The following is a 57,671-nucleotide window of genomic DNA, read 5'->3' on the forward strand; positions in this document are numbered from 1 at the left end:
TCTCAGTCCAGTCAAGGTTGTTCTTCATCGTCGGGTTGGGCTGCTTCGCGAACGGATTGGCCACAGTGAAGTGAGGGCCCTGCAGGATCACGTCTTCCCAAGACTCGGGCACGGCAGAACCGACCTCAAAGTAGCCCTTTTTGCGGTCCGTCGTCTCGTTCCAGCCGCTCGAGTACTGAAGCCCGAGCTCTCGGACACGTGGTGTCGAGCTCAGCTTCTCGAGTACAGAAGCGCTGGCACGGTTAACTGGATAGACCATTCGCGCCTGAATAGGAGGGGTACCGGAGTCGTCAACGATGTTTGCCCATACAGCAAGCACCGAGTTGTCAACGTGGATGATCCTTTCAGGATGTGGCCGAAGATCCCAGTTGCCTTCGTCATCCTTCAGCCCTGGCACTGGTCCAGTGCCATCGTGCGCAAGTGATCGCGCGACGGTGTCCGGGTGATACAGTGACGCCGCCATCTTAAATCTAGGGTTGTCTTGGCGGGGGCCGTAGACATGAACTCCGTACGAAACTAGGTGATGGATTTCGAAGAGCGACAGCTCATTTATAAACTGCCAGTGCTGCCGGAGCCGTCGGTATGCTTCCGCACGGAGCATCGCAGCTTTCTTCTCGGTGAAATGCGACTCAGGATGTATAAGTGTAACGACGCCTTTAGTGCTTACGGATTTCCAAGTTCGTTCCATGAATGAGCGATAGAGATCTGGTCGGAGGGCGGCAACTAGGGGATACATTCCGGCATCCGTGAGGTGCTCACGGAGCGCCGAGATAGATGCTGCCTGAGAGCACATAAATTCGCGCTGGTCACCGTCGGCAACTGCTAGTGCCCTCTTCATGCTGATTTCTGCTTGGGTCGATTTTTCAGCCAGCTGCCACCAAGGATCATGCTCGGCAAACGTTGCCTTTTCGTCCCAATCAGGCCTGACCCAGGGTGGATTTCCCACTTGTAGATCAAATCCTCCGCGCCGAAAGACGGAGGCGAAGTCCAGCTCCCAGTGGAAGAATCCCTGCTCTCGAGCCACTCGGTCGCATACAGTCAACCACTGATGCTCTGAGAGCAGATCCTTCACGTCCCTCGCCAATGCGAGCTGGAGATCAGCGTGCTCGGCATCATTCAGCTCATCCCAATTTGCCCCCGCGCTGAGTGCGTGCTGGCCCACCATCCGGGATTCCTTACCGGTTCGGCCGAGCAGGGCTTCTAGAGCGTCGAGCCACTGGTCGAGGCGCGGCGGGACGGCTCCCCTCGTGGCTTGATCCGTCAGCGGCCAGAACCATAACGCGTTCCAGGCATCCATCACGCGACGGAGGCGCTGGTAGGCACCGTTGGGGTCGTGGATTGCCTCTTCGATCTCGGCACGGGTGACCACGCGCGTTTTTCCGACAGGATTAGGCGCCGCGGGTTTGCCGAAATAGTCGATCTCCCGGCGCGCTTCCTGATCTGCAATCTCAAAGCGGCGCAACGTGAGCTTCCACAGCGATTCGACCCGCCGGGAAAGGTTGAGGAGGCGGTCGACTTGCTGCTTCGTCGGCTTCACTCGCAGGGACTTGCGCCACGCCCCGAGGGCCTTCTGCGCGTCGCCAGCGAGGTCTTTAACCTCCTTGGCGTCCGAGGCTGCACCCCAACCCTGAGCGGGGAGGAGGAAGTGGTGGACCCGTCCAACCACGGCGGGATCGTCGTCGTCCGTCCCCAGCCCAGCAACCAGCCCGGCAACGGGGGCGTCCTGCGGCGTCGAGGTGAGCCAGGACTTGTCCCTGATCTGGCCCACAGAGTATGTCGCACGGCGAGCCCCAACGAGCGAGTTGCCGCGGCGAAGCCGGAGGCCGAACCAGGGCGCTTGCAAACCTGCCACCATTGTGTCCAGCCACAGGGAGACCTCGGCGAGCTCGACGGCCGTCGCATTGAGGTCCACGCCGTGCACCTGGTGCAGGGCGATCTGCGCTTTTACCTTCTGCAGCTCGAGCGGGTACTCGTCGGCGGGGATGCGGACGTCGAGCTCCTTCTGCTTGCGCTCGAGGTACTCTGCCGCAAGCTGGCGCACGGCCTCAATGGCGAACGCTCCCGACCCAAGGGCGGGCTCGCAAACAGTGAGCGTGAGAATGTCGTCGGCAGGCGTCGTCGCACCGTCCTGATCGAGCAGCTCTTCGAGCGCCTGGGAGACGACAAACTTGGTCAGCACCTCGGGCGTGTAGTACGAGGCCGACTGCTGGCGTTCGCGCCCGGCAAGCCGAAAGACGAAGGTGCCTTTCTGGTGAAGGACGGGCTTGGGCTGCCCGGTGATCTCGTCCTGTGTCATGACAAAATGCTTGGCATCGATCTCCGCGGAGCGAGTCACGGGCACAACCCATGAGCCCTTCGACGAGTCGCCGTCCTTGGCAACCTCGTGCAGGTCCTCCTGCGCAATAAAGCCTGTGTAGGACATGAGACCCTCGTATACAGCCCCGAGCTGGTTGACGCCGAGCTCAGCGTAGGAGATGAAGCCGCGATCCTTGCCGCGGGTCTCCTTGCTCAGTAGGAGGTGCTCAAGGACTTTTTGGAGCGGGGCGTTGCCGAGCTTTACCCCGTCGATGTCCGCCGTCCGGGACGGCGAAAAGAGATCAGCTTCGAGGTTCTCGAAGGTCAGCGCGTCGTCGGCCTCCATTGGCCGGTGTCCCTTGTTCACCAGGGTGAAGAGGAGGTTGAGGGAATCGTAAAGATGAGTTCCGCGCTTGGCCTTTTCCGACGTGATCGGGTTGAGGACCAGCTCCCGGATTCGATCCAGGCCGTATCCCTGGTCGTACTGCTCGTCGCCGACGGGGATGACTCCCATCTCCGGCGAGGCCTCGGCGTAGAGCAGGAACAGGATCCGGTAGAGGAAGCGCAGGGACTGGCGCGCAAGCGACTGGCCGTCTACGTCGTCGTTTGACATCCCGGTTGCGGTGCGGCGCGTGAGGACGTCATTGGCGATGATTTCGATGGAGAGCCTAATGCCCTCACGGAGGTCCTTCGAGACGCCTACGGTGTGCTTGACCGAGGACTCGATGACGCCGTTCCACCAGATCTGCTCGTTCGCGTCCGGGTGGAGCGAGTCGCGCCCGAAGACGGCGAGGAAGCGGTCCAGCTCGCCTCCGCGCTTGGTGTCGTTCCGTTCGACGGCGAGCAGGGCGTCAGCAGCGAGGTAACGGCCTTCGGGCCACCGCTCGCGCTCGGTCAGGATGAGCCAGCGGCCGGCCATGAGGACGACGAACTGCGGGGCCTCGTCGGTCTGGTAAAGCTCGGAGATGAGCTTGCTGGCCGCGTAGTTCGCTTCCTTGTCGTCCACGAGAGGCTTCTGGAGGAGGTCGCCACGGTCCTTGGCGAGTGCGTCTTCGAGAGAGTCGGCAGGCTGGGCTTCAACGAAGAGGACGTCGTTGTTCGGGGTAGACCAGACGTTGTGGGCCAAGAGTTCGGCACCGCTTCGGTCGGCCTTGAACGTGGTGCTCGGGCCTTGGAAGCCGAGCGCTTGGCGCAGGTCCCGGTAGACGCGAGAGGCGTTACCGGGCTCCTCGGCGAGGGTGCCGATATCGATCTGAAGTTGGCCGCGTGCCTTCCGGAATCGGTCCATCGGGGACTCGTGGCCTTCTTTTGACGCGTCGTCCCATTGCTTGCGGAGCTTGAGGACCTCGGACTGGAAGGACTCGCCGGCCTTGGTGGCGTCCGTAGTGAAGAAGTGCTCGCTGACGAAGTCCTCGCCAACGACGAATGAATCGAACGAAGGCATCTCAGTGCTCTCCTTCCGCAGGGGTGCTGAGGGGCACAACGACGAGCAGCGGCCGCACGAGACGGCGGTCCGGGGCAAGGGATGAGACGATCTCCTGTTCCTGCTCAACGCGTACTTTGTTCTCTTTGAGGCGCCGCGTGCTCATGCCGGGGAGCTGTGCTTGTCCGCGGATTTCGCTCCAAGCGTCCGCTCGTCCATGCCATTCATCGAGCCGATGGTCGGCTGCCTGGGCGGCGGCCTCGAACGTAATATCGAGTGAGCCAATGGTGTTTTTGACTGCCCGGGCGATGTAAGGCTGGTACGCCCCGGCGTCTGCAACGGGCCCGGTGTTGATCGATTTGTCGGTGAGGCCGATGCCACGAAGGTACTCGGCGAGGCTGCCAATCTGCTCGGGGATGCATAGCTTGCCGCCCTGAGTGGCGAAAAACGCTTGGGAGATGACCTGCCCTCGGCGGTTCATCAGTGTGCCCATGAGGAGGATGCTAGGTTCCTCGACGTCGGCGCGGACCACGGGAACCTCGTTGCCAGCCATGGACGCGAGGGCTCGGTCGCTGGCCCATTCGAGGACTGGGTGTAGCGGGCCGAGGAAGTGGGCCTCTGGCCACGTGGTGGCCTTCTCACCCTTCGCCGGAATGGCCTTCTTGGCCGCGTCGAGCTCGTTCTGGCCCTTGTCCAAAGTTGTGGCCAGTTTCAGCTTTTCCGTGACCTTGCGGTCGGCGAGGTAGCCCTGCGGCAGGTGAGCGAGGCGCTGCTGGAGGTCGCGGGGCGGTACGAGTTCTGCGACCTGGTGATGGGCATGGACCCTCCATTTCACCCCTCCCCCGGCGCCATTGGCAGGTGGCTCTTCGGGGTTACCGAAGGCTTCGTGGAGGGCGTCGTCGAGGTAGTCCAGCTCGCTCGCATAGAGCCCTACGCCGGTGTCTGTCGGCACCTTGGGCGAGCCGTCGCCGTCGTCCGCGGTGAGCTGCTCGAAGAAGCTGTCGAAATCGTCGAAGGCACCGTCACCGGTGTGGGCCGGGTCGAGGACGTCCTCGACGGTCCGCACGACCTGTTCCTCCGACTTTTTGCCTGTGAGGACGGCGAGGATCGCGCCTTCCTCGGCCTTAACGCTGTGCTCGCCCATGAGGGAGCCGACGTCATTGAGGGCGCCGTGGGCTTCGTGCTCGCGCTCCATGAGGCGGGTGATGACCTTGAGGTCTCCGGCAAACTTCTCGTGGTTCGGGTGCAGGAGGAGCGTGGTGATCTGGGGGTTCTTCTTCTGGCCGTACCGGTCGATGCGGCCGTTGCGCTGCTCGATGCGAATAAGCGACCACGGGATGTCGAAGTGGATGAGGTGATGGCACTGGCTGTGCAGGTTGACGCCTTCGGAGGCGACGTCTCCTGTGACAAGCACGCGGATGGGTGAGGACTCTTGCTTGAAGCTTTCGACAATCTCCTGCTGTTCAACGTCGCTCAGGCCGCCGTGCAGAATGCGGACATTCTCCGGCTTGAGGCCGAGGTCCTTGGGCAGGTGCCGCTCGAGCCACATGAGCGTGGGGACCCGCTCCGCAAAGACGACGGCGCGCATGCCCGACTTAGGACCAACGCCAATTCCCTTCAGGTACTGCGCGAGCTCCTGGTACTTGGCTGAGGGCTTCTTAAGCGACTCCTCGGTGAGGGCCCGAAGGTGTTCAAGGGCTTCGTGCTCCCGGTGCTCCGCTGGTAGCTTCGGGTCCGCGACCTTGCGGAGGCGCTCCTTGACTGTTTCGATAAGAGCCGCAGGGCTTGAGAGGAAGGCTTTCGCGAGGGTCCAGGGGAAGAGTGAGCTGTTCGCGCCGGAGTAGGGGCTGGAACCGTTTGGGGGATATAGCCAGCTATCTGCGATTTCCTGGGCGACGGCGTTCTCGGCAGGGCTTGCCGGGATCAGTCGGTTGTCTGGTTCGAGGCGCTCCATCCAGTTGGCGCCCACCTCAGCAGCTACCTCGGGACTGTGCCGGTGACGCCGGATGATGAGGCGCTGGATGTCGTTTCCGTCGAAGGTACCGTCCGGGCGGATGGCAGTGGGATCGAGGAGACGGATCAGCTCGGCAAAGGATTCCTGTTTGCCGTTGTGAGGGGTTGCCGACGCCAGGATGAGGGCCTCGGTGTTGGGGGCGAGGATCCTCGCGAGTTCGTTGTTGAGCGTACCTGCGTTGGTGAGGTTGTGGGATTCGTCGATGACGACGGCGTCCCAACGGATCTTCTGCAGGTGCGCCTTGTAGCGGGCTGACTTTAGGGTGTCGATCGAGATGATGGCACGTTTAAAGTAGGTGAAGGGGTTGCGCGTCGCCGGAAGGGTCTGGCGCACCTTCTGGATGCCGGCGGAGTCAAGGCGGACGAACGGGAGGGCGAAGCGGCACCAGAGCTCGTGCTGCATCTGTTCCAGGACGTGCCTTGGCGTGACGACCAGGACGCGCTCCGCCCTTCCGCGCCGGGCCAGCTCGCTCAGGATCATGCCGATTTCAAGGGTCTTGCCGAGGCCTACGGCGTCTGCGATAAGAATTCTGGGACGGACGTTCTGGGGGTCTAAGGCGCGGGCGACAGCGATGCGCTGGTACTCGAGCTTGTCGGCAAGCATGCGAGTGGAGACGGTGAGGCCCTCATGATCCTGCGGAATGGGTGTCTTACGTAGGGTGGACTCGAGCCACAGGCGGGCGCGGCGGTAGTTTGGGCTCGCATCGGCGACTGGGATGGCTTCTGCCGGATCGACAACCTCGATTTTGTCCAGGCTCTTATAGAAGGCCGCTGTTGTGTCGCGGACAAGCTCACTGAGTCCACGGACTCTTATCAGGAGGCCGTCACCCGTTTGCTCCACGCCTGTAACGAGCCACTCCTCGTCTCGAACGTGAACGACGGAACCTGGTGCGACGTTGAACTCGACCTGCTCGTTGACTGGAGCTGACACTAATCCTTGCTTTCTTCTGTCCCCATAGCTGCCGGTTTGGCCTAGGCAGCAGTGACCCGAGGGTCAAGACACATCTAACCATCTACATGTGCAAAGGGAACAAAGCGGGGCCACATCCCTCGCGTTTATAGTTACTGCGCAACGGCAGCAGCTGAGGCATAGACATCGGCCGGCATCGACCGGTGCAGCTTCCAGGTAATGGCGATCGGCCTCTCGCCGATGTGCTGCACGTAGTCCACCTGCCCCAGGCAGGTGTACGGAACAGTCAGGCCGGTCTCGTCATCCGCCGTGTCTCTCGTAAAGATCAGAATCCTAGAGCCATGGGAGGCCCGGTCAAGGTAGCGCCGTCCGGTCGGGCTGCTCGGCGAGGTAGCGTTTTGAGACTCCCAGTGGAACAGCTCGGGGCTAATGGCGTAGTCCTTGTACATCGTGGTCGCCGAGTGCTTCTTGTCGTCCTTGTTCAGGGTGACAAAGAACGCGTCGGTAGCCGTCGCGGGACACCACGCGACGCCTTCCCGGTGCTGGACGTTCTTGCCCTGTTCCAGCGAGCCGTACTGCAACGCCGCCAAAACCTCTTCGCGCCGGTAGGTTGCATGCGAGAGCAACGGGATGTGCTGCAGCCCTGCGCCAAGGCTCTTCGCTGCATGTTTCGATGCCGCCACTCCCAGCTGCACAACCTGGCGGATCTCGCGGCACACAAACTGGTAGCCGCGCAGGTGGTCCAAGCCGTCGTCGTACGTTGTGAATCCTCCGCCGTCATCCCACAGCGTGTAGAACAGCATGCGTGCAAAAGCCTGCTCGCGCATGCCAAGGTCCGCGTAGCGGGGCGCGTCGGGAGCAACCAGCATCGAATAGGCAGCGGCCCGTTCCGGATCGTCCACGTGAATCAATGCGGCCATGCGGCCCAGCAGCTTCTTTTCCTCCGTGTGGGACAGCTCCTCAATCTTCCCCCGGAGCACGGTCTCCAGGGACGAATAGCCTTCGATCAGCCCTGCCTGCCGGAGGTAGCCGGTCCATGAGTCCCTGGTGGACCGGTAGATCGTCTTCATGTCATTCCCCGACCGCTCCAGATAGGCCTCCAGCTCGGTCTCGGCGTATGAGGCGATGTCCCGGACCAGCTGCGCCCGGTTGAACCGAAGCTGTGCCTTGATGTTGTCCAGCACCACCTTCTGCGCCACCCGGTCCAGCACGATCTGCGAGCCCGACGGCAGGTACGGGAACTCGTCCTCGACAGCCTTCTCCAGTTCTTTACGGCCGTAGCCGGTCAACGCCCTGTAGCGCAGATCAAAACGGAACTCTCGGCGCTGCTGGCCGATGAAGTCCAGGACCGTCAGCACCGCTTTGCCCTCGGCACGGCGGAGGCCTCGTCCCAGCTGCTGGAGGAAGACCGTGGCGCTCTGCGTGGGCCGGAGCAGCAGGATGGTGTCCACCTGCGGCAGGTCCAGGCCTTCGTTGAAGAGGTCGACCGCGAAAATGCAGTTGATCTCCCGCTTGCCCAGGCGCCGCAGGGCTTCCTCGCGGTCAGCATTGTCAGTGGTGCCGTCGACGGCGACCGAGGCAATGCCGGCACGGTTGAACACCTCAGCCATGTAGCGGGCATGTTGGACCGAGACGCAGAAGCCGATGGCCCGCATCTGGTCGGTACTGGTGACCTTGTCCCTGAGTTCGCGGATCACCTTGGCGGCCCGCGCGTCGTTTCCGGTGTACAGGGCGCTCAGCTGGGTGGTGTCATAGTTACCGCGCTTCCATTCCAATTGGCTCAGGTCCACGTCATCGGAAACGCCGAAATAGTGGAAGGGGACCAGCAGGTCAGCGTCCAGAGCGTCCCAGAGCCTGAGCTCACTGGCGGTACGGCCATCGAAGAACTGCTTGGCGACGTCGACGCCGTCACCACGTTCCGGGGTCGCGGTGAGCCCGAGAAGCTGCTGCGGTTTCAGGTGGTCCAGCAGGCGGCGGTATGTGGGCGCCATCGCGTGGTGGAACTCATCGATGACGACGACATCGAAGAAGTCAGGCTCCAGCTGTTCGATGCCGAGGGAGGACAGCGACTGGACGGAAGCGAAGATGTGTTTCCACTCTTGCGGCTTGTGCTCCCCCACGTATAGTTCGCCGAAGGCGCCGTTCTGCATGACCTCGCGGTAGGTGCGCATCGCCTGCTTCAGGATTTCCTGCCGGTGAGCGACGAAGAGTAGTTTGAGGCTTCGTCCGGCGGCTTCGGAAAGACGCTTGTAGTCCAGGGCGGCAATAACCGTTTTTCCGGTGCCGGTGGCCGCGACCAGGAGGTTGTGGTTGTAACCTTTAAGTCGTTCCGCTTCCAGGTCCTCCAGCATCTCCTCCTGGTGGAGGAACGGCTGAACTTCAAGGCCTGTGGCTGCGTCCGAGGCCGCTGTGCGGCGGCCGCCGTTGCGTTCCAGGGCAGCGTCCAGCTTCTCGCCGTCGCGTTCGGGGTCGTAGCGTTGGAAGGCACGCTGCTCCCAGTAGCTGTCGAAGGTGACCTCAAACTTCTGAAGGAGTGCGGGTGTTGCGACGGAACTCAGGCGGACGTTCCATTCCAGCCCATCCAGGAGTGCTGCTTGGCTGAGGTTGGAGCTGCCGACATAGGCGGTGTCGAAGCCGGTGTTACGGCGGAACAGCCAGGCCTTGGCATGCAGCCTTGTGGCCTGGGTTTCGTAGCTGATCTTCACTTCGGCGCCGTACCGTTTCACAAGCTCGTCGATGGCGCGGCGTTCGGTGGCGCCCATGTAAGTTGTGGTGATGACCCGGAGTCTTGCGCCGCGTTCTTTGAGTTGCTCTAGGGCTGGCTGCAAGAGCCTAAGACCCGTCCACCGGACGAAAGCGCAGAGAAGATCAACTGTATTGGCAGACTCCATCTCGGCCCGGAGCTCGGCAGCAAGGTTGGGGTCGTCCTTACTGTTAGTCAGCAAAGCGGAATCGCTCAGCTTTGTGGTGGGACGGCGAAGCCCGTGGCGCTTTAGAGTGTCCTGGCGGTGTAGCGACTGGAGTTGAGTCGCGCCCGGAGCTATCTTTTCGGACGCATTGAGTGCCCGGAGGAGCATGTTGGTCAGGTTCACACGCTCCGGTGTCTTCATTTTCGACAAGGCCTGACGAGCTACCCGCGCGAGATACCGAGCCAGAACGTCGACTTGATCTTGCTCGTCCAAATCAGAAAAGACGGGTTGGAGCTCGGGCACCTCTTTTAGGCGGGCCTCCAGTTCCGTGGTGTTGAGCAGTTCATACAGTCCTTCAGCCAGCCGTTCAGCCGCCGGCCCCCCATGCGATGTGTTCACCGCGCCAGCGTACGCCAAGAGGCGAGTTGACCCACAACAGAAATCGCGCTTCTACATTTGGACGAAGCCAGAAACTGAAGCCCTTCGCCTGCCCGATAGTTCTAGCAGCCTGATACCGAAGAATTAGACGTGGAGATCGCCCGTCTCTTTTACCGCCCCTCCATCGTCAACTGATCCCACAGGACTCGAAGACTCCGCTCTACGAGGAAATTCCTGCCAGTATTCAGCATATTCGGACTCAAAACCTTCAAGAAAACGAAGCATCTCGTTAGGTGATGCAAATTTAGCCCCTAGCATGAGATATAGCGGCCGACCTAGTCCTGGGAGTTTTATCCACTCGTACGGCGAAGGTGACGAAAAGCTGACGGACCGCCCCTTCGCCTGCATTGTCGTCGTAGAGCCACCCCAAGCGTTTACTGCGGTGGACGAAACTGAGTATTTAGCGCGGACACAGCCGACTGATTCCAGGACGTCAAGAGCCGCCCGCGCCTTCCTCAGGGCTTCTTCGACTTCTCCCGTAGTAGGCACTCGATTCTTTGCATGGAGCAGTCCGTTACGGGCCGTCATAATCCCGGAATCTTTAAGTTCAGCACCCACCTTGTGAAGCGCTTCGATCATCCGTGCTTGAGAATCCGTCGTTAGATCAAGGAATGGTGTCACGTGCTTGAAAGGGAACTTTTGCAGCTGGGTCTTGTCAAAGAACTTGGGAAAATCCACCTCACTTCGCACGTGCAAGCTCTTCTCTCGTTGCAGTGTGACGAGGAGCTTCGACAGCCGAATGTACCCTTCAACGATAGAACTCAGAACCGGCTCTTCCACGAGCCTATGAGGGTCAACTGCTTCAGATGATGTCGCATTCAGTTTGGTAAGCGTAAATTCAAGCGCTTTCTGCTGGTAAAAGACGAACGGGTCCCTGTCGGTGTAGTGATCAGATAGGAGTGCCCACGTCGCAAAAACTAGGGAATCCATCAGAAACTTCTCAAGACAGACAAAATAATCAGTAGAGGCGGCGCGCAGCCCCTCAGCGCTGCTCGACACGTCTATCGCAGATGTCTTCGCAAGTCCCTCAAGGAGGTGGTGCAGCCGCCAGTACTCATCTCGCAAGTCTTCCGAGAGAGGCAAGGGGAAACCGAGCTTCCACAGGAGCATGTCGCGTATTTCATCGGCGGGCAGATCCAGTGGAATTCCAAACCGACGGGAGACCTGCGTCGCATAAGATCTACGTGACATGATGAGGCGGTCTATTATCGCAGTCGGGGACGATGACCTAAGAAATTCCTCGAGTCTTCCGGCTGTGTTCTCACCCGTTATCTCGCGAATAGTCCAGTCTAATTCATCCCTTTCTTCTTCCGAATCCAGGTTATACAGCGACCGGGCTAATTCTGAAAGTTGGAGCAGAGGGAGATCGGTATCTGCGCTAACCATCCGAACCCCAAGCCGACTCGCCTGAGGACGGAGCCTCCAAGCACCGGTACGGAAGTTCCTATGAATTCGAGGGCGCCTTATTTCGTCTCCCGGTATTTTTATTATGAACTTTCGTACGGCCGAATCAACAATCGTCTCTAACGTCGCATCGTCAATCATAAACAGGAGTTGCAGCGACCGGGCCCGATCTAGTCCGTCTATCCAGTCCTCAACTCGCGGGCTGAGACCAAGAGCAGTACATGCGGGCACGAACTTGGCACCTTGGACGTCTCTAGCATGAATCAGCAAGAGGCGCAGTTCCGCATCACTAAAAGCGTCACCTAGGAGCAGCGCAATTCCTGACGGCGATTTCAGGTCGTAGGGATTACGCCTGTCTTTAGTAATTTCAGCTAGGTAGGAGTTCCAAGCAGACGGTTCGCGCCCCACCTGATTCAGTACCTTAGAAAGGGCCGCGCGGGAGCTATTGACTTCGGCATCCCTTGATGTGTATAGGCTGACCCGATGCACTGCATGGCAGCCAACATCCGAGCAATGCTGGAGTGGAACCGAAGTTGTCGGATAAATTCGCCGCTCGTAATCTAGCTTTTTCAACCCCCATGGACCAACCAGAAACTTTCCAGCTTGAAAGACACCCTGGGGCATTGACTCCAGGAGTCGAAGTGTATCTTCATGGCCCAAAAATGACCTTTCTTCTGGAAACAAGTCAGCGGCGCGATGGTAAAGCTCGCTTCCGAAAACAAGTGGGAAGGAAAGATGTCCTTCACGAACTTCTTCCGATATTGCTAAAGCGACCGCATCAACGTCTATATTATCGACGTCGACAAGAGGTGTGATGTGCAGAAGCTTCAGGAAAGTCAGTATGTTCGCTTCCTTTGCATTAACCTTCTCCTTAGTGGTGAGTTGCGTCCGCAGACGAATGCCGCTTTCGGTTAGGCGTATGGCGTCATTTAGTCCATCTGATGGTCTGTATGAGCGCCTTATTATGCAGTTCTCCAGAACTTGGACGAGCATAGTCAGCTCGATGAGTTTTTCCCGCCAGTCTTTGTCGGGGTACTTCTCCAGTAGTTCAGCCTTAGTGAGTCGCGCATGATCAAGCATGCGGGAACTCTATATCAGAAGTGCATTAGCTGGCCGGAAGCACCACTTATGGCAGGTTCGTAGCTGGAACCGTCTGCCTGTCCCTTTGCCGACAACAGTGTCATATCCGAGCGCAGCAGCCGTGCACACCTCGGTGAGGTAGCTTCGCGGCCGAAGTGTCATGCCTGCCATACCACCTATATGACGTGCCGCTTCACCATATCCCGCGATGTAGTTCCAGGGCCTGGGGACTGCCCCGGCTTTTGTTGACTCGGGGTCTTAGGCCGCTGTGAGCGCGGTCCGGTTGATTGTTTCATATTCGATGGGCGTGAGTTTTCCCAGCCGTCTTTGCCGTCGCCGGCGGTGGTAGGTCCGCTCGATCCAAGTCGTGATGGCCAGCCGGAGGTCCTGCCTGGTGAGCCACCGCGGACGGTCCAAAACGTTCTTCTGCAGCAGTGAGAAGAACGATTCCATCGCGGCGTTGTCCGCGCACGCACCGACCCTGCCCATCGAGCCGGTGAGCCCGTGGTGCCGGAGGGATTCGACGAAGCGACGAGACCGGAATTGGGACCCGCGATCCGAGTGCACCACTGTCCCCGCAGGGCGGCGTGCCCCCACCGCGTTCTCCAGCGCGGCGACGGTCAGCGAGGACTTCATCCGCGAGTCCATCGAGTAGCCGACGATCCTTCCGGAGTAGACATCCTTCACCGCGCAGAGATAGAGCTTGCCCTCGGCAGTGGGGTGTTCGGTGATGTCCGTCAGCCACAGCTCATTCGCCGCGGCGGCGGTGAAGTCCCGCTCCACGAGGTCGTCGTGGACCGGCGGCCCGGGTCTGCGGTTCAGGCCCCGCTTCTTCGAGAACACCGACCAGATGCCGTGGTCCCTGCACAAGCGCTGGACCCTGTTCTCACCCGCTGTGATGCCCTTCTCCGGGAGCTCGTCGGCGATGAACCGGTAACCGAATGCCGGGTCGTCGGCGTGGATGTCCAGGGCGGCGTTGACCAGGTGCGCATCGACCCAGTCCCGTTCCGTCACCGGGCTGGCCCTCCACCGGTAATAGCCTTGCTTGCTGAATCTCAACACCCTGCAGGTCACCGCCACGGGAACACCGTCGGCGGCAAGATCCGTGACCAGCGGGTAGATCATTTTGGGTTGATGTCCCTTGCCAGATAGGCAGCAGCCCGGCGCAGAATCTCATTCTCCTGCTCCAGCAAGCGGTTCCGCTTCTTCAACTCCCGCATCTCGGCCGACTCCGCCGCCGCCGGGCCGGCCCCGGATTCCTTACGTTCGGCTATGGCAATCCAGCGCTTCAACGTCGTGACCGAAAGCCCGAAATCCTTCGCGATCTGCGCCAGCGGCGCCTCGCCCTTGCGGGCCACATCAATAACATCCTGGCGGAACTCCGCCCCATAAGCCGTGGGCATGGTCAACATCCTTCCACGAGCACAAGCTCGCTAGGTCAAGGAGTCAACAAAACCGGGGGCAGTCCCGACAGCTCCGGCTGCCCCGCCGGTCCGGGAGCGATCGCTTCATGGATCAGCCTTCCACCTTGTCCAAGGCCTGGTTAGACATGGTCTCCAGGGCGGTCTCGCGAGCGCCAGCAATGCAGCAACGAGGACGGCACACATGACGCGATACTAGGCCTAGTTATCACCCGCGCGAAAAGAGGACACATTTGACCATATGGTCATCTAAGACAGGGCAGAGTCAGATCGGATCGCTCCGACATAGACATGGCGGTTCGATAGGCTGAAGGCACAATTCCGAGTCAAGAGGTAGAGATGACTGATCCCGTGACAGCGCTGTCAGCCGTTGCAAGCGCCGCCAAAGCTATCGACCCTGATTCCAAATCCGTCGACTTGGGAGTGTCGCTTTGGGGTAAGGTGCTGGGTCCCCCGGCGGAGGCGCTGGGCAGGCATTTTGAAAGACGCGTAGAGCGGTGGTCAGAAAGCAACCAGGCTAAGCATGTCTTGAAACTGGCTGCCGCGAAGTCTGACACCTCCAGACCCGGAAGTGTTCCCCCGAGAGTTGCTGCTGCGGTTCTGGACGCAGCCGAATACAGCGATAATGAGTTCGTCGCAGAATACCTGAGCGGGGTACTGGCCTCGGCCCGAACGACAGATGGAACGGATGATCGCGGCGTGTCATGGTCGGCGCTCGTTGACCGTTTGTCTTCTGATGCGCTGAAGCTGCACTACGTAATCTTCTCAACAATGCGTCACCTGATGGAAGGCGCCGACGCAGATGTGATCAGCACCTGGTGTAAAAAGCACATTGTCATTAGGTATCTGGATCTACTGCCTATGATGGGCCTCGGGATTAACTATGAAGCCATCAGGCGGGTCCTTGACGCCGCCTATACTCTTCAACGCGAGGGGATGATTGACGCCCTAACTCACGGTAGCGAGGACCATCTGACGGGCCTTCCGTGGGGGCTATACCAGCTGCCGGCCGGAGGTGACGTGCTTATTGTTTCCACAACGGTTCCCGGTATCCAGTTATACCTCCAAGGCCACGGATACGGCGGCGCTTGGGCGTCTGCAATCGCCGATACTGACCGAACTTTCGACGCTGCGGGGAAAGTGGACCCCGCCCTTTCGAAAGTGGCCGGACACTGGCTCGAAGAGCTGCCAAGGAAAGCGGGGTAACGCGCCTAGAGGCCGCCTAGTTAGTTGAGACAAGCACGGAGCACAAAAGTGTGACCGAGCCCAGTTCTCATCACTCTCCGTTCCGCCTCATGACGCTAGAACAGCTGGGAAGGCAAGTCGTCGAAATCTACATATTTCCCGTTCTCCGCTTGCTTGATCACGTACATGGCGTCCTGCATCCATTCACGCAGTTTGAGGGAATCGCCTGATCCTATGGTCTGGCTGCCAACGGCAAGAAAGGGCCGGAGCGACGTCCGAAGCTTTCCTGCCTGCATCTGGTCCTCCAGGAAACCCAACATGGACGAGGCCTCAACCTCGGTAGCCGTTTGCAACGACTTCTGCGGGACGGGTCGCCGATCGATGGATTCAATCTTGGTTTCCAGTCGTTCTACGACCTGCAAAATCAACTGCTCCGGGGTGCCTTTCTCGCTTTCCATCCGTTGATGAGTAGTCCATCTTTGGAAAGCCGACGCAACAGGGTTCATCATGTCCTTGAACGCCGAAGGTAGGCCTGCGCTGGCAGCTTTGGCCCTGAGCTGCTGCACCGCCTCCTCGATCTCATCAGGCATAAGCCCGTACTTGATGGCCCGTTGATCCTGGATGTCAAAGGGGGACCGCTCATCGTCCCCATCCATGATGACGACGTGCTTGTCCATTGCGTGAGCAAGGGCGAGCTCATAGAAGACGTTCGGGTTTCGCCCAGTTATGTCGGCGACACAAATATCTGACTGCACTATCGAACTGAGCATTGCAGCCGAGATGGCTAGGGGAGAATCGTGTTCGTCCGCCCGCTCCACCTGAAACTCAGGTGCTGGCAACGCCGCACGAACGATGTATTTGAGAAATAGATCGGCTCGCCTGCGCTCTGGGCTAGTTGGTCCTCCTATTGGAGAGATAACGAAAACACGCTTCCCGGCGTTGTTGTTCTGCGGTTGATTAGAAGCAGGCAATGGAAACCCCCGGTGATAAGTGCGAGAAATTCACATCCTAGTCAAACAGGGGCTTAGACTTGTGCCCGCCATGCTGGGTGAACGGTTGCCACCGCTCTCGAGGGCGGCTGGGGGCGACCCCACGTACGTTATGAGCCGGCTCAGGATATCCGCCCCATGACGACAGGGCAGAAGGTCCCAATCTTCAACCAAGCGGACAGCAAGTCAGTCGGAGGTTTGGGACGGCGACATTTGCGGCGCCCAGTGCGGCGTCTGAATCCTGTTTCTGTTGTGTGAGGTGATACCGTCCTGTGGGACGGTCCCGTCGAGAATCTTCAGTGTCAGATGGTCCAGTCGCCCGGCGAGCTTATCGACCTGCTTGGCGACGCCGGCGCCCTTGTCGGTGTTGGCCGCAACTTTCTTCATCATCAAGGTGGCCGCGGTGCCCTCGGCGTTTAGGTCCACAGCCCACTCCGTGAGCTGCTCGGGTAGGAGTCGTGCCACGTATTTGACCATCACGTAGCCGACGGTGTGGGCGCGCTTTTCTGCTGCGGCTTGACATCGGTACTTCGAGCGCGAAGTACGAAGACGTCGCCGCAAGAAGCGCCGATGCTCATCAGGGAGAGGATGCTGGCCGCATCGAGTGCCTCATCCGCTACACATGCGGGACGAGGATGAACGCGCTCCTATTCGGAGCCAACAACACCCAAAGTGGCCCGTATCGGACCAGGCCTTCAACCACTTGGTTGACCTGGAGACGGATCTGGACGCAGAAGCGCAACACTAGCCAGAACTGCGTTGCCAGGGTGGCGTACACACGGTGCGTGCCACCTGATGCAACTCCCCGGCACTCCTGGAACGATGCTCCACATCCACGCCCGGAGGGCGCGCCCGGCCAGACCGGACGCGCCCTCCGCGCGCAGACGTACCGCGTGCTGCAGCGTGTGATTCAGTCGATGAGCACCGACTGCTTGTCAACGTCCGAAGATTCGACACGCGGCCGCTCGTCGCGCTTCCGGTGGTTGACCCAGTTCGCCACCGCCAGAAGTGCCACCAGCCCAAAAGTGCTCAGGAGCTGCGGACGTGAATCCTCGCCGATGAAGCCCACCGTGAAGATCGCCGCGAGGATCAGAAGGCCAAGGGAAGTGAGCCACGGGAACCCGGGCATCCGCAGCGGAAGCTCCGTTCCCTCACGGTCGGCGCGGAGGCGCAGCGCGAGCTGGGCCAGAAGCGCGGACGTCCACACCAGCAGGCAGGTAGAACCCACAATGTTCAGCAGGACCCCGAGCACCATCTCGGGGAAGGCCATCTCCAGCACCACCGTGACAACGCCGAAGGCCACGCTGGCCAGGACCGCCACCACCGGGACCCGGGCCTTGGACACGGAGGCGAGAACACGAGGTGCCTCACCGCGCTCCGCCAGGGAGTACGCCATCCGGGAGGCGCCGTAGAGGTTGGCGTTGAGCGCGGACAGCAAGGCTGCGACGGCCACGAGGGTGATGACGGTCGCTGCGCCAGGCATGCCGGCGGCCTCCAGCACTGCAGCGAACGGGCTCTTCAGCCCCTCAGAACCCACGGGAACCACGGCCGCGATAATGAAGATCGAACCGATGTAGAACACCAGGATGCGCCACAGCACGGTCCGGACTGCCTTCTTGACGCTGCGGGCCGGCTGAGCCGTCTCGGCTGCCGCCACGGACACAATCTCGGTGCCGCCGAACGCGAACGCCACCACGAACAGCGCCGTCGCAATCCCGGCAAAGCCGCTCGGGGCGAAGCCCTCGCCCATGAAGTTGGCCAAGCCGGGCGACTGCACGCCCGGCACCAACCCGAGGAGCAATGCGAAGCCCACCAGCAGGAACCCAACGATCGCCACGACCTTGAGCAGGGCGAACCAGAACTCGAACTCGCCGAAGTTCTTCACGCTGGTCAGGTTCACGGCGGTGAGCACCACAATGAACACGAAGGCCATCAGCCACACGGGCAGCGCCGGGAAGATGGTGGCCAGAAGGCCCGCCGCGCCGAGCGCCTCGGCGGCGATCACCACCACCAGCTGCAGCCACCAGAGCCAGCCGACCGTGGCACCGGCCACCGGCCCGTACGCCTTGGCGGTGTAGACGGAGAAGGCGCCGCTGTCCGGGTTGGCGGCGGCCATCTCGCCGAGCGCCCACATCACCAGGATGATGAGCGTGCCGGCCACGAGGTAGGAGATCAGCACCGCCGGGCCGGCGGCCTGGATGCCCGCGCCCGAGCCGATGAACAGGCCCGCGCCGATCGCGCTGCCCAGGCCCATCATGGTGAGCTGCCGGGGCTTGAGGGCCGCGCCGAGGGCGCGGTCAGACGTCTTTGTCTGGTGTTCCATGGGGATTCCTCTAGTTAGTAGGTGGAACGGGTTGGGGATTTTGGATCAGCTAGTAGTTCAGGCCGCGTGGGCTGCGAGGAGCCGGAGCACGCGGTTGTTGGAGGCGGGGTCGGCAACGGTGATCCGCAGGCCGTCGCCCTGGTACGCCCGGACCAGGATGCCGGCGTTGTCGAACGCGTCCACCAGCGTGGCCAGGCGTTCGCCACCGGCACGGATCCACAGGAAGTTGCCCTGGCTTGGCTGCAGCCTCCAGCCCTGCGCCTCCAGCGCAGCGGCCATCCGGCCGCGCTCCTGCTTCACCAAGGAAACACGCTCCCCCATCTCCTCCCCCGCGTCCAGCGACGCGACGGCCGCCTTCTGGGCCAGCGCGCTCACCGAGAAGGGCAGGGCGGTCCGACGCAGCCCCTCGGCGATGGCCGGCGTCGCAATCGCATAACCCACGCGCAGCCCAGCGAGCCCGTACGCCTTGGAGAAGGTGCGCAGGATGCAGACGTTCGGGTACCGGCGATAGAGCGCCAGCGAGTCGGGGCCGCTGCCGGCGTCGGCGTACTCCACGTAGGCCTCGTCGATCACCACCAGGACGCTGGACGGCACAGCCTGCAGGAAGGCCTCGACGCGGTCGTGGCTGATCGGCACGCCGGTGGGATTGTTGGGGGTGCAGAGCAGGATCACCTTCGTGCGGTCGGTGACCGCGGCGGCCATGGCGTCCAGGTCGTGGCCCTCAGCCTCGTCCAGCGGGACGCGGACCGCCCGGGCGCCCGCCAGCTCCACCAGGATGGGATAGGCCTCGAAGGAACGCCACGCAAAGATGGCTTCATCCCCGGCGTCGCACAGCCCGGTGATGATCTGCTGGAGGACGCCCACGCTGCCGGGCCCCACCGCAACCTCCCCGGCCGTGACGCCCAGGTGCCGGGCAAGCCGTTCGCGGAGTTCGACGGCGGCCGCGTCAGGGTAGCGGTTCATGGTGCCTGCCGCTTCAGCCACCGCAGCGGTGGCTGCGGGCAGGGGCTCGTAGTGGCTTTCGTTGCTGGCGAGGGCTGCGATGTCCAGGCCGGTGCCGCGCCGGCCCGGGACGTAGGCCGGCAGTCTGGTCACCGCCGCGCGCAGGGTTGGAAGCGCGGGTGGCGCTAAGAGTTGTTCGGGGGTCATGAGGACCGATCATGGTTGTGACCCCGCGCACAATGCAAGATACCCTCAACCCATTGGGACTTCTGCTCAACTTCTAGAACCTCTGGTGAAAATATGACCATCACTACCTCCCGCACGCTCGATTCGCTCGACGGCCGGATCATCCTCGCCCTCGACAAGGACCCCGAAGCCAGCGCCCTGGCACTCTCCCGGACCCTCGGCGTCGCCCGCAACACCGTCCACGCCCGGCTCGCGCGGCTGGAACGCAGCGGCGCGCTCCGGACCTTCAGCCGCAGGCTGGACCCCGCCGCGCTGGGCTACGAACTCACGGCATTCCTCTCCTTGCACATCAGCCAGACCCGCGCCGGGTCGGTGGAAGACGGCCTGGCGGCGATCCCGGAGGTCATCGAGGTGCACGCCACGGCCGGCGACGCGGACCTCATCGCCAAGGTGGTGGCCCGCGGCACCAGCGACCTCTACCGCATCACCAACCAGATCCTGGAAATCGATGGCATCCAGCGCACCAGCACAGCCATCTCCGTGCTGGAACTGATGCCGCCGCGCTTCGACGGCCTCCTGGCCCGGCTGACCGAGCAGGAGGCGCGCACAACGCAGTGATCAGGCATGCGCATGGCTCCCCTCGGCCTCTCGCCTCCGTGTGCCGACGAGCGCATACTGAACCCATGGCAACCTATCGCCTGTCCACGTTTGTCGCCGCACCGCCCGAGCGGGTTTTCGCCACCTGGACCGATCCCGACCGGTTTCCTGAATGGATCGGCGGAGTCACCGGCGTGACCGACCGCGTCGGCCCCAGCGATGAAGCCGGCAGCCGCTACACGGTGCACTTCGGACGGATGACGAGCCCCACCGAGATCCTCGCGGCCGAGCGGCCCCGGCACATCCGCACCCGCTTCGGCAACGCGATCCTGAAGGGCGAGTCCGATGCGACGTTCACGCCCGATGGCACCGGCACCCGCATCGACCAGATGTTCGTGACCCGCGGGTTCGTGTCTGCGATTTTCGGCCGGATCTTCGCGACGGGGTCATATCGGGGCAGCTTCCGGGGCGAGCTGGAGGACTTCCGCAAACTCGTCGAGCGAGAGGCGCTGGGGGAACAGTAGCCGCCCGGTCAGCGCTGCAGGCCCCACGGCTGTGAATGAGTGATACGGACCACAGCTGGGCATATTCTCAGTTTCTTGATTCTCTGCTGCCAATAAGCCCACTCGAATGTTGGGGTGTTGTCTATCTGGACACCTAGGCGCAGGATTCCTGCATGACTTCCCTCACCGTTTCCGGCCGCGTGGCACAGGTTCTCAGCAGCTATGTCAGCGACGTCTTCGGCGTCATGGGTAACGGCAACGTCTACTTCCTGGACGCCGCCGAGCACCAGGGCCTGCGCTTCACCCCGGTCCGGCATGAGGGCGCCGCTATCGCCGCGGCTGACGCCTACTACCGCACCTCGGGTCGGCTCGCCGCGGGCACCACCACCTACGGCCCCGGCTACACCAACGCGCTCACCGCCCTGGCCGAGGCCGTCCAGGCGCAGATCCCCGTCGTGCTGGTCACCGGCGACGCGCCCACCAGCGGCGCCCGGCCGCAGGACGTCGACCAGGCCGCCATCGCGGCCGGCCTCGGCGCGGCCACCTTCACTGTCACCCGCGACGCCGCGGGCGCCATCACACGGCAGGCGGTGGAGTACGCACTCACCCGGCGCACCGCCGTCGTGCTTGCCATCCCCTACGACCTGGCTGCGCTCGAGGCTGCGGACGAGGACCTTCCGGAGCCGGCGGCTTTGCAGGTGACGGACGACGGCGGCGCGGACCTTGCGCGGGTGGCCCGCCTCCTCGCCGGGGCCAGGCGGCCGCTGATCCTGGCCGGCCGGGGTGCGCACCTCGCCGGCGCCGGACCGGAACTCCGCGAACTCGCCGACCGGCTCGGCGCACTGACCGCCGGAACCGCCCTGGCGCTCAACCTCCTCAATGGCGAGGGGTATCTGGGCGTAGCGGGCGGTTTCGGCACCGACACCGCGGCCGGCCTCATGGGCGAGGCCGACGTGGTCTTGGTGGCCGGGGCGAGCCTGAGCCCGTTCACCATGCGGTTCGGGCACCTGCTCGGGCCGGACGCCACCGTCATCCAGATCGACACCGCGGTAGAGCCGACGAATCCGCGGGTGGATGTGTTTGTTCAGGCGGATGTGAAGGCCGCTGCATCACGGCTGTTGTCGTTGGTTGATGGTGAACTCGCGGCGGCTGGCTGGCGCGCCGAAGCGGCCCGGCGCCTGGCCTCGGGTCCAGGGCACCACCCCGGCTCCGGGTTGGCTGAGGACGGCCGGCTGGATCCGCGCGCCCTGGCCGCCGCGCTGGATGCCGTGCTGCCGGAGCGCCGCACGGTGGTTCAAGACGGCGGCCACTTCATCGGCTGGGCACCGATGTACTGGAACATCCCGCGGCCGCAGGACCTGGTGATGGTGGGGACCGCGTTCCAGTCCATCGGGCTGGGACTCGCGAGCGCCGTCGGAGCTGCCCGCGCGCTGGAGGATGGCCGCACCCTGGTGCTGTCCTCGGGCGACGGCGGGTTCCTGATGGGTCTGGCCGATCTTGAATCGCTGATCTCTGTGGGGCGCAGCGCGATCGTGGTGATCTACAACGACGCCGCCTACGGGGCCGAGATCCACCAGTACGGCTCGCAGGGCCTGACCGAGAAGCCAATGCTGATCCCCGAGGTGGACTTCAGCGGTGTGGCGCGGGCGCTTGGTGCGGAGACCGCCGTCGTCCGCTCGCTTGGTGACCTGTCCGCGCTGCAGGACTGGATCGACGCCGGCGCTCACGGGACGTTTGTGGCCGACTGCCGCATCACCTCCTCCGTCCGGGCGCCGTGGCTGACCGAGTGGATGAACGCCTCCAAGGCGGCGAAAGCGGCTGTGGCGGGGTAACCCTCTGTGGGGAATGCCAAGGCATCACGCAGTGGGTTCACCGACGACCGCCCTATGCGAAGACGCACGCACTACCAGCGTTGTCGCGCTGAGCAGTGACGCCCCAGCGGCGGCGACCAACAGCGGACCCAGACCCAACACTGGAATCAGCGCGCCCGCCACCGCCGGGGCCGCGACCGAGCTGAGCGCCCCCACGATGAGGCAGGCCGTGAACGCCTCGCCTGCGCGCCCTGGCACCAGTTCGGCGGTCCAAATCGCGAGCACCGCGGATCCTGCCATGTACCCGGCTCCGAAGATGCACCCCGAGACCGCTGTAGCAGCCAGGGAATCGCCGGCCAGCCCGAGCAGCGCCAGTGCTGCACCTACCGCTCCAAGGCACAGTCCGCCAACCCTCGGACTGCCCATCCGGCGCGCGAAGGTTCCGGTCGCCACGCCCACCAGGCCGCAGATGCCGATGCCCGCATAGAACGCCGCGACCGCTCCCGCGGGGAGGGCGCCGCTGTCCAGGACGTCGGCGGCGTAGGTGAAATAGATGACGACGGCGGCAAAGTAGGCCACCGAATAGGCTGCCGGACCCCTCAGCGCTGCAAACAGTGACGAGGTGGCGTGACGGGTGGCCACCCGGCGGGCCGGCCAGGTTTTCGGTACCAGGCGAAGATTCAGAAGCGCCGCGGCCACCGCAGCCAGGGCGGTGCCCACCCAGATCAGTCGCCACGATCCCAGCAGCGCCGCGACGGACAGCCCGCCCAGCAATACCAATCCACCGCTGGTGCCGGTGGTGATGACCGCCAGCGCCCCGGGCTGCTCCCGCAAGGGCACCGCACGGGTCACGATGTCCGAGTAGGGTGCCCAGACCAGACCGCCGGCGCTGCCGGCCAGGATGACCCCCGCGGCGAGCAGCCCGGGAGACTCCGCGAATGCCACGGTCACCGCGCCCAGGACACCACAGGCTCCGCCCATGGTCGTCGGAGCACGCGAGCCATACCGGGCAGCGAGGCGCCCAGCCAACAGCAATCCAGCCAGGTATCCGGCGAACGTTGCGCTGGCAATAATGCCGAGCACCAACTCGGACAGGCCAAGATCTTCGCGGATGTTCGGCAGCGTCAGACCGTAGGCGTAGCGGGCCATGCCAAACGCGACTCCGACTACCGCCGCTCCGGCCAGGCCGATTCGACCGCCAGCTGAAAGCCCCATACAGCTTCTCCTCACTGTGGCAGAGCGCCTTCGCTGCCGCCACCGACTCACACGGGCCCGTCTGCCGCGTTGAATTTCTCCCCCGAAAGGTTGTAACGCTCGTTACGCTAGAGCAAAACTGTCGTTCTGTATATGGGTTGCCTAGACTAACGGGATGACTATCGGCCAGCGGTCCCCTGCACGCACCCGGCTGCTCGAGGCGGCCGACCAGGTACTGTTCGAACGCGGCATCCGGGACACGCCCGTGGACGATTTGCTGCGCCAGGCGGAGGTCTCCGCGGCCACCCTGTACACCCATTTCGGCAGCAAGGATGGCCTGGTTGCCGAGGTGCTGCGGGTCCGCCTCGCGGACTGGCAGAGGGCCTGGGACCAGCACATCGTTGCGGCCGACAATGACCTGGACCGCTTGCTCGCGGTCTTCGACGCCCTGGCCTCCTACCGGGACACCCAGGGCCATCCGTCACGCTGGTGCGCATTCCTGGCCGCCGCCAGCGAGCTCCCCCAGGCCGCGGACGAAATCGGCGAAGTCCTGGCTCAGGACACCGCCCTGCTCTCCGACCGCCTCCTGCACCTGTCCCGCCCACTTGCCGGTGAGGGCGCCCAGGACCTGGCCCATGAAGTGCTTGTGGCCTACACCGGGGCCCTGGCCGGATTCCTCCGCGGCTCCCCCCGCTCCCCGATCGACGTGGGCCGCCGCCTGGCCCACGCAGCAGTCCAGGCCCACAGCCGCAACTGACGCATCCATCTGCCGCCCCGCCTGCGCGTTCCCGTGGAGGAGCGCGTCCTGAATCCGCCCCCGCCTGGTAGCTTCCCGGGCGTACCCTGAAGGTGTGGACCCCGGCGTCGTCGACCTCCGGCTCCGGACGGGTATCACGGTGCCATGCCTCGTCGCGGGCGACGCCGACGCCCCGCCGGTGCTGCTGTTGCATGCCTGGGCCGAATCCCGCTGCAGTTTTGACCGGCTGATCCCCCTCCTGTCCGGCTTCCGGGTTTACGCCCCCGACCTTCGGGGCCAAGGGGACGCGGACAAACCGGAGGCCGGCTACTCCCTCCGGGAACAGGCCGAGGACGCCGCGGCGATCCTCGACGCGCTTGACGTACGGCGGGCCTTCGTCGTCGGTTCCTCCAGCGGCGGCTACGTGGCCCAGCAACTCGCCGTCGCCCATCCTGGCAAAGTGGCCGCGCTGGTACTGGCGGGTTCTCCCCTAAGCCTTCAAGGAAGGACCGAGTTTGCCGACGAAGTGGACGCGCTGGCGGACCCCGTCGACGAGGACTGGGTCCGGGATTCGCTGACCTGGTTTCCCCTGCAGCACGAGGTCCCCCGATGGTACGTCGAGGACAGGGTGCGTGACGGGCTCAGGATGCCCGCCCACGTGTGGAAAAGCATCCTGGCCGGAAGGATTGATGCTTCCGTGCTGAAGATCTACCCCCGCGTGGGGCACCTGGTCCTGTGGGAATGCCCGAACCGGGTCGCGAAGGATGCTGCTGCGTTCTTCCGCTCGCATGCCCAGGGACCTGGCCAGCCCGGCCCCGGCCACACCGCCGGCTCGCTGGTTGGCCGCGTCAAGGCGGCCTACGACAACCTTCCGCTGCCGTTTCCCGTCGTGGCCGCCATGGCCGCGGACCTCCTCCTTGCCCGGCTCCGCCCCATGCCGCTTCCCGGGTCCCGTGCCCTGCACCGGGCGTCAGGGACCGCACTGGTGATTGCCGGCCTCGGGCTTAACGCCTGGGCGCTGGCGGAACGGCGGCGCAACTCACCGGGCCCCTTCGCGCTCGAACGGCCGGAGGAACTGGTCACCAACGGCCCTTACGCGTTCTCCCGCCACCCCATGTACGTGGGCTGGTGGCTTATCGAACTGGGCGCGGGAACACTGGCCGGCTCAGCCTGGGTCCTGGTGACCATGCCGGCGGAACTCTTAGTGGAACACCCCGTGGTCCGGGAGGAGGAAGCCACCCTGGCGGGACTCTTCGGGGCCTCCTACCGTGACTACGCGGCGAAGGTGCCGCGCTACCTGGGGCATGCCGGACTCCCGAACCCACTCACCACCCTACGAACAGGAGCGATTATCATGACGGAGCGGCACCTCACCGTACGGCGGCAATCGGCAGCATCCGCAGCCTCCATCTGGGCCGTGTTGGCCGATTTTCCGAACCTCGCCCGAGTCTGGGACGGCATCAAGGCGTCGGAAGGCATCGGTGGCCGGACGGCAGGCCTGGGAGCCCGCCGACGGGTCCGGCTGTCCCCGTTCGGCAGCATGGTTGAAACAGTCACCGCCTGGAAAGAGCACCAAGAACTCGGCACCGTGAATAAGCCATCGGCGCTGGTGCCGTTCAAACAGGCGCATTCCAGGCTTACCCTCGAGCCTGCCGGCAGCGGAACATCCATGACCTTCCACTACCGTTACGTGCCCAGGGGCGGGCCCTTGGGCACACTGACCGGCATCGCGATCGACAGAATGCTGACAGCAACATTCACGAGCATGCTGGCTGCCATCGACAAAGCGGCCGTCAAGGCAGGCTAAGGAAACGGCCGCCTGGCTCCAGCACGGGACCAGGCGGCAGGCAGCGTTAGCCGGCAGTGCGATACCCCACTTTGTAAAGCTATCTGGAATAGTGGCGCGCGGCTTCGTGGTTGTCGCAGTCATGAAGGCAATTACTTACAGCACATACGGAAACCCCGACGTTCTCGAATACGGCGACCAGCCGATGCCGAAGGTCGGACCCGGAATGGTCCTGGTCAAGGTCAAGGCAGCCGCGGTGAACCCGGTGGACTGGAAGATCATGGCCGGCGGCCTCGACGCCGTCATGGACTTGCAGTTCCCCGCCATACCCGGCTGGGATGTGGCCGGGGTGGTGGAGTCGGTGGGGATCGATGCCCGGCAGTTCCAGCCCGGCGAAGAAGTCATCGCCTACGGCCGCAAGGACTACGTCCACGGCGGAAGCTTCGCCGAATACATCGCGCTGCCGGAACGGCTCCTCGCCCGGAAGCCCGCCTCTCTCGACTGGAATGAAGCGGCCGGTCTGCCGCTCGCCGGCCTGACCGCCTACCAGGTTCTGAACCGGCTTGGCCTGAAGTCCGGCGAGACGGTCCTCATCCACGGCGGCGCCGGAGGCGTAGGCTCCCTGGGAATCCAGATCGCTGTGGCCATGGGCGCAAGCGTCATCGCCACCGCTTCCGAGAAGAACCACGAATTCCTCCGCTCCCTGGGCGCCGAACCGGTTGCCTACGGGGAGGGGCTGGCAGAGCGTGTCCGCGCGCTGCGCCCCGGCGGCGTGGAGGTCGTTGCCGATTTTGTGGGCGGAAACCTCGAATCAACTTTGGCGGTCCTGGCCGAAGGCGGTCGGCACGCGTCCATCGCCGACAGTGAAGTGGAAGAGCACGGCGGGCAGTGGATGTGGGTCACCCCCGTGGCTGCCGACCTGCAGGAACTGGCGGACATGGCGGAGAGCGGCAAGCTCCGCGTGGAAGTGGCTCAGGCATTCCCGCTGGAAAAGGCCGCGGACGCGTTCCGGTCCAACATGGAGGGGCACACGCGGGGCAAGATTGTCATTACTGTTGACTAAAGGCCTGGGGTGTAACTGATCGGCGAAGGCTCCGTCCGTTGGGCGGAGCCTTCGCCATGCCGAACCTCTCTTGGTTGAGACCTGCGACACGGTAGGCTTTGGCCTATTAGTATCCATAAATCGGACCGACAGATCTCCGGGCATAGCCGGATCACGAGAGGCTGGAATGGCGCAATCACTTTCGACAGGATCCGGCGTGGTCCTGGACCTGATCAGGTCCGGGGAGGCGACCACTAGGAATGACCTCCTGGAACGGCTGGGGTGGTCCCGCATCACCCTCGCCCGCAGGCTCGAGGAACTCCTGAACGCCTCCATCATCATGAGCGTGGGCCAACTGGACTCCCGCGGCGGGCGTCCGCCGGAAACCTTCGCCGTAAAGCCCGACTCCGGAGTGCTGCTGGCCCTCGACATCGGCGGCTCCCACAGCATGGTGGCCATCACGGACTTGGTCTCCACGGTCCTCAGCGTTGACCAGGCGGACATCGGCCCCAGCCAGGGCCCGGCCGAAATCTTTGAGTGGGCCGGGCAGGTCTTCGACCACATGCTGGACCGGCTCGGCAAGACCAGGGCCGACGTTGTGGGGATCGGCGTCGGCGTCCCCGGTCCCGTTGACGTCACCACGGGGCGCCTGGCATCGCCGCAGGTCGATCCCCAGTGGGACGGCGTTGCTGCCCGCGATTACTTTGCCAGCAGGTATGGGCACGCGGTTCTTGCTGTGGACCGGGACGTCAACGTCATGACACTGGCAGAGGCCCGGCGGGGAAGGGTCAAGTACCAGGACATCGTCGGCGTCAAAGCCGGCATCGGCATAGGCCTGGGGTTCGTACTTGACGGCGCCGTGTACCGGGGGGCGCGCGGCGGAGCGGGCGACCTCAGCCGCCCGCGGATGGGCGGCGGGCGGCTGCAGCGGCTCGAAACTGTAGCCAGCGGAGCGGTAGTGCGCGCCGAACTGGTGGCGCGCGGTTACAAGGTCCGGACAGGGGCCGACATTGTCGAGCTTGCCGACAGCGGCGACCACCGCACCCTAAGCCTCCTCGAGGAAACAGGGACAATCCTCGGCCAGACACTGGCCGACATCGTCGGCCTAATCAACCCCGAAGCCGTGATTGTCGGCGGCAGCCTTGCGGCGGCCGGCGACGCCTTCCTCCGGCCCATCCGGGACGCGATCTACGCAGGGGCACGGGAATTCGCCACCCGGGATCTCGTCGTCGAAAGATCCGGACTTGGGGCAGTGGCAGGCCTGACCGGGGCATCACTGCTGGCCCAGGACGCACTCTTCGCTCCGGCGAGGATCAGCCGGCTCACCCACAGCGGCGCGACGTCCCTCGTCATGGCGGCCCCCTAATCAACCCTCGCCGCAACATACTTTGGTCTACTTGTAGACTTAAGCCCCTGATTCTTGCTACGGTGATCTGACTCACATCGTCGTGATGTGATCCGTTGACTGAAGGATCCCCACCCGTGGCTTTGAACCTCGCTGAAGAACTCTCATCCATCACCACCAATGTGGCCGCTTCCGACTGGCGGGAAGCTATCCGTCGCGCAGGCGACGGCCTGGTGGCAGGCGGTGTCACAACAGAGGACTACACCGACCAGATGATCGCTGCCGTCGAAGAGCACGGCCCCTACATCGTCATTGCGCCGGGCGTCGCCCTCGCCCACGCCCGGCCCTCTGAATCCGTCAAAAAGGGAGGGCTCAGCTGGGTCAGCCTTGCCTCCCCCGTCGAGTTCGGTCACAAATCCAACGACCCTGTGTCGCTGGTCATTGGCCTCGCAGCCCTCGACCACACGGCCCACATCGAAGTCCTCCGGGCAGTCGCCGGGATCCTTTCGGATCCGGCCACCCGCGACGGCCTTGACGCGGCGGCGAGCCCGGAAGAAGTCCGCTCCCTACTGGCCAGCGCCGCCTCCCCGAAATAAATAACTCCAACATCACCTCGGAATCGAAAGGCAACGAACCATGAAGATCGTCGCTGTATGTGGAATGGGCATTGGGACATCCGTGCTCCTGAAAATGAACGCCGAAAAGGTCCTCCAGGACCTTGGCATCGACGCCGACATCGAGGCCGCCGACATAGGCGTGGCCCGCGGCGCCGCACAAACGGCCGATGTCGTACTCACGTCCCAGGAACTCGCACCTGAAATTGGCGATGTCCCGGCAGAGGTCATTGTCATCGACAACTTCTTTGACCTCGACGAAATCCACAAGAAACTGTCTGCCGCCGTTCAATAGACCGGGCCGGCGTTCCCCCTCACTCCTGCATTACCTCCCCAACCAACATTTCCGCAGTAAAGGACCGGCATGGACTGGCTCGTAGTAGTACTGAATTTCATAGGGCAGCAGATTCTCAATGTGCCCGCGTACCTGATCGGCATCATCACCGCAGCAGGGCTGATAGCGCTGCGGCGCAACTCGGGCCAGGTCATTGGAGGTGCACTAAAGGCCACCTTGGGCTTCTTCATCCTTGGCGTGGGCGCCGGCGTGGTTGTCGGATCTCTGGATCCGCTGGGCCAGCTCATCCTCACCGTCACCGGAGCCCAGGGCGTCATTCCGACCAACGAGGTCATCACTGCGATGGCCCAGGAACAGTTCGGCGCCCAGAGTGCCTACGTGCTGACCCTGGGTTTCCTCATCATGCTGGTACTGGCGCGCTTCACACCGCTGAAGTATGTCTTCTTGACCGGCCACCACATGGTGTTCATGGCTACGATGCTCACCGTCATTCTGTCTGTCGGCCTGGGCGAGGGCCTCGACTGGCTGGTGGTGCTCCTGGGTGCTGTCCTCCTGGGTGTCATCATGGTGGTCATGCCGGCGTTCCTGCACCCGTGGACAAAGAAGATTACCGGTAACGACACCATCGCAATCGGCCACTTCGGTTCTCTCGGCTACATTGCCGCCGGGGCCGTCGGACAGGTCGCCGGCAAGCGCAGCAAGTCCGCCGAAGACATCCACTTTCCCCAGGGCCTGAAATTCCTGCGTGATTCCATGGTTGCCACGTCGCTGTCCATGATCCTGATCTACATGGTCTTTGCGATCTGGGGACTCATTGCCCTGCCGCTCGCTGACGCGCTGGCCATCTTTGAGGTCCCCGACGCCGGAGCCTTCATCATGGCCGGCTTCAAACAAGCGCTGATGTTCGGCGTCGGCGTGGCCGTGATCCTCTACGGCGTCCGCACGGTGCTGGGCGAGCTCGTTCCTGCCTTCCAGGGCATCGCAGCCAAGGTTGTTCCCGGCGCCAAGGCCGCCCTGGACATCCCCATTGTCTTCCCGTTCGGCGCAAACGCAGTGCTCATCGGCTTCCTGAGCTCCTTTACCGGAGGGCTGATCGCGCTGGGTATCCTGGCGCTCTGGCTGAACCCCGCCTTCGGCCTGGCACTGATCCTGCCGGGAATGGTCCCGCACTTCTTCACCGGCGGAGGCGCCGGCGTCTATGGGAACGCAACCGGCGGCCGCAGGGGCGCCATGCTTGGCGGCTTCGTCAACGGCATCATCATCACCATCCTGCCGGCAGTCCTGCTGCTCGTCCTGGGCCAGTTCGGACTCGCCAACAGCACCTTCGGTGATGCCGACTTCGGCTGGTTCGGCACCCTCATCGGCGTCAGCCTCACCGGCGGCCCAGCCCTCGGCGCCATCCTGACCGTCCTCATTGCCATGGCCCTCGTAACCGGCGCCATCATTTTCCAGCGTCGGGTGGTCGACGCGGGATGGGTTCCGGGCGCCAAGCGTGATGCGTGGCTTAGCGCAGCCCAGGAAAGCGCAAAAGAAAAGACCAAGCAGGACAGCCCGGCTGCATAAGGGGTTGGCCCAGCCCTCCCCTCCAAGCCGACAACCGGCCACGGCACATAACCAAGGAATGAAATGCCCGAAAGAACCGCAACAATTGCCAGTCGAGTGGGCCTCCATGCCCGCCCAGCATCCATTTTCGCCGAGGCTGTCAGCGACCTCGAGCTGGACGTCACCATCTCCGCTGCGGACGCCGGCCCCGGTGAGGCGCTGGACGCGGGAAGCATCCTCTCGCTCATGAGCCTGGGGGCGTCCCACGGCGACGTCGTGCTCCTGCGCGCTGAAGGGCCGGGAGCGGACGAGGCCCTGGACCAGCTGGCGAAAATTCTGGAAACGGACCACGATCCGGCAGCCTGACACCACCGGAATCCTCCACCTTCGGGGACGGCACGCGCTGCGCGTGCCGTCCCCGAAGCCGATCCGGAACCATGCCCGCCGACCGGACGTTGATGTTGTATGAGGCGGCGCATACTCATCCCGGTTGCAGCCCTTGCGGCTGTCATCGCGGTCGCCGTGGGGCTTTACCTGTTCCAGCCTTGGCGCATCTTCACCAGTTCAACGGTGGTCGAGGATGTCCCTGCCGTCACCACCCCCGCGGTCACGTCGCCGGCGCCTTCGGCAGCGAATGCCACGGCCACCGCTGCCCCCACCGCCGCCGCGGTTCCCCGTGAGCTGGCAACAGGGCGGCTTATCAGCCACGAACACGCCAGCTCGGGCACTGCGAAGATCCTGGAGCTCCCCGACGGGAGCCGGATTCTCCGGTTTGAGGGCCTAGACACGTCCGACGGCCCGGATCTCCGGGTATGGCTCACCGATGCCCCCGTCATCGAGGGAACCGCCGGCTGGTACGTCTTTGATGACGGCGCCTACCTCGACCTGGGCGCACTGAAAGCCAACAAAGGCAATCAGAATTACCCGATCCCTGCCGGGGCTGTACTGGGTGACTACAGCTCGGTCAGCATCTGGTGTGCCCGCTTCGCCGTGTCATTCGCAGCAGCTGAACTGAACTCCTGAGGCGCTTCGCCCGGATTCCACTGCATGGTTTTCCGCCCGGCGCACCCGGATGGCGGGCGCGGGCCGGGATGGTCCATGATCGGAGCATGAGCGGCTCCGGAACACCACGATCCCGGTGGATCCCGCCGACCCTGCGCGGCTACAAGATGGGGTGGCTGCGGCACGACCTGGTGGCCGGCGCCGCGCTCTTCGCGGTCCTGGTCCCCGCAGGCATGGCCTACGCCCAGGCCGCCGGGCTGCCTCCCGTCACCGGCCTCTACGCCACCGTCGTCCCCCTGATCGTCTACGCCATCGTCGGACCGTCACGGGTGCTGGTGCTGGGGCCGGATTCGGCGCTCGCCCCGATGATCGTGGCCGCGCTGCTTCCCCTGGCCGCCGCCAATGAACAGCGGGCCGTGGCTCTGGCGGGACTGCTGGCCATCCTCATCGGCGCCATCATGCTGGCCGGAGCGGCGCTGCGGCTGGGCATCGTCACGGGCCTGCTGTCCAAACCCATCCGGCTGGGCTACCTCAACGGCATCGCCCTGCTGGTGGTGGCGTCCCAGATCCCCACGCTGCTGGGGATCCCCGTCGACGGCGAGACGCCCTGGGACAAGCTCTTCGCCGCCCTGCCGAAAATGCTCGCTGGCGAAACCAACCTGGTGGCAGTGCTGCTGGGACTGGCCTCGCTGGTGCTCATCCTGGTTCCGAGGTGGCTGAAGTGGAAGGTCCCCGGGGTGCTGATTGCCGTCGTCGTCTCCTCTATCGCCGTGGCCGCGCTGGGACTGCACGACGACGTCAAGGTCACCGGAGCGCTTCCCCAGGGGCTCCCGGCGCCTGCCCTCGGCGGCATCGGCTGGGCCGACGTCGTGACCCTGCTGCCCGCTGCCGCGGGCATCGCCCTGATCGTCTTCGTGGACACCGGCACGCTGTCCCAGTCCCTGGCCGCGGCCCGGAACGGCAAGGTCTCCGGCAACCACGAAATGGCCGCGCTGGGAGCTGCCAACGCAGCCAGCGGCCTGTTCGGCGGCTTCCCCATCTCGGCCAGCACCTCCCGCACACCCGTTGCGGTCGAATCCGGGTCGAAGTCCCAGCTCACGGGCGTGGTGGGCGCCCTCCTGGTCCTCGGCTTCATGCTCGCGGCGCCCGGCGCCACCGAGTTCCTCCCGTCCGCCACCCTGGCCGCCATCGTGATCGCCGCAGCCGCAGGAATAGCCGACCCCGCGGGGGTGCGCCGGCTTCTCGGGATGAGCCGCAGCGAATCTCTGGTGATGCTCGCCGCGTTCCTGGGCGTCATCGTCCTGGGCGTCCTGCCGGGCATCGTGGTGGCCGTCGGCCTGGCCATCCTGGACTTCCTGCGGCGGGCCTGGGACCCTTACCGCGCCGAACTGGTGGACGTGCCCGGAGTCCCCGGCTACCACGACGTGAGCCGCCATCCGGAAGGTGAGCGCGTCCCCGGCCTGCTGATCCTGCGCTTCGACGCACCGCTGTTCTTCGGCAACGGGGCCCTCCTGGGTTCCTTCGTGCGGGACCAGCTGGACGAGGCCCCGCCGGGCATCGAACGCGTGGTACTGGCGGCGGAACCCGTGACCGGCATCGACACCACCGCGCTGGATGAGCTCATCCAGCTGGACGAGTGGCTGGAACGGCACGGCGTGGACCTGGTGTTCGCGGAGATGAAAGGGCCAGTCAAGGACAGGCTGCTGCGGTACGGAATGGGGTCCCGCTTCACCCCCGAACACTTCTACCCGACCGTGAGCGAGGCGGTGCGCGCATTCCAGCGGGAGGGCGGGTCCTTTCCTGGCTTATCGAAAGGGACCGACTGACACAATATTGCGAATCAGGTCAGTTACCGCGGCGTCACTGGGCATCGTTAGGAAAGAGGGTCCGGGAGGCGCATAGTGGGGAGATGACAGGTCCTTATACCCGCGGCGATTCCTGCAGCAGCGAGGCTTCCCGGAAACACATCGGGCAGGCGCTGGCGAGCTATGGCGCAACGGACGTTGTGTTTACGCAGCGGGGGAACCGGAGTGCCATCGGTTTCAGGGCTGACGCCCGGCAATTCCGGATCGTCATGCCCATACTGCAGTCTGAGGGAGCCCTGGCGATCCGAGGGGACATCGCGGATAGCCGGCTCCGCGAAGCGAACGCGAAAATCCTGGAACGGGCCAACCGCAAATCCTGGCATGCTCTGGCCCTGGCCATAGACGCCAAGCTCGGTGCCGTGGCGGCGGGCGTTGCCACCCTGGAATCGGAATTCCTGGCCCACGTGGTCCTCCCCGGAAACCATACGGTGTTTGAGGAACTCGAATCTGTCATCGACTTGGCCTACCGGTCAGGCCGGCGTCCGTCATTGGGCGGCCCCGATTCTGCTGTGCCCCACGCAGAACCGCAGGCCGCCGGTCAAGCGGTCCTTTAACGAAAGGTCAGAGGGTGGCGAGGGCACCCCTGGCACTCTCCACGCGGACGTGGGTTCCCGCCTGGATATGGACCACCTCGCCGTCAATCTGGCATGGAACAGCGTTCCGCGTGGAGAAGGCATAGCTCGCGACGCCCGGCTGATGTCCGAGTCCCAGGGTGACGGCGCGGAGCGTCATCAGTGACATCTTCATCAGTCCTGCATGGGGCAGCGTCACCACTTCGAACAATCCATCGTCCGGGTAGTGCGACTCGCTGACCTTTCCGTACTTCGCCATGCGCGAGATGTTGGCCAGGATCAGGCTGTCGAACTTCGCGGTAGCGCCGTCGTCCCGCACGAGCTCGAACGGTTTCAGGCGGCGGAGCGTGCGGGCAACGGAGACGAGTTCGAGCACTTTTCCCTTGCCGCCCTGCTCGATGCCGATGGCCATCAGGGGTGTGAGCCCGAAACCCACGTAGGAGTGGGCGTACTGGATCTGCTCCCGGTCTCCGGAACGGAACACCACCCGCAGCAGGTCGATGTGCCGAACCGTCGTGGCCCTCAGTGCTTCACTGAGCGACCTGGCGGGGAGGCTCCGGAAGTGGTCGTTCGCGTTGCCTGCAGGAATAACGGTGCAAACCGCCTGGCTGCCGGGAACGTCCATGACGCCGTTGACCACCTCGTTGTACCCGCCGTCGCCGCTGACTGAGAGAATCAGCGGCGCACCCCGGCCTGCCTCGGCCCGCGCCAGCGCGCGGGCATGCCCGGCATGGTCCGTAGGCAACAGGTCAACAGGCAGCCTCGCTGCAGCCAGCTCCCGCTGCAGGGTCTCGATCCACGCGCCCATCCCCGTCCGGCCCGGGTTGAAGATCACCACGGCGCGGTCAAAGAGGCCGGCGGTTGCTCCGTCCTCAGCCACCCGCGCTCCCCTACCCGCCCATTCCAGGATGCACGGGAACGAAGTCGAGTCTGTTCCCGGAGTTGGTCCGGCCCGCAGGCGTCCGGTTGTACCCCCGCGCATCCAGCCCGTTCCGGTTGCGGAATTCCGCGAGGGCAGCATCGTAGACGTTGTTCAGGGTCCGGCCCGAAAACTCTCCGGTGCTGCCGTCAGCGAAGGCGATCCGGATCCGGAGACTGGCCGGGTAGTGCCGGCCCATCCGGATGAAGCCGTCGGCGTCCTGCTGGAGGGTGATCATGGAGGCTGCTTTCATTCGGGGGTGCAGTCTCCAGTTTGACGCAATCCTTGGCAGCCGGAGAACTGGCGGCGTTGGCCACCAGTCAGGACGCGTTGAACTCGATCGTCAGCGGGATGGACCGGCCAAGGGAGTCGCCCACCGGAGAGGAGCGCTCAATCCGCTCGCGCAGTAACCGGATCTGCTCTTCGCTGGCATCCGGGGCGTCAAGCATGACTTTGTAGGAAATACCGGTGTAACCGGAACCCGGCGCATCAAGGCCCAGATACGCCTGGACATTGAAGTGGCCGGTGGCTTCGACGCGCAGGTCCTTCACCTCGACCCCAAGCAAGGCCGCGTGAAGGGCGATGAGATCCACGTCGCACGCGGCGAGCGCTGCAAGAAGTGTCTGCATGGCATTGAATTCCCCGCGGCCGCCAATGTGGATGCTCTTGTCTTCGAGCTCCACCCGCGACCGCGATCCGCCAAGCCAGTGCGCGGTGACGGACGGATGCCTGTCGGCCGCCGAGGCGTCGTGCCGGACCTCATCGCGGAAAGCTTCCCACCCCGCGACGCTGATTCCGTTAATTTGCGCTTCCGTCCCGTTTGCCATCTGGCTCAACGACCTTTTTGTGCTGTGCGGCGGGGCGCCCTCATACGGGGCGCCAAAGCTATTCAATAGCTTTCTTGAATAAGACACCCCGCCCAAGCCATTGTCAAGAGAATTCTTGAATACTGCAGTCTGCTTTCGTGGAGGGATGCGCCGCAGCCGCATTCCTAGCGGCAGGCGCCGTCGAGCGTCTGCTGAGCGAACTCACCCAGCCCATAGTCGGGCGGAGGTGCATCAGCACTGAGGGGTTCTTCCGCGAGCGCGACGAAGAGTGTCAGCTGCCGGGACCCGTCCGCGCTGACCATGGCAGCCGACGCATAGCCGGGAGCACCTCCGAGATGTCCGTAGTAGTAACCCTTCGCGCAACTGTCCCACCACTTGGCCAGGCCAAGGCCGTACTGTGATGCGTTGGGGCTCTGCATCTCCGCCAGGAGATCCGGCCCCAGGAGCCTGCCGCCCAGCAGTGCAGCATAGAATTCGCTGACGTCCGGCGCAGTGGAGACCATGCCACCGGAAGCCGACCCGTCCTGGACGCCGGCAAGGGCGGCGTCGACGCGTTCGCCGTCGATCACGACGTACCCGTGGATCATGTCCGGTGGGGCGGGGCCCGTCCCCGTCAGCCGGGTCCCCCTAAGACCGAGGGGTTCTGCGATGTCCGCCTGCAGCACATCGCTTAGGCTGCGTCCGGTGACCTGCTCAATGAGCAGGCCGAGCACCACATAGTTAGAGCTCGAATATCTGAAGACGCCAATATCGTCCGTATTCCACGGAAGGGTACCGGCCAGCTCCATTCGCCGCTCAGCCGTCAGGGGTGTGGTCAGGACCTGCTTCAGGGGGCCAGATCTGATCAGCACTTCCTCGAAGCTCGGCATCCCGGAGGTGTGCTCGAGAAGCATCCGGACGGTGACCGGTTCCGGCGGCTGCAGGCGTTTCTTGAGCTCCGGCAAGTACTCGCTCACCTCGCCATCCAGCCTGATCTTGCCCTGACCGACCAGTTTCATGACGGAGACGGCCACCATGGACTTGGTCAGGCTGGCGATGTGGAAGGAGTCGGCTGGCTCCGCTGGCACCTTCGTATCGAGGTCGCGGACTCCCGCGGCACCGGACCAGGCCTCCCCGTTGATCCTCAACTGGATGAGGACCGCAGAGGCTCCGGCTGCCAGCCTGTCTTGGCTGAACTCCTCCAAGCCAGTACGCAGCCGGTCCATCGGGGAGGAAGCCGATGGTACAGGCGTCGTTGCCGGGGAGCAGCCAGTGCCAAACATCAGGACGACGGCGGTGCAGGCCGCGACGATAAAGCGCACCATGGCTCAGATGTTCCTCAGCCCGCCGGCCGGCGTCAAGAGGCGCTGCAAGCGGTATGCGGGATTCGCTGGCGCTTCGTGGCTGCACCGCCGGGGAAGGCCGGAGCCGGAAGGGATGGCCCGCACACTCGGGGACGGCCGCCGCCGCATTTCGCCGGGCGCTCCGCTGAACGACGTCACCGTCTGTGTCGGGGCCGGGCGGTATCGTCTTGATCATGACAGATAGGCCACGATTGGCAGCCCTGGCACAAGACTGGATCGAAGAGGCACGTTCCTTTCACAGCCGGCAGCTCGCCAAGCCCCGCAAGGTGATGCGGCTGGGAAAAACCCGGATCTTCTTCACCAAGGGGCAGGCCATTACAACCTCCGCCGCTGTTTTCGTTGGCAGTTCGCTGACCTCGGCAGACTCACCGGACTGGATCTTCTGGTCTGTTGTGCTGGGCGGAGTCATGGGAGGCAGGTTCGTCTTCCCCGTCCCAAACAGCAGCATCGCCAGCAAAAAGGGCCCTTTCGACGTGCAGCACAGGAGCGCCGCCGAGCTGGACCGGATGACGGCCGACGAAATCCAGGCGTACGAGTACAACATGCTCCTCAAGCATCGTCTCAAGACAGCGGATGGACTCGGCACCCAACAGGCGCTGGCCCGGGGACGTGAAGCTGCCCGCTCCACCGAACACGCAGCGGCCCTGGAACCGGGATCACTTAACGGGCTTTCATTGGTCGAAGCCCAGGCATTCAATGCCGCCGCAGCACAGCATGCCCGCATCCAGAAGCGATGGTTGGCCTATGAGGTCGACTCGAAGCTGCAGTTCGACTTTCCCGCGATGTCCGACGCGCGCATGCCGGCAACCGCTGCAATGATAAGGGCAATGCGGGCGGCTGAGCACGCCAAGGCCAGCGCCCGGGCGGCGGAATACGCATCCGCCGTCGAAGCCTTTGCAACTGCACTAAGGGCAGCCGAGACGGACGCAGGGGTACCAAATAACAGGCGTCCAGGCCACGAATTCTGAAAGCCGCGCGCACGTTTGTCCGTCCGGTAAACCAAAGACAATGCCCTGAACACCCGTCAAGGTGCCCAGGGCATTACTTTGGGCCATTACCTACTTATCGCAACCGATCCCGTCGCGGTCCCTGTCCAGGTGGGTCCCATAGCCTGGAGTGCCCTGGTACACCGGCGCAGCTCCCGCTGCCCTCGCCGCCGCGCAGTTCGGGTAATAGACGGCGGCCGGAGCCGGTGCCACGGGGACTGCCGGCGGTGCCGGGGGTGCCGCCTGTTCGGCGGCCAGACGCGCAGCTTCCTCGCGGGCCACCTGGTCAGCGGCAGCCTTTTCAGCAGCTGCCCTCGCCGCAGCGGCTTTTTCCGCGGCGGCCTTTTCGGCTGCGGCCTTCTCCGCGGCGGCCTTTGCAGCAGCCGCCTTTTCGGCTGCAAGCTTGTCTGCCGCGGCCTTCGCTGCGGCTGCCCGCTCAGCCGCGTACCTGTCAGCGTCTTCCTGGCTCAACCACATGAACCCCTCGTCCTCCTCACCCAAGGCACAGACGAAAGTCACGCCGTCGTACTCCCGCGTGGCCCCTTCGGTGGCGCAGGGATCAAGCGCGGGGCTTGTCTCCGTCGGGGTGGGGGTAGGAGTAGGCGTTGCAGATTCCAGGAGGCTGGCCTTCTTCGCCGCGTCACCACCCGGAGCGGCGGTGGCACCCACCACCCCGGTCCCGACGATCAGGGCGAGGAACCCGGCCACGGCGACTACTCCGCCAGACTTCCGGTGAGGCAATCCAACCCAGGACCGCCGCTTGAACACCCACGCATACAGCCCCGTCAGCAGGGCGATCAGCCCAAGAATGAAGAGAACCATGCCAAACCCGCCGGCGATGGCGAAGGGGATCATCACGAGCAGCAACAGCGCGGCAATGATCCAGAAGAGCACCGTCGGCTTCCACGAACGCGGCGCCTGGACGGCTGGATACGGATTTTTTCTCATTTTGTCCCCCTAGGAAATGCGAGTGATGGTGATGCAAAGATGTTCAGCAGCGCGGAAGCCCCTACTCGCAGGCAACGCCGTCGCGGTCGCGGTCCAGCCCGGCCCGGTAACCGGCCATCCCGGCATACAGCGGCGCGGCGCCGGCGGCGCGGACCGCCGAACAGTTCGGGTAGTACACGGCCACGGGAGCAGGCGCCGGGGCGACCGGCGCGACGGGAGCGACGGGAGCGGGAGCAACCGGCGCCGGGGCAACGGGTGCGGCAGGTGCCGGAGCAACGGGAGCAGCAGGCGACGGCGCCACAGCGGCCGGCGGCTTGGCCTTGGCCGGCGCCAGCTGCCCCGCGCAGCTGCCCAGGATCCGCGCCATCGCGTCATGCTCAGCCTGCGTGACCCACAGCGAATAGGTGGCCTTCACCGAAATCTGGCGTGCAACGTACTCGCACCGGAACCCCTTGTTCGGGGGCAGCCAGGTGGCCGCGTCGCCGTCGCCCTTTCGCTGGTTGGTGGGCCCGTCCGTAGCCTGGAGGTTCAGCGGGTCGTTGGCGAACGCCGTCCGCTGCTGCAGGGTGAGCTGCTGCGCGCCCTTCTGCCACGCGTCGCTGAGGGCCACCACGTGGTCGATCTGCACCTTGCTGCTGGTGTCAGCGCCGCGGAGGAAGCTGATGCTGGTCCCGGTGTACGGGTCCGCCAGAACGCCCGACTTCACCTTGCAGGGCACGCTGTTCGCGTACCGGATGGCGGTCAGGTCGCGCTTGAGCATGTCATTGCGCGTATCGCAGCCGTTCCGGTCCACGTCCGCCCAGGCCTGGCCGAACTGCGCGCGGTCGTATCCCGTCTTCGGGGCGCGGCCCTTGACGGGCAGCGTCGCCAGCAGGTCCAGCGCCTTCTTGGCGTAGGCGGGCTGCCGCGACGGCGCCTGGGCACCCGTCGTCGGGCGGTCCACCGGCGTGGCGGTCCCCTGTGGTGTCGGGACGGACGACGGCGTCGCCTCACCGGATGTTGTTGCCCTCGCCTCGGCGGTCGCGGCCGCAGCCGTGCTCCCCGCCGTCGGGCCGTCCAGTTTCTCAACGGTGGCCGGCGCCCCGCAGCCTGCGGCCAGGAAGGCCATGGAAAAAGCGGCGACCAGCGCGGAAAGGCCACGAAGGGCCCGGTAGTTCGACATTCATCCCCATAAACGGCACATCACGTTGCCAAGTCGTACTCGCAGAATCGCGATGCCGCTGAGCTTATTCTCTTCGCCGCGGCTTGAGGCGTCCGGAGCCAGAACCTTGACCGAAACTGAGCCGTTCTTGATCCAGTCTTGAGCCAACGGGCCACCAAAGTATCCAAAGCCGGTTATATGACTGCTTCGGTCAAAGGCATTGACCATAAGTATGCTGATTATTATCGTGAATTAACACGGGGGAACATTTATAAGCTTTCCCGTCAAACAGGAGTAACGAGCAGAAGGAGAACACGATGCGTAAGCTCTCGATGATCACCCTGGCCGCAGTTCTGTCCCTTGGCGGCGTCGCCATCGCCTCGCCGGCCCTCGCGGAGCCGCCCGGTCCAGGCAGCAAGCAGTGCATCCCGGGCCAGCACGGCAGCCCGCAGCCCGGCTTCAAGGCCGGAGCGTGCTCCAACCGTTAACCGCCGGACGGCACCCGTTGCCGCAACCACGACACGAAGGGACCCTCTCCCCCACGGGAAAGGGTCCCTTCGCCGCGTTCCTGCTTGGACGAAATATTCTCCTGTACCGCCGCGTTATCCCCCTTCGGTGGCCGCTTTGCGGCGGCGCCACCCGCTCCCCAACCAACGAAGGAGAACGCCAGTGCCTGATTTCACCCCGCTTTGGGCCCCCCTCCGACTCGGTTCCACCGAACTCGAGAACCGCGTCGCACTTTCCCCGATGACCCGGGTCAGTGCCACCGAAGACGGACACGCCACGGAGAAAATGGCCGCCTATTACGAGGCCTACGCCCGCGGCGGCTTCAGCCTGCTGGTCACCGAGGGCATCTACCCGGACACTGCCTACAGCCAGGGCTACCTCTTCCAGCCGGGCATCGCCACCGAGGAACAGGCGCAATCCTGGACCAAGGTGGTGGACCGGGTCCACGCCGCCGGCGCCCGGATCTTCGCCCAGCTGATGCACGCCGGCGCCCAGGCCCAGGGCAACCGCTTCGTCGACTCCTCGGTGGGCCCCTCCGCTGTGGCGCCCAAGGGCGAGCAGCTCGCCTTCTACCGCGGCGAAGGCCCCTACCCCGTGCCGGCGGAAATCACGCGGGAACAGATGGATAAGGTCCGGGAAGGCTTCGTCCGGGCCGCGCTGCATGCCAAGGAAGCAGGGTTCGACGGCGTCGAGATCCACGGCGCCAACGGCTACCTGATCGACCAGTTCCTCACCCACTACCTTAACCAACGCACCGACGAGTACGGCGGTTCGACCGAGAACCGGGTGCGGTTCGCCGCGGAGATCAGCCGGGCTGTCCGTGAAGCCGTGGGCCCGGATATGACGGTGGGCATCCGGATCTCGCAGGCCAAGGTCAGCGACAACGACCACCGCTGGAGCGGCGGCATCGAGGAAGCCAAGGTGATCTTCTCCACCTTGGGCGCTACCGGGATCGACTTCATTCACACCACCGAATACCGCGCCTCCGCACCCGCCTTTGGGGACAGCGGTCCTTCCCTGGCCGCCCTCGCCAAGCAGTACGCAGGCGTCCCCGTTATCGCCAACGGCAATCTGGACGACCCTGAAGCCGCCGCAGCCCTGCTCCGCGACGGAACGGCCGACGTCGTCGCCCTGGGCAAGGCGGCGCTGGCCAACCGGAACTGGCCACACCGCGTGCGAAACGGCCTGCCCTTCGATGAACTGAACCCGGGCATCTTCGCCCCGGTGGCGGACGTCAAGGACTGGGAACTGGAGCTTCCGGCGTAGCGCCGGTCCGGTTTCAAGTAAGCGGCTTCAACCGCTTGGAGGGCGACGGCGGGAGCACCGCCGTCGTCCTTTCCTGCTTGCGTGGGTTTACAGGGACTTCAGCGCCGTCAGCGTCGAGGCGAGGGCATCGGCCAGCTCACGCCCCTTCGTCACGAAGTGGTTGGAAAACTGCTTCCGGTGCTCTTCGTGCTCATGGAAATGGTGCGGAGTCAGGACACCCGAAAAGACGGGTACGTCCGTCTCCAGCTGCACCTGCATCAGTGCCTCCACCACGGTCTGCGAGACGAACTCGTGGCGGTAGATCCCGCCGTCGACAACCAAAGCGGAGGTGGCAATGCCGTCGTACTTGCCGGATGCTGCGAGCCTTCGGACCATGAGGGGGATCTCGAAGGCACCGGGGACCTGGTAGGCGTCAACATCGGTTGTGCCCAGCTCGTTGAGCCGGTCACGGAAGCTTTCGACGGCGCAGTCGACGATATCTGCGTGCCACTGGGCGCTGACGATCGCTACCCGGAGAGAGGAGTTAGCCAAGGATGGGGCCTTTCTGTTTGCTGTGCTCAGGATAGTCGCGCCAAGGGTTCTAGCGGGCGAGGAGGCTGGCGGCTTCCTGGCGGGTGGTGCCGGAGTCCTGGATGCCTTCGGCGATGTGGGCGAGGTGTTCGGGGATTTCGCGTCCCTTTTTGCGCATGGCGGTGGCCCAGAGCCGTCCGGCCCGGTAGGAGGACCGGACCAGGGGCCCGGACATGACGCCGAGGAAACCGATCTCCTCGGCTTCGTGCTGCAGGTCCAGGAATTCCTGGGGCTTGACCCACCGGTCCACGGGCAGGTGCCGCTCGGACGGGCGCAGGTACTGGGTGATGGTGATCAGGTCACACCCGGCCGCGTGCAGGTCCCGCAGGGCCTCGCTGATTTCCTCGCGGGTTTCGCCCATGCCCAGGATCAGGTTGGACTTGGTGACCATGCCCAGGTTCCGGCCCTGGGTGATGACATCCAGGGACCGTTCGTACCGGAACGCGGGCCGGATCCGCTTGAAGATCCTGGGCACGGTCTCGACGTTGTGCGCGAACACCTCCGGGGCGGAGTCGCAGATCGCCGCGATGTGTTCCGGTTTCCCGGAGAAGTCCGGGATCAGCAGCTCCACCCCGGTACCGGGGTTCAGCTCATGGATCTTCCGGACCGTTTCGGCGTACAGCCACACACCCTCATCGGCGAGGTCATCCCGGGCCACCCCGGTCACGGTGGCGTAGCGCAGGTTCATCGACTGCACCGACCGGGCCACCTTGGTGGGTTCGAACATGTCCACCGGGGACGGCTTGCCGGTATCGATCTGGCAGAAATCACACCGCCGCGTGCACTCGGACCCGCCGATCAGGAACGTCGCTTCCCGGTCTTCCCAGCACTCGAAAATGTTCGGGCAGCCGGCCTCCTCACACACCGTGTGCAGGCCCTCTTTCTTGACCAGGTTCTTGAGCCCGACGAACTCCGGCCCCATCTGGACCTTCGCCTTGATCCACTCCGGCTTCCGCTCCACCGGGACAGCCGCGTTACGCTGCTCAACCCGCAGCATCTTCCGGCCCTCAGGTGCCAATGTCATGACAGCACCCCCGCGGCCGCAGCGCCCACGCCGTGGCGTTCGGCGAGCAGGGTCAGCGCCGCCTCCGCCTCCTGCCTTGCCTTGCCGGTGTCCCAGCCGAGGTACGGCGCCAACTGCGAAGCCACCTCGTAGGCGAGCTCCGCGGTGACCAGGCCACGGAAGGCCAGGCTCGTCCGGCGGATCAGGACGTCGGCCACGTGGGCCACCTGTTCGTGCGCCGCCATCCAGGCCAGCTCGCGGGTGCTCAGCTCAGCGGTGCTCCGCAAGGGCGCGTCGTCCCCCTCTGCCAGGAACGCCAGCACTTCGTCGGCCCGGGTGCCGTAGCGGCCCAGGAGCGTCCGGGCGCGGTCCGCACTGACCCCGGGGCCGGTGCGGGCAGCGACCCAGGCCTCGACGGCGGAACCATCCTGCGGGTAGGCCCGTCCGCCGCCGATGGGCAGGTTCCGGGTGTCCACCGAGCGGACCCGCCCGAGCAGGCCCAGGACCTCGTCGGCCACCTGCTCGGACAATGCCCGGAAGGTGGTCCACTTGCCGCCGACGATGCTCAACACAGGCCGGTCAGTTCCCGGCAGGAACGAGCGTTCGATGCGGTAGTCGCGGGAAACAAAGCCCGGGGCGGTATCGTCATGCCGCGGCAGGGGCCGGACCCCGGAGAACCTATAGACAATGTCCTCGCGCGAAACCGTCACAGCGGGAAAAACATGCTGGATCAGGTCAAAGAAGTACTGGATCTCAGCATCCGTGCAGACCGGCTCCAGATCCTCCCCCGCGTCGATGTCGGTGGTGCCTACCAGCAAGCGGTCGCCCATGGGGTAGATCAGCACAATCCGGCCGTCGCTATGCTCGAAGAAGATCTCGCGGCCGTCCGTGGCGGCCAGCAGGCCCGGGTGGTCCAGGACAATGTGCGAGCCTTTGGTCCCGCCCATAAAGCGCGACGGCGACCCCAGGGCGCCGTTCGTTGCGTCCACCCACGCGCCGGTCAGGTTGACGACGACGTCCGCGGCGAAGGTGAATTCCTCACCGGTGAGCTCATCACGCAGCCGCGCGCCGCCGTCGTGCGTTCCGACGAAGGAAAGGTAGTTGGCGGCGCGGGCGTGCGGCCCCGCCTCCAGGCCGTCCCGGAGGGCGTCCAGCGTCAGCCGCTCCGGATCATGTACCGAGGCGTCGAAATAGGTGGCCGTGTATTTAACGTCGGACCGCAGGGCGGGCAGCTCCGCCAGGGAACGCTTACGGCCCACGAACCGGTGGCGCGGCACGGTGCCGCCACGGCGCGAGAACGCGTCGTAGAGGCTCAGGCCCACCTTTATTAGGAGAGCCCCGCGTTCCCGCGGTTTGCCGGAGCGGTGCGTGATGAAGCGCAGCGGAGCGTTCAGCAGTCCGGAGAACGTCGAGAACACCGGGATGGTGGTCTGCAGCGGCTTCACGTAGTGCGGCGCGATGTTCAGGAGCCGGTTCCGCTCCACCACGGACTCGTGCACGAGGCGGAACTCACCGTTCTCGAGGTACCGGATGCCGCCGTGGATCATGTGGGACGAGGCTCCGGACGCCCCCTGGCAGAAGTCGCCCCGCTCCACGAGCGCCACCTCGACGCCCTGCAAGGCAAGGTCGCGGAAGGTGCCGACGCCGTTGATGCCGCCGCCGATGATGAGGACACGGGCGCGGGGGCGGTCCTGGAGGGCTTGGACAGTGGGGCGGGGGGAATGGTCAGTGGACACGGGTGGCTCCAGACAGGGCAAAAGGCGGTTGGGGGTCAAGGGGTTGCGCAGCCTGAAGGACGGGCATCAGGCGGTGGGCCAGGGCTTCGCGGACGTCGTCCACGGTGGTTCCCGGCACGGCATCGGCGACGCAGCCGACGGATTCGGGTCGGAAATCGAGGTCCAGCAGGGCGTACGCCTCTTCAAGGGCTGCCCGCGCGGGGCCGGCCTCCTCGACCATGACAACAGCGCTGAACAGGTAGCCGTGCCTGGTGAGGCGCTGCCCGGTCCCGGCCAGTTTGGCGCGCCCGGCATCGTTGACGCTGAACTCGCCGGTGCAGTATTCACCCGGTACCGCGCCGACGCGCGCGTCCGCGCCAAGGCCGCGGAGCGCCGCGGCGGTGTTCCGGCCGAAGGAGTCGAAGCGTTCCTTGATCGAAGAGCGCGGGTCCGCGTGCGGCGCCCACAGGTGGACCACCAGGTCGCCGGAACCATACAGCGCCAGGTGTCCCCCGACCGGCCTGATGATCGGTTCATACCCGCGCGCCGCCAGGAGGTCCCTGGCTGCCGGGTAGCCGGGGCGGAGGGAGTCCCGCCGGCTGAAGGCCGCCGTCGGACGCGGGCGGGAGAAGTTCAGCTCCCCGCCCGGGGCGGAAGGAAGCCCGCCGAGCCGCCCGGCGATGAACTCCATGTCGTCCGGCCCGGAACGCGGTTTCGGATCATGGACCAGCCGGAACGGGCCGGGGCCGAACGGCGGGTGCACGCCGTTCACACCGTTCCGGGACCCGGACTCCGCCCGGTCACGGTCCTCACGGCGTCGCACCAGCCGGCGTACAGTTCCTCGCGCCGGTCCGCCGGCATCGCCGGTTCGAAAACCTGGTCGATCTGCCAGCCGGTGGCCAGGTCGTCGCGGCTCCACAACCCGACACCCATGCCGGCAAGGTGCGCCACGCCCAGGGCGGTCCGCTCCAGCTCGGTGGGACGCAGCACAGGCACGCCGAGGATGTCCGCCTGGAACTGGCACAGCAGGTTGCTGCGCGCCGCCCCGCCGTCGACCTTAAGCTCCGGGACCGGATTCCCGCCAGCGACGAGTACGTCGATGTTGTCCCGCGTTTGGTACGCCATCGCTTCGATGCCCGCACGCACAATGTGCTCGGAGCTGCTCTCCAGCGTCAGCCCGACGATGCTCGCCTTGCTGTCCCGGGACCAGTGCGGGGCGCACAGTCCGGCGAAGGCCGGCACGATATACACGCCTCCGGTGTCCTGGACCCTGCGGCCCAGTTCCTCGAGGTCGGTGTCCTCGGAAAGGATCCCGAGGCGTTCCCGCATCCACTGCAGCGTCTGGCCGCAGTGGAACACGACGCCTTCGATCTCGTAGGCGGTTGCGCCGCTCTCGGTCCAGCCGACGCTGGCGGTGAGGCCGTCCAGGATGGCGGGCGCGGGGCCGCTGTTTGCCGTCAGGACGCCGGCCGTGCCGTAGGTGTTCTTGACCGACCCGGTCTCGAAACACGCCTGGCCGAACATCCCGGCCTGCTGGTCGCCCATGATGGCCATGATCGGGACGCTCTTCGTGCCCGGCAGTCCCACGTCGGCGGGGCGCATGTCGCCGAAGTGCGAATCGGACGGCAGCGCCGGCGGCAGCAGGCGGGCGGGGATGCCGCAGGCCTCGATGAGCTTCTCGTCCCAGTCCCGCGTTTCCAGGGAGAACAGGGCCGTCCGGGACGCTTCACTGTGGTCCGTAAAGTGCGAACGGCCCCCGGTCAGCTGCCACAGCAGCCATGTATCAACCGTGCCCGCTGCGAGCTCGCCGCGCTGGGCGCGCTCCCGGACGCCGGGCACGTTCTCCAGCACCCAGGCCAGCTTGGGTGCGCTGAAGAACGAATCATTGAAGAGGCCTGTCCGCTGCCGGAACTCCTGGTCCAGCCCGTCCGCCCTCCAGCGCTGGACGATCCCGTCCGTCTGCTTGGACATCCACATGATCGCGTTGTGGACCGGCTCACCGGTGCGGCGGTCCCACAGCAGGCAGGACTCGCGGTGGGTGGTGATTCCGACGGCGGCAAGGTCGTCCGTCGTGGCACCCACCTTGGCCATCACAGCCTGCATGCTGTTCCGCTGGGCCTCCCACAGCGCCTTGGGATCGAGCTCCACCCAGCGCGGCTTGGGGAAAAGGGGGATGACGGGATGGCGGGCTTCGGCCACGATCTGCCCGTCGAGGGACACCAGCACCGCGCGGGCGCTGGTGGATCCTTCGTCCAAAGCCAGGACGTAGCGCGCGGTCATGACGCGGAGCCCTCCGCTGCTGCCCGGTCCTGGGCAGCATGGGCGGGAACAGCCAGGCGTTCCAGCCATTCGCGGTAGTCCCGGATTTCGGCGGCCTGACGCTCACTGTCCCAGCCGCGCTCGCCGCCCATGACGGCGGCAGCCCGCTCCACGACGTCGAGCCCGTGGCCCGGTTCGAAGGCCAGGAGCATCCGGCGTGCCAGGACATCGGCCAGCGTCTGGGCGAACTCGTGCCGGACCGCCAGGAGGATTTCCGCCTCAAGGGCGCCGGTTGCGGGGTCGAGGACGGGGTAGCCGGCCCCGGCGGTGTCCGCCTCGGAGATGACGTCAAGGGCCCTGGTTCCATAGAGGGCCAGCAGCCGTTCAACCGTGCGTTCCTCCAGGCCTTCCCGGCCGAGGGCAGTCCGCGCAGCGGTGAAGTCGCCGGCTGCGCCGGGGAGCGGGAGGCTGGCGGTCACGCACTTGGGGCTCTTGCGCCCCAGTCGTTTGAACACGTCGTCCACTGCGTCCTGGGCAAGCTGGCGGTAGGTGGTCAGTTTCCCGCCCACCACGGTGACGAGGCCGGGCAGGTCCGGGGCGTGGTCGTGCAGGACATGGCTGCGGGGAATCTCCCACTCCTCCACGTCCGGTGCGTACGGCAGCGGGCGCACTCCGGAGTAGGTGAAGAGAACGTCTGCGGGCGTGAGGTGGGCGCCGGGGATGAGTTCGTTGACCTCGCCCAGCAGGTAGTCCATTTCGTCGGCGTCGCAGCGGGCTTCGCCGGGATCCCGGTCGAAGCGCAGGTCGGTGGTACCAATGAGGTAGCGGCCCATCCACGGGATCACGAGGACCAGGCGGCCGTCGGTCTTGGACTCGTAGTAGACGACGTCGTCCGGAGCCCCGGGGAAAGGGTCAACGATGAGGTGGCTGCCCTTGGTTCCGCCGTTCAGCCGTGGCTGTTCCGGCGCGCCCCGGCGGAAGATCCGGTCGATCCATGGTCCCGCCACGTTAAGGATGACGGGTGCGCGGACCTCATGCATTTCGTCGGTCAGGGTATTCCGGTAGCGCACCCCGACAACCCGGCCGCCTTCGAGGATGGGCTCTTCGACCCGCGACTTGGTGCGGATGACGGCACCGGCGCCTGCAGCGGCGAGCGCCACCTCGGTGCAGAGCCGCTCCGCGTATTCAACCTGGCCGTCGGTGAAGACAACTGCGCCGCGGAGGCCGTCCGGGGAGATGCCGGGGAAACGGCGGAGGATCGCCTCCCGGTTCAGGACCTCGTGCCCCTGGGTCTTCTTGTCAAAGGACAGGGCATCGTAGAGCAACATGCCGATCCGGATCAGCCAGGCGGGACGGCGGCTGTGCGAGCTCAGTGGCATGATGAGACGCAGCGGCTTGACCAGGTGCGGAGCCAGCCGGAAAAGAAGTTCACGTTCGCGCAGCGATTCACGGACCAGGGCGAAGTCACGGTGTTCGAGATACCGCAGCCCGCCATGGACCAGCCGTCCCGACCATGCGGAGACGCCGCTGCAAATGTCATCCTGTTCAAGCAAGACAACCCGCAGCCCCCGAAGGGCGGCATCCCGGGCGATTCCCAGGCCGTTGATTCCGGCCCCCACGACGACGACGTCGAACGGAGTGCTGAACTCCTCCATAGCGCTTCCCTTTCCTGCCCCACAAGCGATAGAATAATTATTTATGGGCTGCATTTCCATTTATAAGTGTCATGTGCCCCGAATCACGTGTCAAGGGGGCCCTAAGATGGGCGGAGCAACAAAAGGAGTGCAATGAACGACGTCGACGCGCAGCGACTGATGATCAAGGTGGCGCGCCTTTACCATACCCACGAGATGCGCCAGACCGACATTGCGAAACGGCTGCAGATTTCGCAGTCCCGGGTGTCGCGACTGCTGGCCCAGGCGGAGGAAGCCGCGATCGTGCGGACCGTGGTGGCGGTCCCCCCACACGTCCACGCTGAGCTGGAAGAGCGTGTGGAGGCGCTGTACGGACTGAGCGAGGTCCACATCATCGACGCCGTCAGCGACAACGAGGAAGAGCTGGGCAAGGACCTGGCGCACACCATGGCCTCACTCCTGCAGGACGTGGCCTTCGAAGTCCGCACCATTGCCCTGACTTCATGGAGCAAGACCATGCGGACCATGATCAACGTCATGCTGCCCATGCGAACCCGGTGCAAGCACGTCATCGAAACTCTCGGCGACCTTGGCCCGCCCTCCCTCCAGCACGACACCGCCCGGTCCACCCAGCAGTTCGCCGCCCTCACCGGGGCCCAGCCTGTCTTCCTCCGGACGCCCGGCGTCGCCGCGAGCAAGGAGATGAAGGACCTCCTGCTGAGCCGCGACCCGCATGCGCAGGAGGCGCTGCAGATGCTCGACTCGGTGGACCTGGCACTGGTGGGCATCGGCGCCGACGAAGTCGATCCGGACCTGCGCCCGGGCGACAACTTCTTCACGGACGAGCAGTTCGCCCACGTGCGCGGACTGGGCGCCGTCGGGGAGGTCTGCCTGCACTTCCTGGACGCCGACGGGAACCCCATCGACTCGGAACTCGAAGACCTGGTGGTTGGCATCACCCGCGAACAGCTCCGCAACGCAAAACACCGCTGGGCGGTAGCCGGCGGCGCCCGCAAGCACCGCGCCATCAGGGCGGCAGCGGCCGGCGGCTGGGTGGACACGCTCGTTACGGACGCCGCCACGGCCCGCTTCCTGGTGGACACTGCGCCCGAGGACCGCAAGGCAGCCGCCGAGCCGAAGCCGGCGCGGACCACCTCCCGGCGCCGCACGGCCGCATCCAAGGCCTGAACCGCCCCCGCACCGCGGCGACCTATTGACAACAGTGTGACGCACGTCCCATGATCGATGGCATATTCATTTCAAGTGCGCATAACGATTCACAGCCGGCAGGTTGCCGCTGGATCGACGCCACGCCATCTGCCAGGAGGTACTGTGACCACCGCCCTCGACAAGTATGCCGACATGAAGCCGAACTGGGACTACCCGGTGGTGATCGAGTCCCACATCAACGGCATCCGCACCAAGGAGATGAACCCCAATACCCCCATCTCCTACGAGGAAATCGCCGAAGACGCCATCCGGTGCTGGGAAGCGGGCGCCGGCGCGATCCACGCCCACAACACCAGCTTCGACCTGCTCGGCGAGAACGCCTACAAGGACTACATGCGGACGTGGGACCGGGTCTTGGAAAAACACCCGGACATCACCTGGTACCCCACCACCTGCAACAACCTCCGCCTGCTGCCCCATGAAAACGGACTCGAGCACGTACCGCACCTGTACGAGGGCGGCAACGTACGCATCGGCTGCGTCGACACCGGCCTGACCCTCTTCGCGGTCGAGGAGGACGAGGAAGGATACCTCTCCGGGCCGGAATTCGGATTCAACTACCAGCGCGTGGCCAGCCAGGTGAAGATGTTCCGGGAGCGGGACCTCGCCATGGTGTTCGGCGTGTACGAGCCGGGCCACCTGCGCCACGCCATGCACTACGTCAACCGGGGCCTGTCCACCAAGGGCTCCATGTGGGACTTCTACCTCATCGGCGACTACGGGCTCACCGCCATGGAGCCGATCGGCACCAACGGCATGAAGCCCAGCCTGGAAAGCCTCTACTACTACCTCTCCATGATCGAAGAGGCGAAGGTCAAGCACCCCTGGTACATCTCCATCTGGGGCCAGGGCGCCCTCGACGACACCGGCATCCTCCGCAGGGCGATCGAGCTCGGCGGCCACATCAAGACGGGCCTCGAGCTCTTCTACGACCCCGCCCGCAACCCCACCAACCTGGAACTGCTGCAGCAGGCCCAGGAAATCGCGCGCGAGGTCGGCCGGCCCATCGCCACGCATGAAGAAGCCCGGGCCCTCTACAACATCACCTGAGCACGTCAATTCCAACCACCTATTTCCGAGGAGGCGCAATGGCTGCGCACAACGAAGGCGGGGTAACCCCCTTCACCATCTCGATCCCCGATGAGGACCTCAAGGACATGAACGAGCGGCTCCGCCGCACGCGATACCCTGTGGACTTCGCCAACGACGACTGGCGGTACGGCTACAACACCGACTACCACAAACAGCTCGTCGACTACTGGATCAACGAATACGACTGGCGCGACGTCGAGCAGCGCATGAACGAGCTGCCGCACTTCAAGACCGAACTGATGGGCGTCCCGCTCCACTTCATCCACGTCAAGGGCAAGGGGCCGAACCCCATGCCCCTGCTCATCCACCACGGCTGGCCCTGGACCTTCTGGGACCTGCGCAAGGTGATCGGACCCCTCTCCGACCCGGCGAGCCATGGCGGGGACCCGGCCGACTCCTTCGACGTGGTCCTGATCTCGCTGCCGGGGTACGGTTTCTCCTCGCCGCTGACCGAGCCGGGCTGGAACTGGTGGCGGACGGCCGACCTGGAGAACGCCCTCATGAAGGACGTCCTGGGCTACGAAAAGTACGCCACCGCAGGCGGCGACTGGGGTGCCCTGATCGCCCAGCAGCACGGCCACAAATATGAGGACGACGTCTACGGCGTCTACACGCACTTCCCGGCACAGATGAGCCACTACCTCGCCGACCACCCGGACGCGCCTCCGGGCGTGAAGTACGACCCCTTCCTGGGGCTTCCGGACGAAAGCGAATACAACGACGCCGACGAGAAGGGCTGGTTCGAACGCGGCAAGCTCTTTGTCCAGAAGGAGAGCGGGTACGGCGAGATCCAACTGACCAAACCGCAGACGCTGGCCGCCCTCGTGGCGGACTCCCCTGCCGCCCAGCTGGCGTGGATCACCGAAAAGCGCTACTTCTGGGGCCTGGAGGAACGCGGCCAGGGCACCGAAGCGTTCGAACGGGTATGGCCCAAGGAAGACCTGGTCACCACCGCTGCGGTGTACTTCCTGACCAACACGGGCGGCACGTCCTCGCGCTACTACTGGGAATGCAGGGGCAACCCCTGGAAGCCCTCGCACGACCGCTTCCCCGTGGTGGGTGCGCCGACCGCCGTCGGAATCTATCCGGGTGAAATCTATAAGCCGCCCATGAGCTGGACCGAGAAGTACTTCAACCTCCAGCAGTACCGCGTGCATGACGACGGCGGGCACTTCGCTCCGCTTGAGGTGCCGGAGACGTATGTGGACGACGTCCGGACGTTCTTCAGGACACTCCGATAGGTCTGCGTGACCGCTGTGGGGAGGCTGCCATGCAGCCTCCCCACAGTTATTTAAGCCACCTCCAGAGCGAGTGTGCCGCGACCTCTTGACAGGCGCCTGTGAGGTATCGCACACTCATAAGCATGCAAATGCAGTAGCTGAATATTTATTAATCACTACTTCGGGTCGTCTCTCACAAAGGAGTCTTTGATGCACCTCAGGAAAACCATCACCCGCCGCGTAGCGGCGTTTGGGCTGGTGGCCGGCCTGCTGGCCACCACCGCCTGCTCTTCCACCACGGCCACCAGCCAGCAGCCGATCGACAAGAAGGACATCGTCCTGGTCGCGTCCGTCATCAACACCACCAACCCCTACATGGCGTCCATGATCGAAGGCGCCAAGGCCCTGTCGAAGAAGCTGGACGTGCCGCTCGAAATCGTCGACTCCGAGGGCAGCTCGCAGACCGAGATCTCGAAGATCCAGGCCATCCTTGCCCAGGGCAAGAAGGTGGCGCTGATGGTCAACACCGTCGCAAGCTCGGACGCTCCGCCCATCGTCAACGCCGTCAAGGCCGCCGGCGGTTACGCAACGGTCTGGTGGAACAAGCCGGACAACTTCGAACCCTGGGACCAGGGCGACAACTTCGTTGCCTTCCAGAAGCACTCCGGCGTTGAGAGCGGCCAGTGCACCGCCAAGGCACTCGCCGACAGCATCGGCGGCAAGGGCAACATCGTGGCCCTCGCAGGCGTGCTGGACAGCACCACCAGCCAGACCCGCGTCGCCGGCCTGAAGGATGCACTCAAGGCCTACCCCGACGTAAAGCTCCTGGACACCCGCCCCGCCAACTGGGACCCGCAGCTCGGCCTCAAGGAGACCCAGAACCTCCTGGCCAAGTACGGCGACAAGGTTGACGGCATCTGGGCCGCCGACGACGGCATGATCATCGGCGCCGTCCAGGCCGTGAAGGACGCGGGCCGCATCAACGACGTCAAGTTCGCCTCCGACGGCCTGTACCCGCCGGTGGTCGACATGATGAAGGAAAACATGGGCAACGGCGCCATCGCCGGCGAGACCTTCCACCGCGGATTCATGGCAGCGGCCATCGGCCTCTACACCTCCTACCTCGCCGCCACCGGTGAGATCAAGCCCTCGGAACTGCCCAAGGAAAAGCGCAACAGCCTCTTCAAGCTGAGCTGCGTCACCCCGGAAAACTACGCCGAATTCACCAAGTTCGACGGTGACATCGACGGCTGGATGGACGACCTCATCGAAAAGGGCCCCTGGGAGACCGACCCCGTGCCGCTGGTTTCGGGTGGCCCGGAGAAGTTGCCCTAACGGATCACAGACGCTGGGCGGCTCCGGATAATGCGCACGCGCACCCGGAGCCGCCCCTCGGCAGCAACCACGACAGGTGAAAGTAATGACAGACAAGGACACCGGGACCGGCCTCCTCGAGGCGGCACCCGCCCCAGCACAGCCACCCCACAGGCAGGGTCGCCGGTTCAATGCAAAGAACCTCGGCGAAGTGCTTGCACTCGTGGGGCTGATCGCCGTTTTCGCGGCGCTCAACCCCGGGACGTTCCTGACGCCGGAGAACCTGCGGACCATCCTGGACCACGCGTCCCTTCCGCTGATCATCGGCGTCGGCGCCACCCTGGTCATCCTGACCGGTTCGATCGACCTCTCGGTAGAGGGCGTCATGGGGGCCGCCGGCATGACCTTCGTCCTCATGACGGCCAACAGCCGCGGCAGCGCAGACTTTGGCCCGTGGGCCATTGTCGCCGCACTGGCTGTGGGCGTGGGCCTCGGGCTCCTGAGCGGCCTGGTGCACACCCGCCTCAAGGTGCCCTCGTTCATCGTCACGCTGGGCGTCTGGTTCGTGGGCCTCGGAATCGCCACGGTGCTCTTCGGTGACGAATCCATCCCCTTCCTTCCCGACGGCGGCATCAAGGGCTGGCCGTCCACGCTCACCTTCGGCCTGCCGAACTCCTTCCTCCTCGCAGCGGCGTTCGTCCTGGCAGGCATGTTCGTGGCCCGCTTCACCAGGCTGGGCCGCTTTGCCTACGCCATCGGCGACAGCGAGGAAATCTCCAAGGGCAACGGCATCCCCGTGCTCAGGTACAAGCTCTACGTGTTCGTTGTGGCCGGCGCCTGCAGCGCGGCCGCCGGGGTGCTGGCAGCCCTCAAGCTCGGCGCCGGCTCGGCGACGGTGGGCGTGGGAACGCTCTTCCTGACCATCGCGGCCGTGGTGATCGGCGGCACCTCCCTTGGAGGCGGCAAGGGAGGCATCCTCCGCACCGCGATCGGCGTACTCATGCTGACCGTCCTCAACAACGGGCTCATCCTCAGCGGGGTCAGCCCGAACATCCAATCCGCGGTCTCCGGAACCGTCCTGATCGCGGCCGTCCTCGTGGCCACCTGGCCGCACCGCAGCAGACTGAGGATCGTAAAATGACCAACGCTTCCCTGGCCCCCCGAACCGGAGTTGAAACCCCGGCACTTCGGCTGACCAACATCTCGAAATCCTTCGGTTCGACCCACGCGGTCAAGAATGTCTCGCTCGAGGTGCCGCGCCACGAAGTGGTCGGACTAATCGGCGAAAACGGCGCCGGCAAGTCCACGCTCCTGAAGATCCTGACCGGCCTCTACCAGCCGGATTCGGGAACCATAGAAACCGACGGCCGTCCCGTGAAGTTCCGCCGGCCGCAGGACGCGGTGGCCGCAGGCATCGGCGTGGTGCACCAGGAGCAGTCGCTGCTGTCCAACCTGTCTGTCGCGGAGAACATCGCGATGAACGCCCTCTCCTCCAAGGATGCCGCCACCCGCTACGGGTTCTACCGCTGGAAGCGGCTGAACCAGGAGGCAGCCACCATCCTCGCCCGCGTCGGGTCCACCATCGACCCGCGCACCCAGGTCAGCGACCTGTCGTTCGTGGACCGCCAGATGGTCGAAATTGCCCGCGCCCTGCGAGTGGACGAGGCCATCCACGCGGCCCCCCTGGTAATTCTGGACGAGCCCACCTCCGTGCTGGAGCGCAACGAAACCGCGATCCTCGAACGCGAGATCCGGTCACTGCGCGAAATCGGCTCCGTGCTGTTCGTCTCCCACCGGCTGGACGAAGTGCTGCGGATCTGCGACCGCGTCGTGGTGATGCGCCACGGCGAAGTGGTGGCGGATGTACGGCGCGAGGACGTCACCGAGGACGAACTCTTCCGCCTCATGATCGGCCAGGAATCACGCGCACGGGTCCGCAAGGGCGGCAGCGCCGCGGGCGCCGTGGCAGCGGTCGAAGCCAAGGGCCTGGGCCGGACGGGGCAGTTCAAGGACGTCTCCTTCGCCGTCCCCGCCGGACGGTCCCTTGCGATCGTCGGTGCCATGGGCTCCGGACGCGAATCCGTCTGCCGCGCCCTCTTCGGAGCAGAGGCCTTCGACGCCGGCACCCTCGAAGTTGGCGGCCGGCCCGTGCAGAACTGGTCGATGCGCCGCGCAGTCCGGAACGGACTCGCCTACATTCCCTCCGAGCGCAAGGTTGAAGGCATGGTGGGCGGCCTGAGCGCTGCCGAGAACCTCGCCCTGGTGCACCCGCGCGAGGCCGCCAAGGGCCCCCTCCTGCGCCGCAAGGCGCGGATGCAGGCCGCGGAGGAATGGTTCGAGAAACTCGACGTCCGCCCCCGAGACCCGCGCCTGCCGCTGGGACGCTTCTCCGGCGGCAACCAGCAAAAAGTGGTCATGGCCAAGTGGCTTCGCGCCGAGGAACTGAGCGTCCTGATCCTTGACCACCCGCTGCGCGGCCTCGATCCGGGAGCCTCGCAGACGGTGAACGACCAGATCCGCGCCGCCCAGGACGACGGCGCAGCGGTCATCCTGCTGCCGGACACCCTCGAGGAAGCCCTCGAGATGGCGGACGAGATCATCGTGATGCGCGACGGCGAAATCACCGCGCGCTTCGACCTCTCCGTCGACAGCCCCACTTCACTCGACCTGCTGGAAAAGATGGTGTGACTCCCATGTCAAAGAAAGCTCTCCTCGAGCAGCCGGCCGCACTGCCGGCCACCGCCGACGGCAAGGCGGCGCCCGCGCGGCGCAGGCCACGGAACCTGTGGTTCACTTTTGGCCCGTTCGCGGTGTTCCTCGCCCTCTTCGCCCTCGTCGCCGTCCTCCGGCCGGCGTTCCTCACCGGCGGCGGCATGGCGATCCTCGCCGTCCAGGCGGCAACGATCCTCCTGGTGGCGCTGGGGCAGGCCATGGTGCTCCACGTCGGCTCGATCGACCTGTCCAACGCAGCGATCGTGATCTTCGCAGCGATCGTCCTCGCCCAGACTCTTGGCCCCCTGGGTGCGCTTGCCCCGGTAGTCACGCTCGCCGTCGTCACCCTCATCGGAGCCGCCAACGGCTTCCTGGTGGCGTTTGGCCAGATCCCCTCCTTCGCGCTCACGCTCGGCACGCTCGGCATCCTGCAGGCAGCTTCGCTGGTGATCAGCAACGCGACCACCGTCTACGCCACCGCGAACGGCCAGCTGCTCGCTCCCCTGTTCGGCACAGCCCTTGCCGGCCTGCCCATGGCATTCTGGGTGGGCGTGGTCTTGGCA

General features: G+C 64.8%; 47 protein-coding genes and 1 pseudogene (2 of these 48 cut by a window edge). 25 read left to right on the top strand and 23 right to left on the bottom strand.

What is annotated here, in order from left to right; translation table 11 throughout:
- The 5 genes from ACIQC0_RS02190 to ACIQC0_RS02210 all read right to left on the bottom strand — a co-directional run.
- A protein-coding gene (locus ACIQC0_RS02190; RefSeq protein ID WP_400532373.1) for an Eco57I restriction-modification methylase domain-containing protein crosses the window boundary here: on the bottom strand, positions 1–3,739 show its 5' portion. The gene continues 854 nt to the left of window position 1, outside the view; the window shows 3,739 of its 4,593 coding nt (coding positions 1–3,739); its start codon is at positions 3,737–3,739; its stop codon lies beyond the left edge, outside the window.
- A gap of 1 nt (position 3,740) precedes the next feature.
- Positions 3,741–6,662 (bottom strand): helicase-related protein, encoded by a 2,922-nt coding sequence (locus ACIQC0_RS02195; protein WP_400532374.1) that lies wholly within the window; start codon positions 6,660–6,662, stop codon positions 3,741–3,743.
- 131 nt (positions 6,663–6,793) lie between these two features.
- On the bottom strand, positions 6,794–9,913 hold the full coding sequence (locus ACIQC0_RS02200; protein WP_400532596.1) for a DUF3427 domain-containing protein: 3,120 nt from the start codon (positions 9,911–9,913) through the stop codon (positions 6,794–6,796).
- 159 nt (positions 9,914–10,072) lie between these two features.
- Positions 10,073–12,472 carry a hypothetical protein gene (locus tag ACIQC0_RS02205; RefSeq protein WP_400532375.1) on the bottom strand — a complete coding sequence of 800 codons (2,400 nt, stop codon included), beginning with the start codon at positions 12,470–12,472 and terminating at the stop codon, positions 10,073–10,075.
- 258 nt (positions 12,473–12,730) lie between these two features.
- Positions 12,731–13,875 (bottom strand): IS3 family transposase gene (locus ACIQC0_RS02210; RefSeq protein ID WP_400532376.1). Its coding sequence is split into 2 segments (ribosomal slippage): positions 12,731–13,599 and positions 13,599–13,875, totalling 1,146 coding nucleotides; the frame shifts between segments, so codons are not numbered across the junction.
- Positions 13,876–14,232: 357 nt separating this feature from the next.
- Between ACIQC0_RS02210 and ACIQC0_RS02215 the strand changes: the two genes are divergently transcribed.
- The gene (locus ACIQC0_RS02215) at positions 14,233–15,099 is read left to right on the top strand and encodes a hypothetical protein (protein WP_400532377.1); all 867 of its coding nucleotides are present in this window, start codon (positions 14,233–14,235) and stop codon (positions 15,097–15,099) included.
- Between the two features lie 95 nt (positions 15,100–15,194).
- Here ACIQC0_RS02215 and ACIQC0_RS02220 read toward each other — a convergent pair whose 3' ends face one another.
- The 5 genes and pseudogenes from ACIQC0_RS02220 to hisC all read right to left on the bottom strand — a co-directional run bounded on the left by ACIQC0_RS02220 (position 15,195) and on the right by hisC (position 19,539).
- The gene (locus ACIQC0_RS02220; RefSeq protein ID WP_400532378.1) at positions 15,195–15,755 is read right to left on the bottom strand and encodes a hypothetical protein; all 561 of its coding nucleotides are present in this window, start codon (positions 15,753–15,755) and stop codon (positions 15,195–15,197) included.
- A 498-nt stretch (positions 15,756–16,253) separates the two neighbouring features.
- A complete protein-coding gene (locus tag ACIQC0_RS02225; RefSeq protein WP_400532380.1) occupies positions 16,254–16,493 on the bottom strand; it encodes a hypothetical protein in 240 nt (79 codons plus the stop codon).
- Between the two features lie 107 nt (positions 16,494–16,600).
- A pseudogene (locus ACIQC0_RS02230) lies at positions 16,601–16,684 on the bottom strand (HPr family phosphocarrier protein); the annotation flags it as partial.
- Positions 16,685–16,977: 293 nt separating this feature from the next.
- Entirely contained in the window at positions 16,978–18,390 is a 1,413-nt protein-coding gene (locus ACIQC0_RS02235; protein WP_400532381.1) for an amino acid permease, read from the bottom strand.
- Between the two features lie 57 nt (positions 18,391–18,447).
- Positions 18,448–19,539 (bottom strand): histidinol-phosphate transaminase, encoded by a 1,092-nt coding sequence (gene hisC / locus ACIQC0_RS02240; RefSeq protein WP_400532382.1) that lies wholly within the window; start codon positions 19,537–19,539, stop codon positions 18,448–18,450.
- A 93-nt stretch (positions 19,540–19,632) separates the two neighbouring features.
- Here hisC and ACIQC0_RS02245 point away from each other — a divergent pair, with 93 nt between their 5' ends.
- From ACIQC0_RS02245 to ACIQC0_RS02255, 3 genes are all read left to right on the top strand, one after another.
- Entirely contained in the window at positions 19,633–20,136 is a 504-nt protein-coding gene (locus ACIQC0_RS02245; RefSeq protein ID WP_400532383.1) for an Lrp/AsnC family transcriptional regulator, read from the top strand.
- 65 nt (positions 20,137–20,201) lie between these two features.
- Positions 20,202–20,639 carry an SRPBCC domain-containing protein gene (locus ACIQC0_RS02250; RefSeq protein ID WP_400532384.1) on the top strand — a complete coding sequence of 146 codons (438 nt, stop codon included), beginning with the start codon at positions 20,202–20,204 and terminating at the stop codon, positions 20,637–20,639.
- A 152-nt stretch (positions 20,640–20,791) separates the two neighbouring features.
- The gene (locus ACIQC0_RS02255; RefSeq protein ID WP_400532385.1) at positions 20,792–22,450 is read left to right on the top strand and encodes a thiamine pyrophosphate-binding protein; all 1,659 of its coding nucleotides are present in this window, start codon (positions 20,792–20,794) and stop codon (positions 22,448–22,450) included.
- Positions 22,451–22,474: 24 nt separating this feature from the next.
- Here the strand turns inward: ACIQC0_RS02255 and ACIQC0_RS02260 are convergent, their stop codons facing one another.
- The gene (locus ACIQC0_RS02260; RefSeq protein ID WP_377215142.1) at positions 22,475–23,644 is read right to left on the bottom strand and encodes an MFS transporter; all 1,170 of its coding nucleotides are present in this window, start codon (positions 23,642–23,644) and stop codon (positions 22,475–22,477) included.
- Between the two features lie 154 nt (positions 23,645–23,798).
- On the opposite strand from ACIQC0_RS02260, the gene ACIQC0_RS02265 reads away from it, so the two are divergent.
- The 11 genes from ACIQC0_RS02265 to ACIQC0_RS02315 all read left to right on the top strand — a co-directional run bounded on the left by ACIQC0_RS02265 (position 23,799) and on the right by ACIQC0_RS02315 (position 34,404).
- On the top strand, positions 23,799–24,380 hold the full coding sequence (locus ACIQC0_RS02265; protein WP_377215141.1) for a TetR/AcrR family transcriptional regulator: 582 nt from the start codon (positions 23,799–23,801) through the stop codon (positions 24,378–24,380).
- A gap of 94 nt (positions 24,381–24,474) precedes the next feature.
- Positions 24,475–26,166 carry an alpha/beta fold hydrolase gene (locus tag ACIQC0_RS02270; protein WP_400532386.1) on the top strand — a complete coding sequence of 564 codons (1,692 nt, stop codon included), beginning with the start codon at positions 24,475–24,477 and terminating at the stop codon, positions 26,164–26,166.
- A gap of 121 nt (positions 26,167–26,287) precedes the next feature.
- Positions 26,288–27,208 (top strand): NADP-dependent oxidoreductase, encoded by a 921-nt coding sequence (locus ACIQC0_RS02275; RefSeq protein ID WP_400532387.1) that lies wholly within the window; start codon positions 26,288–26,290, stop codon positions 27,206–27,208.
- Positions 27,209–27,374: 166 nt separating this feature from the next.
- Positions 27,375–28,553 (top strand): ROK family protein, encoded by a 1,179-nt coding sequence (locus tag ACIQC0_RS02280; RefSeq protein WP_400532388.1) that lies wholly within the window; start codon positions 27,375–27,377, stop codon positions 28,551–28,553.
- A gap of 116 nt (positions 28,554–28,669) precedes the next feature.
- Entirely contained in the window at positions 28,670–29,128 is a 459-nt protein-coding gene (locus ACIQC0_RS02285) for a PTS sugar transporter subunit IIA (RefSeq protein ID WP_400532389.1), read from the top strand.
- Positions 29,129–29,168: 40 nt separating this feature from the next.
- Positions 29,169–29,441: a PTS sugar transporter subunit IIB gene (locus ACIQC0_RS02290; protein WP_400532390.1), complete on the top strand. Its 273-nt coding sequence runs from the start codon at positions 29,169–29,171 to the stop codon at positions 29,439–29,441.
- Between the two features lie 69 nt (positions 29,442–29,510).
- Complete coding sequence (locus ACIQC0_RS02295) at positions 29,511–31,004, top strand: PTS ascorbate transporter subunit IIC (RefSeq protein WP_400532392.1); 1,494 nt, start codon at positions 29,511–29,513, stop codon at positions 31,002–31,004.
- Between the two features lie 63 nt (positions 31,005–31,067).
- Positions 31,068–31,349: an HPr family phosphocarrier protein gene (locus ACIQC0_RS02300; protein WP_400532394.1), complete on the top strand. Its 282-nt coding sequence runs from the start codon at positions 31,068–31,070 to the stop codon at positions 31,347–31,349.
- Positions 31,350–31,448: 99 nt separating this feature from the next.
- A complete protein-coding gene (locus tag ACIQC0_RS02305; protein WP_400532395.1) occupies positions 31,449–32,006 on the top strand; it encodes a DM13 domain-containing protein in 558 nt (185 codons plus the stop codon).
- Between the two features lie 86 nt (positions 32,007–32,092).
- Entirely contained in the window at positions 32,093–33,811 is a 1,719-nt protein-coding gene (locus ACIQC0_RS02310; RefSeq protein ID WP_400532397.1) for a SulP family inorganic anion transporter, read from the top strand.
- Between the two features lie 83 nt (positions 33,812–33,894).
- Positions 33,895–34,404, top strand: a complete 510-nt coding sequence (locus ACIQC0_RS02315) for a hypothetical protein (RefSeq protein WP_400532398.1) — start codon at positions 33,895–33,897, stop codon at positions 34,402–34,404.
- Positions 34,405–34,411: 7 nt separating this feature from the next.
- Here the strand turns inward: ACIQC0_RS02315 and ACIQC0_RS02320 are convergent, their stop codons facing one another.
- The 4 genes from ACIQC0_RS02320 to ACIQC0_RS02335 form a co-directional block, all read right to left on the bottom strand.
- Positions 34,412–35,302, bottom strand: coding sequence for a diacylglycerol/lipid kinase family protein (locus tag ACIQC0_RS02320; RefSeq protein WP_400532399.1), 891 nt, complete (start codon positions 35,300–35,302; stop codon positions 34,412–34,414).
- A 10-nt stretch (positions 35,303–35,312) separates the two neighbouring features.
- Positions 35,313–35,579 carry a hypothetical protein gene (locus ACIQC0_RS02325; RefSeq protein ID WP_400532598.1) on the bottom strand — a complete coding sequence of 89 codons (267 nt, stop codon included), beginning with the start codon at positions 35,577–35,579 and terminating at the stop codon, positions 35,313–35,315.
- Between the two features lie 82 nt (positions 35,580–35,661).
- Positions 35,662–36,168 (bottom strand): OsmC family protein, encoded by a 507-nt coding sequence (locus tag ACIQC0_RS02330; protein WP_400532400.1) that lies wholly within the window; start codon positions 36,166–36,168, stop codon positions 35,662–35,664.
- A 164-nt stretch (positions 36,169–36,332) separates the two neighbouring features.
- Positions 36,333–37,472, bottom strand: coding sequence for a serine hydrolase domain-containing protein (locus ACIQC0_RS02335; protein ID WP_400532402.1), 1,140 nt, complete (start codon positions 37,470–37,472; stop codon positions 36,333–36,335).
- A gap of 212 nt (positions 37,473–37,684) precedes the next feature.
- On the opposite strand from ACIQC0_RS02335, the gene ACIQC0_RS02340 reads away from it, so the two are divergent.
- Positions 37,685–38,479, top strand: a complete 795-nt coding sequence (locus ACIQC0_RS02340) for a hypothetical protein (RefSeq protein WP_400532404.1) — start codon at positions 37,685–37,687, stop codon at positions 38,477–38,479.
- A 90-nt stretch (positions 38,480–38,569) separates the two neighbouring features.
- Here the strand turns inward: ACIQC0_RS02340 and ACIQC0_RS02345 are convergent, their stop codons facing one another.
- Complete coding sequence (locus tag ACIQC0_RS02345; protein WP_400532405.1) at positions 38,570–39,445, bottom strand: excalibur calcium-binding domain-containing protein; 876 nt, start codon at positions 39,443–39,445, stop codon at positions 38,570–38,572.
- 61 nt (positions 39,446–39,506) lie between these two features.
- Positions 39,507–40,607, bottom strand: coding sequence for a DUF1524 domain-containing protein (locus tag ACIQC0_RS02350; protein ID WP_400532407.1), 1,101 nt, complete (start codon positions 40,605–40,607; stop codon positions 39,507–39,509).
- 296 nt (positions 40,608–40,903) lie between these two features.
- Between ACIQC0_RS02350 and ACIQC0_RS02355 the strand changes: the two genes are divergently transcribed.
- Positions 40,904–41,074 (top strand): hypothetical protein, encoded by a 171-nt coding sequence (locus tag ACIQC0_RS02355; protein ID WP_400532408.1) that lies wholly within the window; start codon positions 40,904–40,906, stop codon positions 41,072–41,074.
- 181 nt (positions 41,075–41,255) lie between these two features.
- The gene (locus ACIQC0_RS02360) at positions 41,256–42,359 is read left to right on the top strand and encodes an NADH:flavin oxidoreductase (protein WP_400532409.1); all 1,104 of its coding nucleotides are present in this window, start codon (positions 41,256–41,258) and stop codon (positions 42,357–42,359) included.
- An 87-nt stretch (positions 42,360–42,446) separates the two neighbouring features.
- On the opposite strand, the gene ACIQC0_RS02365 is transcribed toward ACIQC0_RS02360, so the two are convergent.
- From ACIQC0_RS02365 to glpD, 6 genes are read right to left on the bottom strand one after another with little or no spacing between them, the layout of a single operon-like run.
- The gene (locus tag ACIQC0_RS02365) at positions 42,447–42,890 is read right to left on the bottom strand and encodes a 6,7-dimethyl-8-ribityllumazine synthase (protein WP_377215125.1); all 444 of its coding nucleotides are present in this window, start codon (positions 42,888–42,890) and stop codon (positions 42,447–42,449) included.
- A 49-nt stretch (positions 42,891–42,939) separates the two neighbouring features.
- On the bottom strand, positions 42,940–43,953 hold the full coding sequence (lipA, locus tag ACIQC0_RS02370) for a lipoyl synthase (protein WP_400532411.1): 1,014 nt from the start codon (positions 43,951–43,953) through the stop codon (positions 42,940–42,942).
- Complete coding sequence (locus ACIQC0_RS02375; protein ID WP_400532414.1) at positions 43,950–45,668, bottom strand: glycerol-3-phosphate dehydrogenase/oxidase; 1,719 nt, start codon at positions 45,666–45,668, stop codon at positions 43,950–43,952. The genes lipA and ACIQC0_RS02375 overlap by 4 nt, the downstream gene beginning before the upstream one ends.
- Complete coding sequence (locus ACIQC0_RS02380) at positions 45,658–46,470, bottom strand: lipoyl protein ligase domain-containing protein (protein ID WP_400532416.1); 813 nt, start codon at positions 46,468–46,470, stop codon at positions 45,658–45,660. The genes ACIQC0_RS02375 and ACIQC0_RS02380 overlap by 11 nt, the downstream gene beginning before the upstream one ends.
- A complete protein-coding gene (locus ACIQC0_RS02385) occupies positions 46,416–47,927 on the bottom strand; it encodes an FGGY family carbohydrate kinase (RefSeq protein ID WP_400532418.1) in 1,512 nt (503 codons plus the stop codon). Before ACIQC0_RS02385 ends, ACIQC0_RS02380 begins: the two co-directional genes overlap by 55 nt.
- The gene (gene glpD / locus ACIQC0_RS02390; RefSeq protein ID WP_400532420.1) at positions 47,924–49,561 is read right to left on the bottom strand and encodes a glycerol-3-phosphate dehydrogenase; all 1,638 of its coding nucleotides are present in this window, start codon (positions 49,559–49,561) and stop codon (positions 47,924–47,926) included. Before glpD ends, ACIQC0_RS02385 begins: the two co-directional genes overlap by 4 nt.
- A 132-nt stretch (positions 49,562–49,693) precedes the next feature.
- Between glpD and ACIQC0_RS02395 the strand changes: the two genes are divergently transcribed.
- The 7 genes from ACIQC0_RS02395 to ACIQC0_RS02425 all read left to right on the top strand — a co-directional run.
- A complete protein-coding gene (locus ACIQC0_RS02395) occupies positions 49,694–50,728 on the top strand; it encodes a sugar-binding transcriptional regulator (protein WP_377215119.1) in 1,035 nt (344 codons plus the stop codon).
- Between the two features lie 144 nt (positions 50,729–50,872).
- Positions 50,873–51,820 (top strand): 3-keto-5-aminohexanoate cleavage protein, encoded by a 948-nt coding sequence (locus ACIQC0_RS02400; protein ID WP_400532422.1) that lies wholly within the window; start codon positions 50,873–50,875, stop codon positions 51,818–51,820.
- A 38-nt stretch (positions 51,821–51,858) separates the two neighbouring features.
- On the top strand, positions 51,859–53,103 hold the full coding sequence (locus ACIQC0_RS02405; RefSeq protein ID WP_400532424.1) for an epoxide hydrolase family protein: 1,245 nt from the start codon (positions 51,859–51,861) through the stop codon (positions 53,101–53,103).
- Positions 53,104–53,292: 189 nt separating this feature from the next.
- A complete protein-coding gene (locus ACIQC0_RS02410) occupies positions 53,293–54,417 on the top strand; it encodes a sugar ABC transporter substrate-binding protein (RefSeq protein ID WP_377215116.1) in 1,125 nt (374 codons plus the stop codon).
- 85 nt (positions 54,418–54,502) lie between these two features.
- Positions 54,503–55,537 (top strand): ABC transporter permease, encoded by a 1,035-nt coding sequence (locus ACIQC0_RS02415; RefSeq protein WP_377215115.1) that lies wholly within the window; start codon positions 54,503–54,505, stop codon positions 55,535–55,537.
- Positions 55,534–57,084 (top strand): sugar ABC transporter ATP-binding protein, encoded by a 1,551-nt coding sequence (locus tag ACIQC0_RS02420; RefSeq protein WP_400532426.1) that lies wholly within the window; start codon positions 55,534–55,536, stop codon positions 57,082–57,084. The genes ACIQC0_RS02415 and ACIQC0_RS02420 overlap by 4 nt, the downstream gene beginning before the upstream one ends.
- Before the next feature lie 5 nt (positions 57,085–57,089).
- Positions 57,090–57,671: the 5' portion of an ABC transporter permease gene (locus ACIQC0_RS02425; RefSeq protein WP_377215113.1), read on the top strand. The gene runs 438 nt beyond the window's last position; the window shows 582 of its 1,020 coding nt (coding positions 1–582); it begins with the start codon at positions 57,090–57,092; its stop codon lies beyond the right edge, outside the window.

The sequence above is a fragment of the Pseudarthrobacter sp. NPDC092419 genome (assembly GCF_044755045.1).
In the GTDB taxonomy this organism is placed as follows: domain Bacteria; phylum Actinomycetota; class Actinomycetes; order Actinomycetales; family Micrococcaceae; genus Arthrobacter.

Coding starts and splice junctions, on each gene's coding strand:
- ACIQC0_RS02205 (WP_400532375.1), bottom strand. CDS start 12,472: ATGCTTGATCATGCGCGACTCACTAAGGCTGAACTACTGGAGAAGTAC.
- ACIQC0_RS02215 (WP_400532377.1), top strand. CDS start 14,233: ATGACTGATCCCGTGACAGCGCTGTCAGCCGTTGCAAGCGCCGCCAAA.
- ACIQC0_RS02220 (WP_400532378.1), bottom strand. CDS start 15,755: ATGGACAAGCACGTCGTCATCATGGATGGGGACGATGAGCGGTCCCCC.
- ACIQC0_RS02235 (WP_400532381.1), bottom strand. CDS start 18,390: ATGGAACACCAGACAAAGACGTCTGACCGCGCCCTCGGCGCGGCCCTC.
- hisC (WP_400532382.1), bottom strand. CDS start 19,539: ATGACCCCCGAACAACTCTTAGCGCCACCCGCGCTTCCAACCCTGCGC.
- ACIQC0_RS02245 (WP_400532383.1), top strand. CDS start 19,633: ATGACCATCACTACCTCCCGCACGCTCGATTCGCTCGACGGCCGGATC.
- ACIQC0_RS02250 (WP_400532384.1), top strand. CDS start 20,202: ATGGCAACCTATCGCCTGTCCACGTTTGTCGCCGCACCGCCCGAGCGG.
- ACIQC0_RS02255 (WP_400532385.1), top strand. CDS start 20,792: ATGACTTCCCTCACCGTTTCCGGCCGCGTGGCACAGGTTCTCAGCAGC.
- ACIQC0_RS02260 (WP_377215142.1), bottom strand. CDS start 23,644: ATGGGGCTTTCAGCTGGCGGTCGAATCGGCCTGGCCGGAGCGGCGGTA.
- ACIQC0_RS02265 (WP_377215141.1), top strand. CDS start 23,799: ATGACTATCGGCCAGCGGTCCCCTGCACGCACCCGGCTGCTCGAGGCG.
- ACIQC0_RS02275 (WP_400532387.1), top strand. CDS start 26,288: ATGAAGGCAATTACTTACAGCACATACGGAAACCCCGACGTTCTCGAA.
- ACIQC0_RS02280 (WP_400532388.1), top strand. CDS start 27,375: ATGGCGCAATCACTTTCGACAGGATCCGGCGTGGTCCTGGACCTGATC.
- ACIQC0_RS02290 (WP_400532390.1), top strand. CDS start 29,169: ATGAAGATCGTCGCTGTATGTGGAATGGGCATTGGGACATCCGTGCTC.
- ACIQC0_RS02295 (WP_400532392.1), top strand. CDS start 29,511: ATGGACTGGCTCGTAGTAGTACTGAATTTCATAGGGCAGCAGATTCTC.
- ACIQC0_RS02300 (WP_400532394.1), top strand. CDS start 31,068: ATGCCCGAAAGAACCGCAACAATTGCCAGTCGAGTGGGCCTCCATGCC.
- ACIQC0_RS02305 (WP_400532395.1), top strand. CDS start 31,449: ATGAGGCGGCGCATACTCATCCCGGTTGCAGCCCTTGCGGCTGTCATC.
- ACIQC0_RS02310 (WP_400532397.1), top strand. CDS start 32,093: ATGAGCGGCTCCGGAACACCACGATCCCGGTGGATCCCGCCGACCCTG.
- ACIQC0_RS02315 (WP_400532398.1), top strand. CDS start 33,895: ATGACAGGTCCTTATACCCGCGGCGATTCCTGCAGCAGCGAGGCTTCC.
- ACIQC0_RS02325 (WP_400532598.1), bottom strand. CDS start 35,579: ATGATCACCCTCCAGCAGGACGCCGACGGCTTCATCCGGATGGGCCGG.
- ACIQC0_RS02330 (WP_400532400.1), bottom strand. CDS start 36,168: ATGGCAAACGGGACGGAAGCGCAAATTAACGGAATCAGCGTCGCGGGG.
- ACIQC0_RS02335 (WP_400532402.1), bottom strand. CDS start 37,472: ATGGTGCGCTTTATCGTCGCGGCCTGCACCGCCGTCGTCCTGATGTTT.
- ACIQC0_RS02340 (WP_400532404.1), top strand. CDS start 37,685: ATGACAGATAGGCCACGATTGGCAGCCCTGGCACAAGACTGGATCGAA.
- ACIQC0_RS02345 (WP_400532405.1), bottom strand. CDS start 39,445: ATGAGAAAAAATCCGTATCCAGCCGTCCAGGCGCCGCGTTCGTGGAAG.
- ACIQC0_RS02350 (WP_400532407.1), bottom strand. CDS start 40,607: ATGTCGAACTACCGGGCCCTTCGTGGCCTTTCCGCGCTGGTCGCCGCT.
- ACIQC0_RS02355 (WP_400532408.1), top strand. CDS start 40,904: ATGCGTAAGCTCTCGATGATCACCCTGGCCGCAGTTCTGTCCCTTGGC.
- lipA (WP_400532411.1), bottom strand. CDS start 43,953: ATGACATTGGCACCTGAGGGCCGGAAGATGCTGCGGGTTGAGCAGCGT.
- ACIQC0_RS02385 (WP_400532418.1), bottom strand. CDS start 47,927: ATGACCGCGCGCTACGTCCTGGCTTTGGACGAAGGATCCACCAGCGCC.
- glpD (WP_400532420.1), bottom strand. CDS start 49,561: ATGGAGGAGTTCAGCACTCCGTTCGACGTCGTCGTCGTGGGGGCCGGA.
- ACIQC0_RS02395 (WP_377215119.1), top strand. CDS start 49,694: ATGAACGACGTCGACGCGCAGCGACTGATGATCAAGGTGGCGCGCCTT.
- ACIQC0_RS02405 (WP_400532424.1), top strand. CDS start 51,859: ATGGCTGCGCACAACGAAGGCGGGGTAACCCCCTTCACCATCTCGATC.
- ACIQC0_RS02410 (WP_377215116.1), top strand. CDS start 53,293: ATGCACCTCAGGAAAACCATCACCCGCCGCGTAGCGGCGTTTGGGCTG.
- ACIQC0_RS02415 (WP_377215115.1), top strand. CDS start 54,503: ATGACAGACAAGGACACCGGGACCGGCCTCCTCGAGGCGGCACCCGCC.
- ACIQC0_RS02420 (WP_400532426.1), top strand. CDS start 55,534: ATGACCAACGCTTCCCTGGCCCCCCGAACCGGAGTTGAAACCCCGGCA.